The following is a 57,671-nucleotide window of genomic DNA, read 5'->3' as shown; positions in this document are numbered from 1 at the left end:
TCCGATAGCCAACAGGACTTAATCCACCCAGCTTGGACTTGATGCGTTGCCGGTTGTAATAGTCAATATACTCTTTCAAACCCGCGCGTAACGCATTGATGTCTGCGAACTCGTTCAGATGGAAGTACTCCGCCTTTAACGTGCCGAAGAAACTTTCCATTACCGCATTGTCGAAGCAATTTCCTTTTCGCGACATGCTTTGCGTGATACCCCGCCGTGCCAACTCAGCTTGGTACAGGGGCATTCGATAATGCCACCCCTGGTCCGAATGCAGAAGTGGCTTGGCCGTCTTCCCGCGTGCTTTCACTGTCTTTTTAAGCATCTCCATGACCATTGAGAAGTCCGGCCGAATGCTCGACTCATAGGCCACAATCTCACCATTGTAGAGGTCCAGGACTGGGGAGAGGTACAACTTTTTACCCCCAACGCTGAACTCGGTCACGTCCGTGACCCATTTCTCATTGGGTCGTGTCGCTGTGAAGTCGCGATTGAGAACGTTTGGTGCAGCTTTGCCGTATTCGCCTTTATACGACCGATATCTCTTCTTCCGTATCCTTGACTTCATTGCCAGCTCGTTCATAAGCCGCTGCACTTTCTTATGATTAACGGCCTCGCCATCATTGCGGATAGCCAGAGTAACGCGCCGATAACCATACAGGCCGCGATGCGCGGAATAGACCGATTGAATCTTTTCCTTAAGGTCATGATTCCGGTCAGGCGACTTCGCCACATTAAGTTGATAGTAAAACGTGCTGCGAGCCAATTCCGCAGCCCTGAGCAGCGGTGCCAAACAAAACTCATGCCTTAATTCATGCACTATCTTGGCTTTTTCTGCTGCGCCAATTTCTTCGCAAGAACCAAGGCATTGAATTTTTCTAGGTACGCCACCTCCGCGCGCAGACGCTCGTTCTCACTAAGCAGGTACGCGGTGTCGTCAGGCACCGTGGCTCCGGGGGACTGACTTGGGGCTGGCTTTTTTGATGGCACGAGAACGTCCTGAAACCTGGGGGGTATCGCATTTGTTACAGAACCGAGTTTTCCCTGCGCTTGTTGTTGATGCCACGTTGTGATGCTATTCGGATTTGCAATATTGTAAATAGATGCCAGTTCCAGATAGGAGAGATTTTCGGCGGCGGCACGATGCAGCACCTCAAGCTTGAGTTCTGGCGTGTAGATGCCGCGTTGCCGCACCAGACCAGCTCGTCCGTGATGCTCATACGCACCCACCCATCGTCGCACCATGCTCTCTGAAATGCCAAAACGCTTTCCGAGCAGCTTGTATCCGCCTTTCCTAGCAAGGTACGCCCGGACAACCTTCATTTTAAAATCTAAATCGAACGTCCTCATCACACCCCGAGATTGGCGTCCAACTTTCGGGGGTCAGTTCAAATTCGGGGCGATTCAAACTGTACAGCGGAGATATTTCCAGACGCCATGGACTTTACTGTACGTCTCGTACCTAAGCCGCCTGCCACCGACCGGCCGTTTGTGTTTGCGAGCCATTTTTTCGGACCGCGGCAAGAAACGGAGCGCCCATCGGTTGATCGGTGGACGGCCGACCGACACGCCACTCTTCACCATAATCTCCTCGATGTGTCTGTAGCTCATTAAGTATGCAGTCTACCAACGAGCGCACACCACGATTACATCACTGGGAAAGTCCATCCCTTTGAGGTTGGGCATGTCGGCTCTGCCTAGCTTCAGGCACAGCAGCTTACTTGATTGTGCAAGCGACAGCGGGAAGCCCGCGTCAACTATCAGCTGCTTTCAGTGCCGACTTACCAGCCCATTAAGCATAAGATCCAGGTGTGCCTCTATCAATGATTCTTTCTTAAGGTGACGGCGGCCAGTGACATTTATATGCAGTATCATTAAATTTAAAATGGAACTCATAACGACCTCGGGAGTGCCGGAAGCCGGACTATCTCGAAACTGACCTTTTTCGACTCCTTCTTTCAATAATTTTCCTATTGCACCTGCAAGGGGCTCAACGAACTCGTCATAGTGACGGTCAACAATCTCTGGAAGACGTATGCCCTCAGTCAAAGACAAGCGCAGCATCTGCTGAATTTTTTTGTCCTTGGAGATTTTTTCAAAGGCTAACAAAAGCAATTGGCGCAGGCGCTCGGCACAGGTGCCTTTGAATGATTCTGACATGCTCAACACATCGCGGTATGGCTTGGAGTGGTAATGAGCCATCGCTTCAAATAGGGCCTCTTTAGTCGGGAAGTACAGGTAAATTGTGCCCTTACTGATGCCCAACCGACGTGCAATATCATCCAGCCTCGCGGCCGCGTAGCCCTTACTAGCGAACTCTTCAAACGCAGCTTCCATAATTTCCTGTGGGCGCTGCGCTTTTTGCTGAGCACGCGTCAACTTATTTAACATTTGGGACAGATCCTTAGATTGGCAGTGGCTGGGGTTCGATTTTATCCCGTCTGACCGGGCCACAGTTCTGCACTGTTGAGTGCTAGTCTTGTCTTTAAACAGCCTGACGAAAGGCACCGTAAAGTTCGCGGGGACCTCGGTTAAGCTAGCGAGATGAATTTCTCGCCCATCGACCACGATCGCCATTTCCCGCTTCTCATCATCTGCCTAGCCGGGAGCTGGTACTTTCGCTGCTCGCTGAGGTTTCGCGCCATCGGAGAATTGTTGCTTGAGCGCAGCATCTTTGTGAGCTACGAATCGACCGGACGATGGTTCGATAAATTCGGTAGTCACTTTAGACCCCGGAGCGTATAACCAGGATCTGGCACCTGGACGAGATGTTCGTGCGCTTGCGCAGTGAACCTTACAGGCTCTGGCACACCGTCAACCAGTACTGGTGCAATCTCGACATCCCTTTTCTCCAAAAGCAACGCGGTACCACCGCGATTCAGCGATTCTTTAAAAGGATATTACGCCATCAACCCGAACCACTTGTCCTCGTTACCGATCAGCTTCTCAGTTACTCGACAGCCAAAGCCTACATGGCTGGCCCTCGCAAGACGCAGTACCTCTTCTGCAGGCATAGGGCCGTCGCCATCCACTAGCGCCTTCTGGAGGTTGCAGGTGTCGGTAATAATCAGCGCATTCCTATTGTTTTAACTCTACGGCTTCACGCTCCCATCCACCGCCGAGAGCCTTGTAAAGGGTAATAAGACTATTTTGCTGCGAAAGCCTGCTCTGAATTAGAGATTGTTGCGCGGTGAATAACGTTCGCTGCGCATCCAGTACGTTCAGATAGTCGATTGCGCCGTTGGTATGCTGAATCTGAACGAAGTCAAATGCTGCCTGAGCGGCCTGGACATTCTTCTGTTGCGCCTGGATCTCATCATCCACAACGTTGCGTTCTGCAAGCGCATCCGAGACTTCACGGAACGCGGTCTGAATAGCTTTCTCATATTCTGCCACCGCGATATCACGTTCAACTTTGGATGTCGCTAATTGGGCCTTCAGCCGCCCCCCGCTGAAAATAGGAACATTAACCTGCGGTGCGAAGATCCAACTGCGCCCGCCCGCGCCAAAAAGTTCCCCTAAAGCGTTGCTCGCGCGCCCCGTAGAGGTTGTCAGGCTAATACTGGGGAAGAGCGCCGCACGTGCTGCCCCTATATCAGCATTAGCGGCGAGCAGACTGTGTTCCGTTGAAACGATGTCAGGGCGTTGTTGTAACAAATCAGAAGGAAGTCCTGCAGATAAAGGCTTGTTGCTAATCATATCGGCTAATGACCCTGTTGAAGGCAACAGGCTCTCGGGTAAAGGTGTGCCTATCAGTAAAGCCAGCGCATTGCTGTCTGACATCACCTGCTTATCGACAAGGAATGACTGGTAACGAGCACTTTCCAGTGCACTTTCAGCCTGATGCATCGGCAGTTCAGAGGATTTACCGAAGCTACTCAAGCTCTGCTGCAATTCATATGCTGCTTGGCGACTGCGCAATGTATCCCGTGCCAGATGCTGGAGATCCTTATCGGCTGCCAGTGACAAATAGCTTTCCGCCACTTCGGCGATCAGGCTTATCTGCGTAGCTTGTCGCGACCAGGCGGTCGACAGGTATTCCTGCTCAGCCTCCTCCTTCAGACTACGGATGCGCCCGAAAAGATCGAGCTCATAGGCGCTGATACCGACATCAAGACTGTAAGCGCGGGTCACGCCCCCAATACCGATGTAGGAGACCGAAGCTGGCGTTCGCTGGGCTTGTTCTGCTCCCGCTACTCCTACCTGAGGCATCAGCGCCGCGCGCTGAATCCGGTACTGTGCCTGGGCCTTCTCTATATTCAAAACCGCAATTTTCAAATCACGGTTGTTATCCAGAGCTAACTGCACGACCTGCCGTAGCTTGGGATCTACGAATAGCATTTGCCAAGTTATCGCCGCGACGGACGTTTCTGATACGTCCGTTGTAGTCCTGACAGGCCATGCAGCCGGCACCGGTGCGACGGGGCGATGATACTCCGGCGCTAACGTGCAACCTGCTAAAGAGTAGGCAAACACTAACGCTGCGACCGGCGTCAGAGCACGAAGATATAAGCGCAGGGTTCGGGGGAAAATAAAATAACTCATGCCTTAGCTACCTGATTCAATGTAAAAAGGGGCTTTTTTTCGAGCTGGCATGCATCAGCGAATGTGTCATTCTGTTTTTTCCTGTTGAGGGATTTTGAACCAGGTGACGTAGAGCGCGGGAAGAAATAACAGTGTCAGGACGGTCCCAATAATGATGCCACCCATCATGGCATACGCCATCGGCCCCCAGAATATTTCCTGCGCAATAGGGATCAGCGCAAGCGTGGCGGCGGCGGCCGTTAACATGATAGGGCGCATGCGATGTTCGGTTGCCTGTATAACGGCCTGCCAGGGCGATACTCCCTCGCTCCTCAACGTGTCGATGTGCACGACAAGGATTACCGAGTTGCGGATCAGAATGCCGACCAGCGCTAGCACCCCCAAAATCGCCACGAAACCCAGCGGAGCGTGACTGAGCAGCAATGCAGCGACCACGCCTATTAACGCCAGCGGTGCGACGGAAAAGACCAAAAACAGCCGATGGAAACTTTGCAACTGAATCATCAAAATGGTGGCAATAACAAACAGCATGACGGGCACCACTTGCGCTATCGGTGCCTGCGCCTTGGCGCTCTCCTCGACCGCACCGCCCGTCTCGACAGAATATCCCTGAGGTAGGCCCTGCCGGAACGCCTCTACTTTGGGCGCAAGGCGTTGCACAATAGTGGCCGGTTGAATGTCACCGGTCACGCCCGCTTTCAGCGTAATAGTGGCCGCGCGGTCACGCCGCCAGATGGTCGGTTGCTCAAGCTGATAGCTAAAGGTGGCAACAGAGGATAAAGGTATCTGCTGACCGTTGGCGCCATCAAGCTGTAGATCCCGCAACGCATCGACGGAGCCACGGTCTTTTGCTTGCCCACGCCACAATACATTTATCAGATAGATATCGTCACGAACCTGCGTGATCGCTTCACCACCTGCCAGGGCGTTCATTGCTTGAGCGATAGCCTGCGATGAGACACCCATCTGGCGTGCCTTATCCTGCAGGACGTTGACCTTGACCACCCGGGCAGGCTCATTCCAGTCAAAGGCAAGGTTGTTCAGCGCAGGATCCTGTCTCAGGATTGCGGCGAGCTTGTGTGCTTCGCTGCGTACCTCTTGAATATCCGGTCCAGACACCCTGTACTGCACCGGCTTACCGACTGGCGGGCCGATGTCCAGGAATTTGAATCGCCCCGGCTATCGAGGAGGCGGGTTGGGTTAAGTTAAAACAGCTTCCTGGGACTCGTGGGCGATTTTACGCCAGTAATTTGCTTCAGCTTCTGCCGGTGGGATGTACCCGATGGGTTCGAGCAATCGAATATGGTTGAACCAGTGTACCCATTGCAGCGTAGCCAGCTCTAGCGATTCCCTCGTTTTCCACGGCGCTCGACGGTGAATCAGTTCCGTTTTGTACAAGCCGTTGATGGTCTCAGCGAGCGCATTATCGTAACTGTCGCCGCGACTGCCAACCGACGGTTCAATGCCGGCCTCAGCGAGTCGCTCGGTGTATCGAATGGATACGTATTGCGACCCCCTATCCGAATGATGTACGAGAGCATCCGACGCAGCAGGCTGACGGTCATATAACGCTTGTTCCAAGGCATCAAGAACGAAGTCCGTGCGCATCGTGCGGCTCAATCGCCAACCGACAATGCGCCGCGCGAAGACATCAATGACGAACGCGACATACACCCATCCTTGCCAGGTCGAGACATAGGTAAAGTCCGACACCCATAGCTGGTTCGGGCGCTGCGCTCTGAACACGCGTTGAACCCGATCAAACGGGCATGGCGCGGATGTGTCCGGCGTCGTGGTGCGCACAGTCTTGCCGCGTCGCGCGCCTTGCAAACCTCGACGCCTCATCAGCCGTTCGACCGTACAGCGCGCCACACGGATGCCCTCGCGGTTCAGCTGCTTCCAGACCTTGTCGGCACCATAAACCTGCCAATTCGCGTTCCAGACGCGCTCAATCTCCGTCATCAGCACGTCGTCGCGCTGAGCCCGCTCACACCGCAGCGCCGGGTTGCGCTGCCGAGCCGCATGGCGTCTGTAGCAAGACGGGGCAATCTGCAAGACTTTGCAAATGGGCTCGACCCCGTATGCATCGCGATGGCGGTCGATATACGCCTTCACGACTTCAAGCGGCGGTCGAGCTCCGCCTGCGCGAAAAACGCGCTGGCCGTCTTTAAAATATCGTTGGCGCGGCGCAGTTCCTTGACCTCGCGCTCCAGCTCCTTCATACGCTCCCGTTCGTCGCTGGACAGGCCTTCGCGCTGTCCCTTGTCGACCTCGTCGCGCTTCACCCAATCCAACAGCGTCTGCGGCACACAGCCTATCTTCGGCGCGATGGACTCGACCGCCGCCCACAACGACGGATACTCGCTGCGGTGCTCTTGCACCATGCGCACGGCACGCTCGCGCATCTCTGGGGAAAATTTGTTTGTCTTGGTCATGGCACTATTCTCTCAAGAATTGGTGCCTCCTCAAAATACGGGGCGATTCAATTTGACGTAGGCATCGGTGCCAGGAAAGGTGTGGGCTAAGTAGGTCCGGAACTTTATTTGCAAACGGTCCCGTGCTTTGATGTCTTTCGCCACAATCACCGTCTGGCCAAAAGACAACGACGAAGGCTGCACGTCAAACGATAAGATAAACCGCGGAGCGCCGGTACCGACATAGCTCGACCAGTGATCCACATCCGGGTTGTTTTGTAGCTCCTCCCGCTCAAACTGCGCCATTTGACGACCCGTTTCTTCGATCGAACTGTTTTGCGGCAGATTCCAGTCAACAATCAACTCGGGGCGGTCAGAACTCGGGAAAAACTGATGCTGAACCAGCGACATGCCTAGAACTGAAAGAATAAATGCCGCACATGCGCCTCCAATTGTCAGCCACCGATGAGCGAGGCACCAGTGCAACATGCGAGAAAAGGCCTTATCGGCGCGGCTTTTATGCTCCGCTTTTTTTTCGATCGTTTTTGGCAGCAGCGCCACGCCCAGAAGTGGCGCAATCAACACCGCCACGACCCATGAAACTATTAGCGATACGGCAATGACAACAAACAGCGTATAGAGGAATTCGCCCGCATTGCTGGCGTTGAATCCTACAGGAATAAAGCTGGCCACAGTGACCAGCGTTCCCGTCAACATCGGAAACGCCGTTGAGGTATATACATGCGTGGCCGCCTTTCTGAGGCTGTCGCCCACTTCTAGGCGGGCTACCATCATCTCCGTGGCGATCATCGCATCGTCGACTAACAGCCCTAATGAAATGATTAATGCGCCCAGCGAGATGCGTTGCAACGAAATACCTGCGTAATACATCACCAAGAAAGTAATGGCCAGCACCAGCGGAATCGAAATGGCGACCACCAGGCCGGCTCGGACACCCAGGCTGATGAAACTGATCGCCAGCACAATAACGACGGCCTCAAATAGTGCACGGGTAAATCCTGAGACCGCGTCATCCACAATAGCGGGCTGATCAGAAACTTTTGAAACAGACACGCCAGCAGGCAGTTCGTGCGCAATATTGCCCATCATCTGGTCCAGCGCGTGCCCAAACACTAACAAATTACTGCCCGACTTGATGCACACCGCCAGCGCAATCGCTGCTTTACCGTTGTAGCGAAACAGTGAAGTCGGCGGATCTACATATCCACGAGTAATATTGACTACATCGGTGAGAGGAAAAAACCGATTATTAATATGTAGGTTAATTTGCCGCAGACTTTGTTCAGAAGCAAATCCGCCATCAGCCCTCAGCGCGATCCGGTCCGAACCAGCTTCGATAAACCCGGATGCCGTAACGGCGTTCTGTGCCTGTAGCGCAGTAATAACCTCACTCCGGCTCACTCCCAGTTCCGCGGTTTTTCGGGGATTGAACTCAAGATAAATGACTTCATCCTGAGCTCCGAGAATATCAACTTTGCCGACATTGGGAATCGTCAGTACTTTCTTTTGTACTTCATTAACATAATCGCGCAACTGACGCATGCTAATACCGTCACTGGTAAAAGCATAGATATTGCCAAACACATCATCGAAGCGATCGTTTAGAAAAGGCCCCTGTATACCAGCGGGGAAATCGCTCTGAATATCCGCCATCATATTTCGAACCCGCTGCCAAACTGCGCGAACGTCCTTCGAGGGCGTTTCTTCCTTCAAATCGACGAAGATGATAGTTTGCCCTGCCGTTGTCTGGCTACGGGTATGGTCTAAGGTATCAATTTCCTGTAGCTTCTTCTCGATACGGTCTGTTATCTGCGTTGTCATTTCTTCCGCAGTCGCCCCTGGCCACTGGGCCTGTATGACCATAGTTTTGATCGTAAAGGCTGGGTCTTCTTCTCTTCCCAGTTTTTGATACGAAAAGAAACCAATCACTGCCGAAATAATGATGAAATACCAAACCAGAGAGCGATGCTCGAGCGCCCAGTCAGAAAGATTAAATTTGTTCACAGCGTAGACGTCCTCTCGATGCGGATTTTTTGCCCCGGTTTTAGACTGTTCACTCCGGCTGCAACAATTTGCTCACCTTCCCTGAGCCCGCCTAGTACACGAACCGAGCCTGCGTGGCTTAAATGCATTAGCTGGATGTTTCTCAAGTTGACGGTCAGGGAAGATGGGTCAATAACCCAAACAAAGTACGCCTGTTGACGTTCAAAGACAGCGGTCGCAGGAACGATCACAGCCTTGTCCGCATTTTTCGTTATCACGGGGGAAACGGTCACAACGGTACCTAAACGAAATGCCAGCGGGGCATCATTTATAGCGATCTTGACCCGGCGTAAGCGCGTTGTCGAATCCGCCGCAGGCGCAATTTCCCTCAATTGACCCGTCCATTTTATGGTGGAATCCATTTGCAACGAGACTTCGAACTTATGCCCGAGATCAACACCTTTTAACTCTGCTTCAGGCACATCAACCACGGCGTCCCGCGCCCCCAAGCCGGCAACCTGAAAGACGGTTTGACCTGCTGCGACAGTTTGTCCGGTTTCAACGGCTACTGAGGTGATCACGCCGTTAAAGCGCGATTTCAATTGCGCGTAGCTCAGCTGCTTACCGGCTTTACGGAGCATGGCCTGGGCCTCTTCCACCGCGGCCTGAGTCGCTGTCAAGTTCTGTTCGGCCTCCTCCAGTTCTTCAACGCTCGTAACCCGTGCGGCGGCAAGACTGCGTTGCCGTTTGGCACTATTAAGGGCATTTTGAAGCTTGGCTTGCGCATCCTGAAGGCTAGCCCTCGCGCTTTGTTCCGAAAACTCCAGCGAAAGAGGATCGATTTCGGCAAGCACCTCCCCGGCATTAACTACATCTCCCACTACCACATGACGTGACACGACCCGCCCCGGAGTCTGGAAGGAAAGTGGTGATGTAACGAGAGGTTGCACCGTGCCAGCGAGGCTCATGCCTCCGACCGACTCAGCGAGGACGGTCGCGGAAAGTACATAGCGCGATGTTGAGGGAACGGAAGTTTTATCGTCGCATCCCGTGACAGTTGCCAGCAACAAGGCCAGCGGACACAGAAAAAACCATGGATATCTGTTCATCTACTTTTGGTCCAGAGAAACGCGCTGACCTGCTATCAGAAACTTCCCGCCTTCGGTGACGACCCACGCCCCTGGCGTTAATCCCGACGTAACTACCAAGTCGTGGGAGCGGTAACGCGAAACCGTAATAGCCTGAAGAGAAACGACATCTTTTTCTTTATCTATGAGCCACACGGCGGGTCTACCCTGAATTGAGGTCAGCGCGCCGGGTGGCAGTAAAATGCCCTGAGCTTCATTTAGTGCAAAGTCGCCGACAACCGGTGCGCCGAGCGGCCACATTACTGTCGCGGGTAGCGTGGCTTTCACTCTAACGGTACCGCGTGTCTCATCGAGCAACGGCGCAACTTCCCGCACCTTGGCTGTTACGGTAGAAGAAGCCGTTGAAAGCAATCCCACATCAATGGTATCTCCCGGCTGCTCGGTGGCTAACAGAGCCTCTGGCACCTCAAACACGGCATCGCGTAAGCCGTCATGAGCGAGGGTGAACACGGTCTGGGCCGACGCAACGACTTGGCCAACTTCCAGCTGTCGCGAGACGATAATCCCATCCGCATCAGCTCTGAGTACCGTATAAGTCAGTGCATCGTTTGCCGTATTGAGTGCAGACTGCGCGCTAATCCACCCCGCCTGTGCGCTGCTGAAGTCTTGGCGCGCTTGATCCCATTCGGCCTGAGAAATTGCCCGGGACGCGAGTAACTTCTGATCACGACTGAAGGTTCTTTGCTTCAGCTTGAGTTTGGCGTCGGCAGCACGAAGTGACGCCTGCGCAACCTCCACGTCTGCACTTTTTTCAACGTCATCAAGTCGGGCCAGCACTTCGCCTTTATGCACCCGGCTCCCGACATCAACCAGCCGCTCAATCACCCGCCCTTCAATCCGGAAAGCAAGATCGGCCTGGAGTCTCGCAGCAACCTCGCCTGATATATGTGCCACGTTTTCATATCGAGTCAGCGTTACCTGTAGGGCACGTACTGGCTGTGGTGGTGCAGACCCCTGCTTCTGTCCGTCGCAACCTGTCAGTGCTATGCAGACCAGACTGGATACAACTATCGAAACCCTTTGCATGGGAACCCCGTCCTTGAAACAAAGGAAAATAAGCTCGATACTATAACTGACTAACCGGTCAGTCAATTATTTATTGCTCACTGCCAGGCCACCGACGTCCTCCCCGGCTAAAAGTGCCCAACGCCCATAAATGGAAAATCCCCCTGTACCTCCTGCCAGACAAGGCTTTCGGGAGGACGTATCGGGTTTACGGGCGCTGAACCTGGGTGCGAAGGTTTTCGATCCGCAGCGCCATGGGCTCAAAGATGGCGCGCATCGTTTCCCGGGAGACTTCCGGGACATCGGCCTGCAGCAACAGGGCAGGCAATTGCGCAAGCAAGGTGGTCCACTGCTGCCAGGTGTGCTCCAGCAGTTCGGCCTTCACCCAGAGATCGCGCTGCGGACGGGCATCGAGAATCGTCTGGAACTCGCGCTCGAGCGTCGCGCCGTCCGAGAGAAGGCGCAGGACGGTGGGCTTGATGGAATCAGGCAGCTCCTGTCCGGACTTTGTCCTGCCGGCATCCTTGAGCCATGCCTGCTCGAAGAGCTCGCCATAGCGGTACAGGCCTGGGTACGTCTGGCACAGCGACACGAGCAGTTCGTTGGAGGTGGTGTTCCAGAGCCGTTGCAGCTCGGGCGTATAGGCAGCCATATGCGCAAGCAGGCTGCGCCGCGGATGCCGTTTGCTTCAAGTTGACGCACGCGCTGGTCGATCGCGGCGGCGATCCGGTGCTCGTCGGCAAATCTTCGCTCCTTGCCGGGCACCTGAATCTGCCCCGTTGCAATACCTGAGGCAACCGTTTCAACGATTTTCGCATAGCGATAGAAGCCGGCAAACTCACGCGCCAGAAGATTGATGGCGGCGTTTTCCAGCTCCGTCATCAGGCGATGGAAGTCAGGCATATGGTCGACCATTGCCGCCATGATCTCCGCTTCGTCCAGCCCTGCGGCCTGGAAACGTTGCATCTGCGCGTCGATGCGCTCAGCGAGCTCCCGCTGTTGCGGTGTAATCGATGCAGCAGCCTCGTTTGCCCGGCGTTTTGCCTCACCCATGCGATTCTCCGTGATCGGTCCGCCGGACTTCCCGTGGGGCGAATGCTGCGCATGGCAGCTATACGTCCGGCCGTGTCTGCCCCGGCCGGGCAATCCTGCTCCACCACGCTGGATCGGCATAGAACGCGGCCAGCGCATCGATGTCGACGTTGGCACCGCCCGGCGTGAACTCGAATGCCCCGAACAGGTTGATGTGCTGCCAGGCGACGGGCGACATGCTGGCGATCAGCGCCATTGCGGCATCGTCGCTCGCGGCGCGCTTCTGCTCGTACACCCGCGAAAGCAATGCCGTGTTGTAGTGAATGATCGCATTGGCAATCAACCGCGAGCATTCATTCCAGATCTGCTGTTCAGCCTCTGTCTGCACGCGAAACCTGCCAGCGTTGACGAAGGCAATCGCACGGCGCAGGCGGTGATAGGCTTCGCCGCGGTTCAGGGCTTTCTGCACACTCTGGCGCAACCCGACATCATCGATGAATTCCAGAATGTAGAGCGTGCGGCACAGATTGTCGAGTTCCCACAGCGCCTTCTTTGTCTGGTTCTGGCGGGCATAATTGCTGAGCTTGCGTACGATGGTTGCCTGCGTCACATTCTTCTGCGCGAGCGAGGCCATGATGCGCTGGATGTTGGGCCACTCGCGGATAATCAGTTCGTCGTCGGACCTGCGCGACGGCCGGATCAGCCAGTCTTCATTGTAATGACCCGGCGGGTGACGGGCGACCAGGCGATCGATCTTTTTGTGCAGATTGCGATAGCGCGGCGCGAACTGGTAGCCGAACGTGAACAGCGTGAAGAAATTGACCTGATTCGTGCCATGCGTGTCGGTCGAGTGGCGATCGGGCTGGATGTCGGACGTGTTGTTGTAGAGCAGGTCGAATACGTAATGGGATTCGTGCTCGTGTGTGCCGATGATGGTCGCATTGGCCGGTACATGATTGGCGACCAGCGTGCTGGCGCTCACGCCCTTGTCCAGACCGAAGTACTTTGGCGAGTATCGGGCGTTGAACGTGTCGATCTGCGTTTCGAAACGCTGTCCATCGCTGCTCGAATGAATCTCGTCGCGGATGTCGAACAGCCGGAACGCCGGCAGGCTGGCCGTGGCGTTGCTGATCGCATCGTTGGCCCCATGCAGGGTTTCCGGGCGCAGGTAGTTCCTGGCGGCGGTGAGCAGGCTCGCGTAGCTCAGGCCCGAGACTTCGGCCATCCGGCGCAGCCCCATGTTCGTGCCCATGGCGACCACGCAGGCGAGTATTTCACGTGGATCGGCATCCTGGCGTGCGTTACGTTCGAGCACATGAGTGAATGCCTTCAGGAAATCCGTACGGCCCGCGACGAACCACAACAGATTGGCGATGCTCACGCCTGGCAACTGGCCGTAAAACGATCCGTTGACCGTTTCGTCGATTTCAGGGTAGAGCAGCGTCCACCGGCGCACGCCCTTGCGCTGGCCGATGTTGATGTGCGTGTTCTCGCCGCTGTCGATACGCTCGTTGACGCGTTTGAAGCTGGCGTCGATTGCATCGTGGAACATCGTCAGGGTCTGTTCGATGGGCGCGAGCAGAACCGGCGCGCCGATGTCCCTGAGCAGCGCGTCCTTCTGTTCCCAACGGACATCGCTGATCAGATCGTCCTCGAACCGGCGATACTCCGTGCTGTCCTCGCCGTACACGTCACCCGCTTCAAGCGCATTGCGCAGGAGCCGATAGACGAGGAATTCATAACGGTCGACATCGAGCTGTTTCTTCCGGCCCGGCTCCGATGTATAAAGATAACGCTGCAGGTTCTTCGGGATCAGCGCCACGGGAAACGTGGCCGGTTTCACCTGCCGCAGCGAGCGGCCATTGCGCAGCAGATCATGCAGGAATGCGATGGCCTCTAGGAGCGGCGCATCCTCGATGCGACCGGAGAACTCAAGTTCACAGAACAGGTGCCGCAGGTTGCGCTTGATTTTCGCTGACAGCGTTGCGTAGTGCGCCCACTCGAAGCCGGCGCGATCAAAGGCGACGTTGCGCAGATAGCCCGACACCGGCTCGAACTGCTCGCGCTCGAGTAGCGCAAAGGCCTGCTTTCGAACTTTCGAGAACGGCGTGCTATCCGCAATCGTCTCGTCGACGAACAGGCCCAGCACCTTGCCCGCGGCCTGAAGGCGCGAACCCGCATCAGACTGCGCCTTGAGCATGGCCTCCTGGGCTGCAGCGCGAGCCCACTTCTCGTACTGGCGAACAAGATGGATGAATGCATCGATCAGGTTGTCGTTGATCTGCCGGAACCGGTGAAACGCAAAGCACAGCAGATAAAGTCTCGCGACCCGCGCCGGCATGCGTCCGAGCTTGTAGACGGTGTAGTACCGGACGAGCGACGCGTAATACCGGCCACTCTCGGTTGAGATGCCGGCGAGCTCGAGAAAGCTTCGGGCAAATTCGTGCAGGCAGGCGAAGGACTGTCGGCGGGCCACTTCCTCGCGCAGTTCACGCCAGCTGAAATCCCGCGGTTCGCGCTTCAGAAGCGTGATCCGGTAGGCGGATTCGTCGGCCTGCAGCAGCGCGTCAATCTGGTGTGCGATGTCTGGCGTGAGCGCCTCATCCAGCAGTGCAGTGATGCGCTGGCGCTCGCTGGTCACGACCCGACCGGTCATGTCCTGCAGGATGGCGTAGGCCGGGGCGACGATGTGTTGCTGGCTCAGGTACTGCAACATCTCGCGCAGGAGGTAGACAGGTTGCGTCGAGCGCATGGCGATACGCTGTGCGCGACGTTCAAGGTCCTCGCGCGCTACGCTGTCGCACAGGCGATATCCGGACAGATCGAGAATGGTGTCCCTCAGGGCTCGCCGTGTGGGACGGGACGGCAGACTGATAGTAGCCGGATCTACCTCGGGAAAGTGCCGCCGCACGACATAGTCCAGATCCTCCCGCACCGCCTCCAGGCTGTAATCGAAGAACTGCCGCTTCGCCCGGAAGTACCCAAGCTGCAGCGTCAGGTGAACGGCAACAGGTGTCGTGCGGGAGTGGACCGCACGCGACTCCGGTTCGTCGAGTTCAAAATACGTCTGACGCTCCTCGCCGGTAAAGCGCGGCACGCCATAGAGATCGTCGATCTCCTGCCGGGTGAGGATCGACAGACGGTGCGAGCGCTCCGGTGCATGCATGGGCGGTTTCTGGTTACCAGTTCGGGTCAGGCCATTCAACGCCTTCCCATCGCTTTAGTTCGCGAGGTGATATCGATTCCGGGGTGTGCCGTCCGTTCGCAGGCGTGGAATAACGGTCGTACATAAAGTCGAAGCTCAGCAGCAGCGAAGCCAGGCGACCCGCCCGCTCGGCCTTCGACCAGGAACAGAACATGGCGCCCCGGCTGTCGAGTTTTTCGAAGATGTCCGCAGTGGGATCGATTCGTAGCCAGTGATCGACCATCGCTTGCCCCTGCGCACCAAAGTCTTCCCGCAATGCCGCCTCGATGACCGCTTCCAGCGAGTAGGTGATGGCCTGATGCCGCCTGGAATGGTCAAGGTATCCGAGTGAGACCCGAAGCATCCGATGCTGCACGAGGAGAACGGGCCAGAGAATCTCCACACCGTAGCGCACGCCCATTTCCTCGTAGCCTTCGGGCGGTTGCAGGATTTCCCGCTGCTGCTCATAAACCTTGCGCACATCATACGCGAGGCCTAGAAATGGCCCTTCTTCCTGCGGGATCAAGGGAGAGCGTTCATTGACGTCATGGACGACCTCGTGCAGCTCGATGAGCGAATGGTAGTCGCCGACGAGCAAAATGCCGGCATGATTTTTCAGCAACTGATAGTCAAGCACAGGCGTCTCCTTCCACATCAAAACGGTGCAAATTCGAACTCTGGCCTGGCGCGTACGAGCTTGCAGCGTTTCAGGTTCCTGACATCTTCGAACGCTGCAAGGTCCTGCTCGAGAGTCCAGATGTTGTTCTGGAATTCCCCGATCTCGCTGGCAAGATCACGCAGGACCGTATCGGGTGATATCGGGCCGAACGGATCCATCCCATACGCATCCCGGAAGGCCGATTCGACGTGAAGGATTTCCTGATCGAGTTCGCGCACCTGACCCCGCAGGATCGTGTTGTAGTGCTTCAGCCGCTCCTCACTCAGGCCGTTGAGCGCGTGCTGGTCAATGTGCTCGAGTTCAAGCTGCAGTTCCAGTAACTGCAGCAGATTGTTTTTCTGGTAGACCTCGTTCACACGCTGCATCAGACAGGTCTTGCGCTCCCGCTCCTGAGGGTCGGTTTCACGATCAGGATGCAACGCGCTGGCCAGTTTGCGGTAAACCTCGCGCAGGGACAGGTTGACCTGCGCCTGCTGCTCCTGTGCCCGCGCCTCGGCGGCCTGCTGTCTGGATGATTTTTTCCGTTTCGCACGCCGGGTATCGCGTTGCACATTCTCGCTTTCCCATTGCGCCTGGGCCTGCTGGAGATGGACCTGCGCACGCTGCAGCAGATCTTCCGGGGAATTCAGGTCTTCATCGTCTCCCAGGTCAACGCCGAACATCGTCTCGATCATGCTCTTCATCCCGTCGACCTCAGCGGCCACCTGACTGTCGTAGCTCTCTGGACTGTATCTGTCGTGGATGATCTTCATCTGCCCTTCGTCGTCTTCGCCGCCTATCAGCTCGCCCGCCAGATCGACAATCACGAGCGCCACCTTGCGGCGTTCAGCCTGGGTCAACTGGTCATGGGCCTGGTCGAGACGGCGCGCCATCCGGTGCCTGCAACTGTGCCGACGTTTTATCGAGGGGCAGAATTTCATCGACATATTGCTTCTGGAAGACTGGCGTCACCGTTTCCCAGTCGCGCAGGCGCTTGCGTCGTTTGCCTATCTGCCCGATCAGTGAGTTGAATGTCTTCCGGGCTTTTGACAGTGCTGACGGAGTGTGGTCGTGCGCAATGCTGATGGACCGCGATGTGCTGGTCATGAGGAGATTTTCGCTGAAGACAATGGAAGGCAATCGCTGCGCACATTTTACCCGACGGCACAGCGTCTGAATCGGTCCGTCGGTCACATGGAGGTGAGCGCTCTCGAATGTCTATCGCTAAGGCTTATTAGCGATAGACTTCTGTTTTATACTAAAACTTCCGTTTTGCAAAACGCGTCTCACCTGGCTGGCACACCATCGCGCTGTCGTATCTATAATCGAAAGATGCCGAACATAGACCCATCCTTCACATTTCCCGATACCCCGTCGTTATCCGTGCTGCGCGCGTGGTACGCTGGCATGGGTTCGCGTGAGGCTGTCGAGCGCTATCAACCTGAAGCGCTCGGGGACGGTACGTCAGCACGCGGCGTAATCGGCCGCATTCGCCGGCAGATCGTCGAATTTGCCCTCAGTCGGCATCGCGAGGATGTGGCCAGACTCTTCCAGTGTCCCGCGGATGAACGTGAGTCTTATCGCAAGGCGGCCAGCCGGGCGCTTGATATACTGCCATCGCTGCAGATCCCACAACCTCAGGTCTCTGACCAGGTCGACGTCTGGCTACCGGCACGGGTTGTAGCAGTCCTGCATCGGCACGGTATCCATACGCTCGCCGATCTGACCGTACGCATCCCCCGCCGGCGGCGCTGGTGGCTTCCGGTGGCCGGACTCGGCGAGCGCAGCGCACGCTGTATCGAAGCATTCTTTGCGGCTCATCCCGCGCTCACCGAGCGGGCGCGCGCACTGGTTGCCGTTACATCCCCCGAGGGTGTGGTGCCGTGGGAAAACATCCTCGTACCACGCGAAGTCGATGGTTCGCGCGGCCTTTTTCGTGCGCCGAAATCCATGTGCGCGCTCGAGGCCGATAACGACTGGCAGGCCATCAACGCGTGGCTCGAACGGCACGAAGCCCGTGACACGCAGCGCGCCTACCGCCGCGAGGCAGAACGGCTGCTGTTGTGGGGCATTGTCGAACGCGGCAAGGCGTTATCGTCACTGACCAGCGAGGATGCGGCGGCCTGGCGTGCCTTCCTGCGCCACCCCGCGCCCCGCGCTCGCTGGGTTGCACCCGCGCGGCCACGATCGTCGCCCGAATGGCGGCCGTTTACGGGGGCACTGTCGTCGGATTCCATCGCCTATGCGCTGTCGGTGCTCGGCGCCATGTTCCGCTGGCTGATCGAGCAACGTTATGTGCTGGCCAATCCGTTCGCGGGTCTCAAGGTGCGTGGTGCGCGCCGCAAGGGCAAACTGGACAGATCCCGGGCCTTTACGACTGGCGAATGGGAGCTGGTACGCACGATCGCCGACGGGCTCGAGTGGTCGTATGGCTGGGCAGTGCCGGCTGCACAGCGCCTGCGATTTCTGCTCGACTTCGGTTACGCGACCGGCCTGCGGGCCGCCGAACTGGTTGGTGTGACACTCGGCGGCATCGAGCATGGCGCACGCGGTGAGCGCTGGCTTCACCTCACGGGTAAGGGAGCGAAACCCGGCAAGGTGGTCCTGCCGTCACTCGCAAGCTTCGCGCTGGACCAGTATCTGGCACAACGCGGTTTGCCCGTCACGCCGTCCCGATGGGCACCTGATACGCCGATACTGGGTCACCTCGGCGAGCCGTGCGGCATCACCACGCCGCGCCTGAGGCAGATGCTGCGCCGGTTCTTTAGCGACGCGGCCGATGCCATCGAAGCCGACCATCCACCTCTCGCAGACAAACTGCGACAGGCCACGCCGCACTGGATGAGACACTCGCACGCGACACACGCACTGGCCGGTGGGGCAACGCTCACGACCGTGCGCGATAACCTGCGGCACGCATCGATTTCCACGACCTCGGTCTATCTCGACGACGACGAGGTGCGGCGCACGCAACAGATCGAGCATGTCTTCACGCGACGCTCGCCCGCGTAACGACTCGCCCGCCCTCCCCAAAGCCTCATCTGACAAGGGTTACGGATGGATTTTCCATTTATGGGCGTTGGGCACTTTTAGCCCTGCTCCTGCAAACCGACTCCGAGGGGCCAACCCTCATCTTCAATAAAGCACCACAGTTCTCCTTCCTGCTATGGAGGCTGTGTTCGTAACACACGATGATCGCTGTATTTCGCGACCAATACGTGGGCCAACAGCCCCGCGGTAGGAATGCCTTTATCGATGACGTGCGCGTCGACGGGGGCTTGGATCAGCGTCTCGCACTTCGCACACGCCCACTTGCCCCGGATGTGTCGCTCGACCGTGAACACGCCCGGCGTATAGTCCAGCTTCTCGCTGACATCCTCGCCAATGCGTTTGAGTTGGCAGCCGCACTGGCACAGCGTTGACTCGGGTTCGTGGTGTAAAACGACGCGCGGCAATGCTGCTGGGAGCGCCGCGCGGCGCGGCTTGTTCGCCTCGGTCTCGCGCGGCGGCTGCCCGGACATGTGCGCGAGTTCGTGTTCGACGGCAATCAGGTCGGCATCGATTGCCTCGTCCAGCAAGCTACGCTGCTCGGGCGGCAACTTCTCGCTCTTGGCGGCGAACTGCAAACGCCGCAGTACCGCGATCTCGTGGGTGAGCTTCGCGTTGACGGCCTCTTTGTGACGCACATCCGATATCAACTGCACGGCCAGTGCACGCAGTTCTTCTGCGCTCATGGACTGGAGTTGTGTCGGATCGATCATAGGCGCTATTGTGCCAGGGCAAGAGGACCTCGCCTATTGGCGCACGTGCCGATTGTCCTTCAGGTGACACGCACGACCGCGTCTTCTCCCAGGCGTTGCCAAGGTAGGCCGAGTACCAGTGCTGCGAGTTGTTCCGAGGACAGTGGCAATGGTTGCCCGACGCCACGTTGCGGCCAGACGAAGCGGCCCGTGTTCAAACGCCTGGCTGCCAGCCACACGCCAAATCCATCATGCACAAGCACCTTGATCCGATTGGCTCGGCCATTGGCAAACACATAGGCATGGTGCGGGTGTGCGGCGCCGAAGACCTTGACCACACGTGCCAGTGCGGTCTCGGTGCCGGCACGCATGTCCATGGGCTCGATGGCGAGCCAGATGGCGTCGATACGGATCACAGTAAAATCTCCCGCACCCAGGCGGCGCTGTCGTCCAGGCGGCCAGCAGGCCAATCAATGGCAATCGTGATGCCGTTGCGCTGAACTTCGATGCGCACCGGCACCGAGGGGCTCTCGGGCGCAGGTGACGTTACTGCCATTGGCAACGGGATGAAGGCCGGCACCGTATCAATGTGCTGCGTTGCCTTCTTCGGTGCGGGTGTCTGCCCAGATTCTTTGATCCAACGACGCAGTACATTGGGATTCATGCCATGCGAGATCGCAAGGGCGGAGCACGACATGCCGAGTTGCTGACTTTGAGCGACCAAGTCGGCGCGAAATTCAGGGGAATAGGTACGATGGGTTCGTCCTTTACGGGACTGCTCTTTATTAGGGTACAAGTGTCCGCATCCATGTGAACTGACCCCCGAAAGTTGGACAGTGGCACCTCTATGGCTAAAGCAAGCCCGTTCGATATTCTACCGGGCTCATGCCCCCTAGCTTCAATTTGATACGGTCATTGTTGTAGTACCGAATATATTCGTCGATTCCTTGCTGCAGTTCGTCAACATCTTGAAACGAGTTCAGATGATAGAACTCCGCTTTCAGTGTTCCGAAGAAGCTCTCCATTGCCGCATTATCAAGGCAATTCCCGCGTCGCGACATGCTCTGCGTGATCGAATGCTGCTTGAGGCTGCGACGATAGATCGGCATACGATATTGCCAGCCCTGATCCGAGTGCAATATCGGACGGTCGCGTCGCTTGAGTCGCGGCCAAGCCTGTTCCAGCATCGCTTCCACCATGTTAAACAACGGGCGACGAGCGACCTTGTAGGACACTATTTCGCCGTTGTATAGGTCAAGTATCGGGGACAGATAAAGCTTCTGATCTCCTACTTTGAACTCGGTTACATCGGTGACCCATTTTTCGTTCGGCCGCTTCGCTTTGAAATCTCGTTTTAAAATGTCTGGTGCGACTTCGCCAATCTCGCCCATGTAGGCGCGATACTTTTTGATCCGGACCAGCGATCTCAATTTCAATTCGCCCATGAGACGCTGAACCGTCTTATGATTAATAATCGATCCCTCTCGCCGGATTGCCGCTGTGATACGGCGGTAACCGTAACGTCCTTTATGCCGCGCGAACACGGCTTGGATCTTCGCTTTGATATCTGCGTGTCGGTCCTTTACCTGTGCTATCTGCGTTCGATAGTAAAAGGTGCTTCGTGCAAGGCGGGCGAACTTAAGCAGGCCAGATAGAGGGTAATGAATCGCCCCGGCTATGAACTGACCCCCGAAAGTTGGACGCCAATCTCGGGGTGTGATGAGGACGTTCGATTTAGATTTTAAAATGAAGGTTGTCCGGGCGTACCTTGCTAGGAAAGGCGGATACAAGCTGCTCGGAAAGCGTTTTGGCATTTCAGAGAGCATGGTGCGACGATGGGTGGGTGCGTATGAGCATCACGGACGAGCTGGTCTGGTGCGGTAACGCGGCATCTACACGCCAGAACTCAAGCTTGAGGTGCTGCATCGTGCCGCCGCCGAAAATCTCTCCTATCTGGAACTGGCATCTATTTACAATATTGCAAATCCGAATAGCATCACAACGTGGCATCAACAACAAGCGCAGGGAAAACTCGGTTCTGTAACAAATGCGATACCCCCCAGGTTTCAGGACGTTCTCGTGCCATCAAAAAAGCCAGCCCCAAGTCAGTCCCCCGGAGCCACGGTGCCTGACGACACCGCGTACCTGCTTAGTGAGAACGAGCGTCTGCGCGCGGAGGTGGCGTACCTAAAAAAATTCAATGCCTTGGTTCTTGCGAAGAAATTGGCGCAGCAGAAAAAGCCAAGATAGTGCATGAATTAAGGCATGAGTTTTGTTTGGCACCGCTGCTCAGGGCTGCGGAATTGGCTCGCAGCACGTTTTACTATCAACTTAATGTGGCGAAGTCGCCTGACCGGAATCATGACCTTAAGGAAAAGATTCAATCGGTCTATTCCGCGCATCGCGGCCTGTATGGTTATCGGCGCGTTACTCTGGCTATCCGCAATGATGGCGAGGCCGTTAATCATAAGAAAGTGCAGCGGCTTATGAACGAGCTGGCAATGAAGTCAAGGATACGGAAGAAGAGATATCGGTCGTATAAAGGCGAATACGGCAAAGCTGCACCAAACGTTCTCAATCGCGACTTCACAGCGACACGACCCAATGAGAAATGGGTCACGGACGTGACCGAGTTCAGCGTTGGGGGTAAAAAGTTGTACCTCTCCCCAGTCCTGGACCTCTACAATGGTGAGATTGTGGCCTATGAGTCGAGCATTCGGCCGGACTTCTCAATGGTCATGGAGATGCTTAAAAAGACAGTGAAAGCACGCGGGAAGACGGCCAAGCCACTTCTGCATTCGGACCAGGGGTGGCATTATCGAATGCCCCTGTACCAAGCTGAGTTGGCACGGCGGGGTATCACGCAAAGCATGTCGCGAAAAGGAAATTGCTTCGACAATGCGGTAATGGAAAGTTTCTTCGGCACGTTAAAGGCGGAGTACTTCCATCTGAACGAGTTCGCAGACATCAATGCGTTACGCGCGGGTTTGAAAGAGTATATTGACTATTACAACCGGCAACGCATCAAGTCCAAGCTGGGTGGATTAAGTCCTGTTGGCTATCGGATGCGGGCGGGAGCCTGCTGACTTTACACTGTCCAACTTTCGGGGGGCAGTTCAAATACGGGGCGATTCACAGTGCCTGCCATCCAAAATGCCAAGCGCAGTCTCGCGTTTCCACGTTTGGACAACTGCTCACGACCTCGTGCCGTTCCAGACTGATGCTTGGCCAGATCAAGGCCACAATATTTCAGGAATTGCCGATAATGGCGGAATCGGCGCAAATCACCCGCTTCCGCGAGAATGGTAAGTGCGATGATCGGACCAATACCTGGCAACGTTCGCAAACGTTCGTAGTCGGCATTGTTCAATAATGCCGCTTCGGCACGCTCCTCCAAACTCGTACGCGCTTCGTTGAAGTGCTGAAGTTGCCGAAGTGACAGTCGAAATGTTTCTACGGCTAGGCTGTCTGGGTGATGCGGCAGCGCAGCTGACTGTTGTGACGTGTCCCAGATTTCACCTAGTTTTTGGGTCTTCTCGACCTTGCGACCGACAAGGTCCCACGCCGCTTTTACAAACTCTTCTCGCGTCAGCCGTTGCACATGAGCCGGCGTCGGAAATTCCAGCATGAATCGTATCCACCACTCACTGCGGCTGCTGCTCCAGTACTTGTACATCTCCGGAAAGTACAGAGGGACGTGGTGATTGATGATTGAATGCTGAACGCGTGTTCGCAACCTCGATATCTGGAAGTAAGTCTTGGACAGCTCTTGCAGATCATGGTTGCCAGCGATCATCGGGTCAACGTATTGCTGCACGATGCCGTGTTTCAGCATATCCAGAATCACTGAGGCGTCTTTGGGATCATTTTTATCCCATGAGTTGAATTTGGCCTCGCGGTAGCGAGCCTGTGCGACCGAAGACACACTGACAAGATCGACACCGGCCATCAAAAGTCGATGAGCTATTGGGCGGTGGTAATCGCCGGTCGGCTCCAGTGCACCTTTACACCGACCTCCAAGGCTTTGAATGAATTGGATAAGCCGGTCAAAATCCTGAGCGGAGTTTGCCATCTTGAAGCGATGCTTCATACCGGTCGCGGTTTCGATCAACACAGCGTTCCATTGCTTTGCAACATCGATTGCAAGGAAATGCACGTCAGTCGTAGTATTGGAAGTGTCGGCCATCACGGTGTCCTCCTGTGGTCCTCGAGAAACCTAAGGATGCCAGTCACTGGGATTGGCTGACCACCATTCTGCATTTACTACGGCAGCGAGTTCATTTCGAAGGTGATGGACAAATGGGCATACGAGAATAATGCTGAACTCGACTTCAGCCGACCTGGCAAGCCGACCGATAACGCCAAGTGTGAAAGCTTCAATGGCCGTCTTCGGCAGGAGTGTCTAAATGCCCATTGGTTCTTGTCGCTGGACGACGCCAAGAGCAAAATCGAAGCGTGGCGAAGGGATTATAATGAGTGTCGTCCCCACTCTGCATTGCAGTGGGCGACACCTGCCGAATTCGCCCGCCAGGCGCGGGAAACGGCGTTGTCAGAAGTAACCGCGAAGCCGGATTTCTCTACTTCTGAGCGGGGCGGATTCAACCGGTCACTGCAACACCCCGATATTGATTGTTATAAAATCTGAGGTGTTGTCATGGCGAGCATATTTGGCCCGATGACGGATGCACGTAAGACCCGTATCTGGACTTTATGGCGAGGCGGCATTCCGATGAGCGAGATTGCGCGGGACATCGCAAAACCACCGGCGACGGTGTATTCGTACTTGCTTTACCACGGCGGGATTGAGCCTCGACAGCATATTCGCAGGCAGGGCAGTTTATCGCTGGAAGAGCGAGAGACTATTTCTCGGGAACTAGCGAGCGGTGCGAGCATGCGATCAATCGCTAAGAGCTTGAATCGGTCCGCCTCGACGATATCGCGCGAGATATCGCGTAACGGCGGCATTACTCGGTATCGCGCCTGCCATGCAGAGGCTGCTTTCTTCAAGCGATGTAAGCGGCCTAAATCGTTGTTGTTACGCCGGTATCCGAAGCTGTGTCGACAGGTTATCGCGTTGCTGAAGCAGGATTGGTCGCCTGAGCAGATTTCGGGCTGGCTGAGACAGGAAAATGGGACCGGTGTTGGCATGAGTATTTCGCACGAGACGATCTACAAGTCCCTTTTTATTCAAACGCGTGGCGTATTGCGTGAAGAATTAAAAAAGCATCTTCGTATGAAGCGTATGTTCCGGCGTGCCAGAAACCACCAGACGCCGAGTCGCGGGAACATTCAAGGAGCGGTTTCAATTCGGGAGCGTCCAGCTGAAATTGAAGATCGCGCGATACCCGGTCACTGGGAAGGTGATTTGATCGTCGGTTCGCTGAACAGCGCGATCGCAACAATTGTTGAGCGACATTCTCGATTTACGCTGTTATGCAAGGTAAAGAACAAAGGCGCACTCACCGTGATAGAGGCTCTTGCCGGACAGATGCACAAACTACCCCGAGAGTTATCGAAGAGTCTTACCTGGGACAGAGGTCAGGAACTGTCTGCGCATAAGGCGTTCTCACTTGCCACTGATATGGCGGTCTACTTCTGTGACCCCAGCAGCCCCTGGCAGCGCGGCACGAACGAGAATACTAACGGACTGCTGCGTCAGTATTTCCCGAAAGGCACTTGTCTTTCGGGCTTCTCGCAGAAGGAGTTAGACAAGATTGCGGAAAAGCTGAACACGAGACCCAGAAAAACCTTGAAGTTCAAAACCCCGGCACAGGTTCTTCAAGCCGCGTTGCAGTGACCGGTTGAATCCGCCGGGACTAATTCCGGGGTACGGTCATATTAACGACGGACTCTACAGCCGTTTCGGACTAATACTGGGGGCAGGTCAGGATACTTGAGCCCCATTGAATACCGCGAAAGCCTCGGATTAGCAACGTAAATCAGTCCAAGAAAATGTCCGCATCCCCCCTGGGTCAGGATTCCTTACAAATCAACAATCAAATCGATAACAAACGTGATGCTCGGCTTCAAACGGTTCACAAATGCCTTGGCAACGATCTCCGGCATCGAATTGATGCATCGCATTCGCAAGGGCCAGTTCGATCTAACTAAAATCGGTCTCAAGGATTTCGCTCTGCCTACCGTATGGAATACAGTTCTTTCGGCTTGATAAGATATCCTACAGGTGAGAACATTCTCGACACTCTTACCTATTTGCACCAGAGCCCAAATATCTCGTCACCCAGCAGCAAGAAAGGTCAAGATTTAAGAATCACGTCAGATACGACTCCTATGAGCAAGTAAGCATCGAGTGGGCCAAGCTCATCCCGAAACAGACGATCCAGGTCGGGGTCGCCCGTCGCCGGTAACTCGTCGTAGAGTTCGTCGACCATCGTATAGGCATTGCGGAGGATTAGACTGTCGTGTTCCAGAATGTCGGCCTGCTCAAGCCAGGCAGCAAGATGTCTGCCATAAGTGAGCACGTCGGCGGGAACGTTCACTCCAACACGCGGATACACATGATCGCCGCCAAGCACCTTCTTCATCAACTTGTAAAAGATCGGACTCTCACTACGCGCGGATGCAAGAATCAGGCGCGACGTGGCACGATGTTGCGAGTACGCCTTGCCAAGCCGGTTGCGTAACACTTCTCGCATCACACCACCAAACTGGCGGGACGGCACCATCCCGGTTGAGTCGATATAGAAATTAACGAAGTCGTCCCCATGCAACACAGCGTACCCGGTCCACCCCACCATCTGCCCGGCCATATCAGCGATGACAGTGAAATCCTCAAGCTTCGAGAAATAACCGTTCGCTCGACGGTATCTCCAATATGGCGTCATGTCTGCGCCGAACGAACTTGTGGTCACAGGTACCAAAGCAAGGTAAATCGCCTCGCAGATATCCGGCGAAAGCTGCTTTCCCGGGGTACGAAACGAATACGCAGTCAGTTTGCCTGATAGAACAGATTTTTCTGCATCCTGCATCGATTTACCGAATATCTCGTTCACCAATGGATATTCACTCGTCTGCTTTTCGATCCACATTTTCCGTCTCTCTGTAAAGGTTGTTTTCAAATACCAACAGAAGCCGCCTCCGGAACATCGCGCAATCTCACCACCGGCGATCTAAATATTACGACAGCCTGAATCGAAAAGGCTACGAATGCGACGACAAGGCTGCCACGTTGGCTGTAAAACTGCGCGACTGTCGCACCTATCATTGTCCCGATTGGCCGCGAGCCGTAGGTAGCAAGCGCGATCAGCGAGGAAACCCGTCCCAGCAAGAGCGGTGGCGTCACGACCTGCCGCAGCGTGGTCGAGCTAATGACCCACAGGATCGGCCCTGAGCCAAGAAGAAAAAAGCACAGGCAAGCGATCCAGAATGAAGGAAACAGAATCGTCATCAGCATCACTATCGATGCTACCCAAGCAAACAATGGACCAATGCCCATCGACATACCGAATGAGGTCTTGCGTGTGATTACCCTGGCAAAGAGCGCCCCAATGATCATGCCTATGCCGTACATGGCCATCGTCGCCCCGATCTGTGACGGATTCATTTGAAGCCAGCGGGCAGCGTAGGGAACGTAGACCGCATAGATCGAAAACAACCCGATGTTGAAAAAGAATGCAGTCACCATGATCGACCGTAGCAATGGTTCAGCAATTACGAATTGCGCTCCCTCCACCAAATCCTTCCTCACGTTCCGGTGCTTCCCGGTGGGGCGCTGAGGCTCATCCATACGCGACAATAGACCGGCCGCACTTGCGGACAGCAGCGCCGCTGCCCCAAAAGCCCATACAGGACCAATCCAGCCACCTAGCAGCCCACCTAGAGCCGGCCCCGCTGAATATGCAACGCTGCGCACGAGTTCCGTGCGCCCGTTCGCCATAGGCAGCGCATCGCGGCTTACAATCGATGCGACAAGCGACGGCGCCGACACGTTGTAGGCAACCGTCCCCGCCGCTGCCAGGAAAGAAAATAGGCCGAGCGAAAAGAGACTGATGGTATGGGCCGCGAGGCAGACGAGTATGGTTGCGAGCATACAAGCTCGCGTCATCTCCGCCAGCGCCATGAGCTTGCGCCGCGAGAAGCGGTCCGCCAGCACCCCGAACGGAAGCGACAAGCATAGAAATGGTAGCGTTTGAGCTGTCTGCAGATACCCGTTCTCGGCGGCACTGGAGTTCAGTACGAATACGGCCGCAAGTGGCGTAGCCGCCAGACCGATTTGCTCAGCAGTTTGAGCGATCAGGTTCGACCACACGAGACGCCTGAAGCCAAGGGGCAATGTCGAACGTCCAATCGCGCGAGATCTCATGATATTCGGTTATCCAGAGTCGTTTACAAGCGTTCGAACCACGGCCTATCTCATCGCCTGCTTGTGCTACCGGTGAGGCGCAGGTTTCAAGTTTTCACGACCCCTGGTGAACAACTAGGATTTGCCGTTGCCACAGGAAGTGAATGCACAGCGCAACCAGCACCGCCAACGCAGCCAAACTTGGCAGAATCGCTGGACTTGAACCGCCCGGATCAGCGTAGCCTAATGCCGCCGTGACCGAGACGTCTTCATTGGAACCTACATGACTGCATGCTGCTGCCCCCTGCGGCGTGCCAGGCGTGCATCCTGATTTCCGCTCCTTCGTCAGACGAACTTCTTCGCGCTCGGCTTAGCGTCGGTTCCACCAGTTTCGATGCTCGCAACAGCTGACGAGTCATGCGGTGACACCTCTTCACTATCACCGCGGGCTGCCCGGATATCCTGGAATAGCCGCCGAAAGGCTTTGCCAGCAGGAAACAGCAGATTCGTCTCTTGCCGATAAGCAGCCCATTCCGGTCCAATGATGCGGAGGCCACGTAAATCCTGGTGATAAGTCCCGATGTAAAGGTAGACCGTCGCGGCGACGGCGAGAAACAACGTATCCAGTGTCATGACGGGATGCGTCCAGAACAGGATCACAAGGCACAGGTGATGGGGGAAGCGAATGTAGCGTTTGATACCGTTCTGGCGAACCCGGTAGTACGCGGGCATTTTTTTGCCCGCCAGCTTCGTTGCCACCTGCTTGACACCCAACCATTGCCAGAACGACGTCGTGTACTTGAAGCAGAAAAAGAAAAAGAACAAAGAAGCCGCCAGTGTAATAACACTCAGATGGAAAAGCAGGCTGCCGGGCTGCAAATAAAACAGATACACTCCCGAACTTTCCCAGAAATGAAATCCCGCGACCAGCGTTGTCACTGAGATAGCGCTGTAAATGATATTCCACAAATACTCCGGGAAAATACTATTAAAAATCTTCACGGCGGTTTTCGTCGTCAGCAGGGAATGCTGCAGCCCATAGCAGGTGACGATGATGAGGTCGGTCTGTATCCAGCTTGGCATGATCTTCTCCAAAGAGATAAAAAAAAGGCCACAGTTCAGCCGATGCGGTATCGGTTCGTCTTCGTCGTAGGGGAAAATTCGTAAAACGTGCAGTCGACGGGATTAATAATCAGATTGACTTTCCATTCGGCGCGCAAGCTTTCCACGATTGCCGTCTCCGAAGCCGAGATATCCACATTCGCTGCTTTATCCGTCACCACGCGGACAGTAAGTTGCCGGTCATTCGGATATGCAAGACATTCATAGTGGAACACGGGGAAATCGCACCCAAAGATGACGCTTTCGAGCGCCTCCTTCTGCTCAATGTCGAGCGGATAGTCGTCCGCCCGGCCCTCGGATCGAAATACATACTCCCCAGTTCCGACCTCACGCTCGACCGTAAACATGTCGTTGGTGTCGTAGCGCAAAATCGGCAACAACCCATCTCGGAGCCAGGTGACCACGAGCCGGCCCGACCACCGGCCGCTTTCGTCCTTGATCGCGACACTCTCCGACCTGTCTCTCACGATTTCGAAGATGAAGTCCTCCGAGATCGGCCGGTAACGGCCGTCAGCTATTCCATACATCAAGGTAGCGGCCTCGCTCGAACCGTACACAAACGGCAAGGCACGTCCTTCGGGGCCGAGAATGCGACCCAAATTCGCCGCGCTCGCCTGAGAAAAGTGCTCGCCGGTCAGCAGTAGCGTTTTCAGGCCGGATGGGAGCGTGCCGCCGCGAGCCTTTCTCAATTCGTACAACACTTTGTAGACCAACGTCGGTGTCGACATCATCGCCGTTATCCGATAACGCTCCAACACTCCAGAAATCCGGTCGTATTCGCAGACGTGAGGAATCGGATAGACGCGAGCGTAGCCAACGCCAAGTTCCTGCAGCGCGCGAGCAGATGCCTCGACAAACGGACTCAACACGCCTGGATGCAAGATCGCGACTCGATCGACGCCGGGCTGCAGGTGACGCTTATAAGCGAACACCTGATTCAATGTGTTCCATTTCAGATCGACCGTGCCTCGGGGCGTCTGCAATGGCGTTGATGTGGTGCCGGAGGTTTCGCTGAACAGCAGCCCCTTTTCGAGATGTTCGTCGATTGCATCATGCCCGTACGAAACAAGCTCTTTTTTCCGACACACTGGCAGAGCTGCTAGCACTTCCTCCAACGTCAGGGCGTTTAAGTCACGCCCCGAAAGATGTCCTGCGAGCCCGAGTCTCGCCGCTACCGACAATACTCGCCGCTTCGCTGCTGCAGGATCACGCGTAACGACCAACGACATGGTTGCTCTCCAATTGCGTCACATTGAGCCCGCAAGTCCACCACCGTCGACGACCAGCGATACGCCGGTGACGAACGACGCATCCGCCGAAGCGAGATACAGAATTGATGCCGCGATCTCTTCCGGCCTGCCAACTCGACCGAGTGGACGACTCGCCCCCTGCACAATGAGTGCATCGTCGTGTAGTCCCAGTTGCCGCGCCTCGTCAAGCAGCAAGGGCGTATCGGTGTCACCCGGGCAGACGCAGTTGACGGTGATGCCTTCCGGACCGTGATCGACAGCCATCGCCTTGGTTAGCAGCACTACTCCCCCCTTGGAAGCGCAGTACGCTACGGCCTTGGCGCCGCCCACAAGCCCCCAGCCCGAAGCGACATTGACTATCCGCCCGCCACCACAACGGCGCATAAGAGGTACGGCATACTTTCCCATCAAAAACACGGACCGCAGATTGACTGCTAGCACGCGATCCCACTCCGCAGCGGTCGTCTCAACGACGGTGGCGCGTCGCGTTATTCCGGCTGAATTGACCAGCACATCAAGTCGGCGATAGCGGTCAGCTATATATTCAACGGCATGCCTGCACTCGTCTTCATTGGCTACATCAGTTGCGATGGCTTCGGCTTTCGCGCCGGCGGCGCACAGCTCACGCGCCACACTTCCTGCCCCTTCGCCGTTCAAGTCGAGCACCAAAACTTGAGCCCCTTCTTCAGCGAAACGGCTGACGGTCGCAGCACCGATGCCTGTCGCTCCTCCAGTCACGGCGACCACCTGCCCCCGGAAACGATCTGACGCTCCAACACGGTTTCTAGAAGAATCAGACATGTTCCTTCTCGCCATATAAAAGCGTTGCCGTATTTCCAAACCACCGGTTCGGCCTGTCATCGAAGGCCATGTTCAATGCCCTTCTCGTGCTGCGACCGACTATGGGCGTCACGCGATGCAGATTCTCTGCGGCGTTGATCAGATAACACTCCCCCGCGGAGTGGTGGCATTGCCGCACCTCGCCTCGTTCACACGCTAGTGCGACCGCCATCTCGATATCCTTCTCAGCAGCCAAACCGTGCTGCTTGCAGAATGCACTCCAGTTCGAAACGAACTCGAGTAGACCACCGTCGTCCGGCTCTGGTGCAGCAGAGACGACAATCAATGCAAATTGCGGATCGTCTAGATGCCAACCATGTGTATCGTCCTCGCCCAGAAGAAAATTCGCCACGATGAACTCCTCCGGATGCGCGACCGGATACAGCTTTTTTCCGATGATCGATGAGAGAGTCGCCCATAGATCATGGTTCGCATACACCATCGCCAGAGGAAAACATTCCTCCAGAATTCGGTCGCCTCCGACGACCGACAACCGGCGCGGTGTTTCATAGCCTGGCATCACAAAGTTTTTGCGCCGACTCGTGGGTTCTATCAGCTTGAGCTCCTGCGCAATCAGGCTGCGGGTTGCTTCAGTGAAGAAGTTGGGCAACTTCACATACCCTGCGTCCACGAAGTTCTCATGCAGGGGACGCGTGACAGCGTCACTCGCGTATTCGTCCGAGATAATTCGCCCGGACAATAAGCTAAACAGGTCGTTGTTTGTCATGTGCGGACGCCGGCTCACTACTCCGAAAGAGCAGCGTGGTGGGTAGTGAATTCCAGCCGCTCTGCCAATGCATCCCACAACGCGATTCGCTGCTCTACCCCATCCGCTGCCGCAGACCTCAACTCGGCCATCTGAACGGGATCGTTACCGACGACCTCCTGAATGATGGCTCGAACCGCGGGTCCGTGACTCTCTCCATCCAGTTCGATATGCCGGTCCAAGTAATACCGGAACATCGGCGCTGCATCGGCTGGTAGTCCCCATTCCTTCAGCAGAGAGCAGAACATCTGGGGGATGGCATCTTCGCGGCCGTAGAAGAAGTTGCCTAGCACCTGATGCGTCCTGCCCTTCTCGGCAGTACGCATGGTGGCCTCCACAAACCGCCGAATTGGTTCCGGAGCTGACACTTCACTCAGCGCGGCAGACACGGTCGCGCCACGCGCGACAAGCGAGACAAACTGCCTTATCTGCCCCGCGTCGGCGCCGACCTCCTCCATCGCCGCGAGATACAACTCGTAATGGCTGAGGTGCGCGCCATCCGGAGTTTCGTCGGTTTCTTCCCCGAGCACGATCTGGTTCATCAGGTGTGCGGCACGATACGCAGACCGTGGGACCCAAGGTACGCTCGTGCAAGTGAAGTCGTTCTGCAAGCGTTTGACCAGCGACATGAAATCCCAAACCGCGAAAACATGCCATGCCATGAACGTGCGCAACTGTTCCAACGTTCTCACTCGGGCAAACACGCGATGATTCTTCATCGCATTCGTTTTCGCAATAAGGAATTGGGAATCGTTCTCGTATGGTTTGGTAGTCATTTCGGTCTCTTTCATTTTGTTTCGGATTAGAAATCGCATTACCGGCGCGTTCGCCAATTCCTCCCAGCATCGCCTGGACCTCATTGGCGCCGGCCTCAATGCCCGCGAACGCATTGGTTACGCCGAATCCGAGGTTGTTGTGGTAGCGCGTTGAGATATTACCAAGCAATCCTAAAAATAGCCTTTTAAGTGCTCTTCCGTAAATTATTACGTTATACGTAATGTCTTTCTCGAACTGTCTTTTAACCAACACAGTGTCTACTATCTTGTACCTTCTAGGTGTCAAATTTATGACGCTTCAACTATCGCGTCAAGGATGTTTTTCTACCGATTATCTACAAAACAAACGTTTTCACGTTATGCGCAGCTGCGCATAACGTGAAAAACTGCCCGGTACGATCATTGCCCAAACCAAGACCCATAAACGTCTCGCCAAGAACATCGGTGAGCGTATTGGATGTCACCCGCTCTTCCAATTCGATCGTCAAAAGGCCCAACATTTCAGGAAAAAGTGCGAGATCTTCCGAAGCATAACCCTTGACCACTTCGAGGTAGCGCTTTTCCCGAGCATCGAACTGGGAGCGATCCACGGCGTTCGATATCGACAAGGCCGCCAACTCGACGAAGTCTGAAAATACCTGCTCAGGTCGGTGCTTAGCGGGGAAAGAATGAATGGCAGCGATAAGTGCGGTTTTGCGCCCGCTGCCCATCGACTGCTTAAGATTTTTGGCTATTTTGCGAACCATGCATGCTCTCCGAAGGACGAAGAGCTGCCCAGGACGGGAGAACTCCCGTCTGGGTTAAATCGATGCGTCGTGGGACGCGTTAGGTGGAACGACAATACAGCAAATTCGCCACTCGAAAACGGCAAATGCTACCTATATTTGGTGCGCTTAACGATTACGCGGACCTAAAGTATCCACAGAATCGGCCTAACTTCCTGTTGAAAAATCACGTAACGCTATGTTTGCGAATGGATAATATCGATAGCATATTAATTAGGCATCGATCTACCAGACAAACGTCCGTCTTCCTTGAAACTCACGATGCCTTGCGCAAATAATCGAACCCCTAATTGCGAATGATGCATAAAAAGCGGTATCTTTCGGGTTCGAAACAAAAAGCCAGTCCACGACAGGAGTGGCGATACAAGCCCCACCCAGTATCCACACGACCGATCCAACCGCGCCGACGTCTACCACTATGATTGCTGAACTGATTCCCTGCCCTAGCTGCGCCGGAATGCCAAAAATAGGTCGTTCCCAGCGTCTAGCCGTGCCGTTTTACGAACGTCGGGTTGATTACCGGATCTTCGGTGACTTCGGTTATGACACCGCCCCGGAAAACGGTGACTCTGGAGCACGCCCACCCGGCATGCCCGAAACGATTCAATTGCGAAATATCCACTGCGCTGACTGCGGCATGGCCACGGCGTGGGAAGATCTGAAAGACGGCGAAGCTGAAATCGATGTGCTGGAGCGAGTCGGCCGCCGTTGGAATACCCGCGTAGAACGTCCAAAGTACAGCGACGACGATGTACGCGCCTTGATAGACCGGGAAGTCGGGGTTAAAGACGAACAACTCGTCCTGGCAATGATGGCCACCACGGACGACGACCAATGGGAGCTTCGGGGGCCGGTGCTTAAAGCAGCCGCGCTGCGCATACTTGATGCCACGCTGACCGGTCGCGAGTACTGGCCAATCGAGCCGACACTTGAGGACGCGGCACGCTTTCGCAAAATCACTCAACTGGTCAAGATGGTTATCGTGGACGGGGTGCCGTCGATCCAATTCCCCTGCCTTCCGTCCGACGCCGCCTACACCGATTTCGCTTGGGAGGCCAGGGTGGCCAGAACCGTAGACGATTTACCTGACCGGGATCGCTGGTAAGTCCGGCGGCGTTAGTCTCTCGATGAGCGCCATTAATCTGCGCGGTCCACGACTTCTGTGGCAATAGGCGTCGAATTCGAACTGCCGAGTACTGTCACGCACTTTCTCTGCGCTATCCGACGTGTACGCAATGATTGCGACATCCCAACATTTATCGTCGTTTCGCAGCTTTCGCGCAGTGGCACATCCGTCGCCTAATACAACGTCTGTTGCGACCACGGCAATGTCAGGCCGCCATGCCTTAGCAGTTACCAACGCTTGCGCACCGGTAGCTGCTCGCATCGTGTCGAAACCACGCAGCTCCAGCTCCTCGCAGAGCATGGCAACCTCGTCCCCGTGATCGTAAATCAGCACGCGAATGTTATTCGCGTCACGGACAACGTGGCGGGGCGACCAAATCTCCTCACCTACCTTTTCTACCACTTTGCCATACCTCAGCGACCAATGACGGCGCAAACCACCGTAACACATAATTAGACGACAAACTGTCGCGCTCGCGGCCGGTCTATGCGCTACTAAAGACGTGATCATTCCAATGTGAACGGCCGTTTACCGAGGTGCCAGGTGCGCCATAGCGCGATATAACGATTGCCGTGTAACTCCCAAATGCTTTGCGGCCTGCGACACGTTGCCATTCGCCTGATCAAGCGCTTGCTTGGCTTCATCTGGAGAGATGCGCTTTCGTTGAATTCCAGCCATCGTGTGGTGGGTCGATAGATACGCACCGGTTTTCGATGCCTTGCTATGCCCAGCCGCCTCTACCGCAAGTTGCAAGGCCTCGCGATGCAAGTCAGCATCAGGACGCAGCACGCTACCTTTTACCGGCGCCGGCGCACCACTGATACGTTCATAGTATTTCTGGAGCCATTGGTGACGAAGCCCGTGACTCGTGACGCCGAGCCCTTTCTTATATATGCCGAACTTGCGCAACACGAAGTTGTAGTGGTCTCGCCACCGAGCGATCGTGTAGGTCGCCGGAGTCGTTGATCCGCTCAAGGGGTCGCACAGTGCGAGCGCTTCGGCAAGCACGTCAAGGCGCAACTGCGTTGGAACCAAACGCTCACGCCCGCCCTTTGTTCCGTCCTTCACCCTCAGCGTATCAAGATTGCGTAGCGCCGATGCCGGCTTCAGGGAAAAGCTTTCTTCAATGCGCAGGCCAAACGCCGCCTGTAGCTTGAGCTGGACTGCCACCCGCGGATATTGCTTACCTATCTCAGAAATCAAGCTGTCGGCGTCGACGCCCGCCGCCTCCCACGATTTATCCGTGGTCGTCACATACGTGCGCTTAAGGCCGGCAGCGTCTCGATCGACGTAGTCTTCGAGCGACAGCACTAGGCCGCGCTTTCCTATCCATTTGGCATAGGCACGTAGGTGAGACAATTTGTTCTCGATAGTGCCGCCCGATTGCCCTTCGCCGATCCAATAGGCAACCAATGCTGTAAGGTGCTTTGCTGAGAGCGCGTGCGCACTTTCAACCGCAAACCCTAATGTGCGCAGCTCCGCAAACGTCCGGCAGACGGTGTACATCCGCCTTTCCTGCGTCTTGTAGGAAGTGACCTTCGGGCTGACGCGGGTGCGACTCAGCACCTCGCTTACTTGCGCGGCGCACACCACAGCAAGTTCCGCTTTGAGCCGCGTGGGGAGCGAATAGCGCTCTACCATCGCATTCACATCTAGTTTCAGGCTATTTTTCATCTTCACCCATCTCCCTTTTAGCGCAGTCGCAATCTGCCCCTACCAAGCATTGCTGCACCTTCGTTTCTCTTCACCGGTATTTCGCTACCGCACGTTTTCCTACTGCCTTGCTCTTCCTGACCTTTAGCGATATCTGACTGGCCAACCACACATGGGGAAGCATCCATGCGTCGACTGTCCGACAGCCGCACCACGAGCGGTGCTCGTTGGATTGCGTCTATCGGTTACTCGGTTGTGAGGAACGCCATCTCACATGAACGGCATCTTGCTGATCGCTCGATTGCCGCCACCCGCGTAGCTCTTGTTGCGCTGTTCTTTCCACGGCCGCGCGCGCCGTCTTATATGCGTCTCAGAGAATGGAGCGATGCTGATGCAGCTCACCACTCTCCCGCCCCCCGCGCTCCACCATCTCGCTCGCACCTGTTTTAAGGAGCGACCAGTGGATGCGTTTCTGACGTTTGGGGAACGTGTAGCAGGCTCCTAATTCGCGCTCGGGATGTGTCCGGATGTCCGGTGCCACATGTCCTCATTGCGCATCATTTGTGGGAATTCACCGTGCAGCCCAGTAGATATCTTGGTGTACGGTGTACTCAGTGTGCGCCATCATGTGTTTGATGGAATTGAAAAAAAAGCCGCTTCAACGTGCGGCCCGGTCATTTGATTGATGTATTGGCCATCTTCGCGGCTTTCTCGGTCCCGAAGATGACATGCTCATAGGGCGCAATATGGCCCTGTGAGCTATTCGATGCGTCAGCGACGCGGTAGGTGAAGTAAGCATAGCGGCTTATGCGTTGCCGTCGCATATCAAATGCTGCGTAAATTCGCCTCGCTTTTGAATCCTTGACTTCGTGTAGTGCTCGATAGACTCCTAGGTGGTTACGAGCCAAAGTCACCCTGATCTGACAGTTCCGGGTGACTTTGGACTCCGCCACAGTTCAACGATTCCGAAAGTCACCCCAAACTGTCAGATTCGGGTGACTTCGTATCACGATAGCCATCTTGGGAGCGTATTTTGAAGACTTCAGTGTTCGCAGTAGACGTCGGTTACGGTAATACGAAGTACGCCTTTCGCAACGGCTCTAATGTCGCTACCGGAATGTTTCCCTCGCTTGCGCCAATAGCTGCCACCCACAGTCTGTCCTCGTTTGGCGATGGCGTGCTCAACACTCGCCGGGTAACCAAGGTGTGCATCGAGGGCGCCTACTACGAGGTCGGCCCAGACGTGGCCATCACATCCGCTTATGGCAACACGGGCCGAACCCTATCGGAAGATTTCGCCTTATCGGCAACCTATACGGCGCTGCTCGGAGGTGCATTTCATTTCTCCGGTGTCACCACCATCGAGCGGCTCGCGCTCGGATTACCGGTACACAACATGCAGAAGTACGCCAACGAACTCAAGGAGCGCTATACCGGAGCGGTCGACTTCGGCTACGGTCCGGTCGCAATCGGCCGGGTCCAGGTTATTCCCCAGCCCCTGGGCTCGTTGGTATTCGCATCCGCAAACCGCAGCAACGAATTCCAACGCGACAGCGCCCATTTGATCGTCGATGTGGGGTACTTCACCACCGACTGGGTCTACGCGAATGGCTTCACGATGGATGACAAGCGTAGCGGCGGCTTGCCGGGCGGTGCCTCGCATATCTATCAGAGCATCGCAGGCCTCATCTCCCGTGACCAGGGTGAACCCGTCAACGATCTGGAGCGCATCGATAAGGCTTTGCGCGAGAGCAAACCGTTTTTCTTTTTTGGTCAGGATATCGACCTGCAACCTTATCTAGACCAATCGGCACCGGTCATCAACGCCACGGTCAAGGAAATTCAGAATAACGTCGGTCGCCTGGCTGACGCACGCTCCATCATCCTCTCCGGTGGCGGCGCGGCACTCTACGAGGCGGCAATCCGTCAGGCATTTCCCCGCGTTGCCGTCGAGGTGCTCGACGCCCCCTGTTTCACCAATGCGAAAGGCTTCCTTGCGATTGGCGAAATGGGCATAGCGCGCGAGCGCACGCTCGCTAAGCGCGCATGAACGAGCCGACCGCCGCCAAGATCGAAATGAAGCTGGTTATCGATCCGATCGACACCCCGTTTCTGCACGCTAGACTCTCAAAATGCAGTACGCCACGCAAGCGTGCAACGCTGTTGCGCATACTGGGAGAGTTGGCCGCAATGAATGCCCTGCAGCCATCTACCCTCCCGGGTCAGACGATATGGCATCCGGCCGGGGCTACACCAATAGACGATACGGCCGAGACGAGCGTTTCTCTTGGCATCCCGCCGACCAGGTCCCCCGCTATAAAATCGGCCGGTGAGACGGCAAAGAAACCGGGACACGCAGCCGTCGAGACGAGCCTACCACTCATCAACGAAGACAATCTAGATCTGGACATCGCAAATCAGTTCGCCGCCTTTGATTAAGGATGCTTGCCTTAGAAAATTTCCTGGCAAACTAATCCCATCTACCTCGGAGTCAATGACATGTTTTCTTCTATCGCACACGCCGCCCTGTCCGTCTTTTCTTTTTCGCCTGCAGATGCCTTGAATCTCGATTACGCGCACGATCCACTTGCCTGGCTCGTACTTGCCGGGGGCGCCTGCGTCGTCGCCGCCACTATCGAGCTGGAGACAGGTATCGTGAAGATGGTCAACAAGCTAAAGTTGCTCTGACACAACGGCAAAAAAAAAGCGCCGCCCCCTAGTTATGGGAGTGAACTGCACCCCAAAAGTTGGACACGCGTCCAACGATTTGGGGTGTTTTTTCATGAGCAGACATAGTGCGCAGTTCAAGCGCTCCGTTGTGAAGGATTTGCTCTCAGGCAAAGGCGGCAGTAGCCGGGATGTCGCGTATCGACACGGCATCGATCACGGCACGGTACGCAAATGGGCGGCTGCCTGGCAGGAGCGCGGCGAAGACGCGTTCAGGAAGAAATACAGTCACTATGACGCGCGCTTCAAGCTGAAAGTGCTGAGGGCCATGCTGTCGAAGGATCTGTCCGGCCGGCAGGCGGCCGCATTATTCGATATCCGCAATCCGGCCGTGATCGGCATCTGGAAACGCCAGTATGATTCGGGAGGTATCGAGGCGCTGCAGCCTCGCCCGCGAGGACGACCCGTGAAGCAACCCAAGTCATCTGTGCCGTCCGATTCGACGAAATCCGACGTATCGCGCACGAAAGAAGAGCTCCTCGAAGAGCTGAACTATCTGCGTATGGAGAACGCGTACCTAAAAAAACTGGATGCCTTGATCCGCTCGGAACGCCTCGAAGCGCCGCGCAAAAAGCGCAAATAGTGGCCGGATTAAGGCATCGGTTTCCAGTTCAGGGGCTGCTGAAGTTGGCGGGCCTGGCGCGCAGCACTTTCTACTATCACTGCAAGGCCTCGCTGGCAGCGGACAGGCACGCGCCACTCAAGGCGCGCATCCGTTCGTTATTCGAGCAGCACAAGGGACGCTATGGCTATCGGCGCATCACCAGCGCGATCCGGCGTCTGGGTATCGTTGTCAATCACAAGACGGTCCAGCGGCTGATGCAGTCCATGAAGCTGAAGTGTCTGGTGCGCCCGAAGAAGTACCGCGCCTTCCGGGGCACGGTGGGACGGATTGCACCGAACGTGCTGCAAAGGCAGTTTGATGCCGATGCGCCGAACCGCAAGTGGGTCACCGATATCACCGAGTTCCGGGTGGGGGAGAGCAAGCTTTATCTCTCACCGGTTCTGGATCTGTACAACGGTGAAATTGTGGCCTACGAGACGGCTACGCGCCCGGCATTCGCAATGGTCGCGGGCATGATCAGAAAGGCAATGAGGAAGTTGAAGCACGACGATCGGCCGGTGGTCCACTCCGATCAGGGCTGGCACTATCAGATGAGTGCCTACCAGACACTGCTAGCCCGGCGCGGTCTTACACAGAGCATGTCGCGCAAGGGCAACTGCCACGATAACGCGACGATGGAGAGCTTCTTCGGTACGTTGAAGTCAGAATTCTTTTATCTGAATCGCTTCGAAAGCATTGAGGCGCTGCAGGCCGGCATCAAGGAATACATTCACTACTACAATCACCACCGCATCAAGCTCAAGCTGAAAGGGCTGAGTCCTGTGATGTACAGAACCCAGCCCTTAACGGCCTAGCCAAAAACTGTCCAACTTTGCGGGGTCAGTTCAGGGCGGCGCTTTTTTATTCAATGTAGCCGACTGAGCTTCTCGGCTTGTAACTGGCAAACACAATATTCCCAGGCTGTCCAAAACGGCAGATCACGATGACGCGTTCGCATCGACGATCGGTCGATCACATCAAAAGCCACGGCCTCCGATTTCCCTGCCGGCTGGCTTCCATTGTCGATACCTGTCGTGCCAACAATAGCGAAACGGGAAATAATCACACAAAACTGAGACATCTCAACTCCCCACAAAGCAAGAAAGCCCAGACGGATCTCTCCCGGTGGGAGGAACCCACCGGGCCAAATAAAGTTTCGTTACCGCTTCTCTTTCAATTCAAACGCGTTTCTACATATGCACAGCGACACGGGCAGGCGTTCTCAGATGCGGCCTGTATTTCGCAACACGGCGCAACGCAACATCTGGTGAAGCACCGTTGACCAATTCCATCCACTCGTCGGCGAAGTCCGTCCCCTCCACACGCGGGCGGTGAATCACGACGTCAAAGCCTTGAGCGCGTAGGCGCTTGGCCAGAACATCGCCCGCCTGCACGCCCGGACGCTTTCCGCACTTCTGGTCAACACGGTCATAGTCCACAAAAACATGGACCTTGCGAATACCATGTCCATGCGGAACTTCGAACTGAGCAAGATGCACCCGATTGAGGCAATACCACATAGGCACGGAAAACATCGTGAAAGCCGCGTAGGCGGTCTCCAGCCCTTCACAAACGCCGATTTCACCATTCGCCGACGGCATCAGGCGAACCGCGCCGCCAGACAACGGGTTGAGTGTTGCATCGTTGCGTTTGACATCCAGCACCACGCCATCACCATCGCAGATCGTCGCCTTGGCCGGCTTCACCCGGTCTAAATACGTGCGGTGTAACGTGCCCAAGCTGCCATCGGGCAACACATACCGCGCCACGATACCCGGCCAGGAACCGAGCAATTTTCCATCCTGCCAAAATTCCAGCATGCCCATGCGTAACGCATCCGAGACAGGCGCATTCATTCCTGGCACCCGAGCTTGCAGATAGCGCATCACATGGTCATCGATGGCGAGGGGCTTGGCGCCCTCCCACATCTTGTTCAAGCGTTTGGCGACTGCAACTGGGTCTTTACGCCCCGCAGCCGTACGCAATGCAAGGGGGACGTCAACTGGCTTCAGATTGTGTACCAATGGCCCGGTAAGCTCACGCTCGAGTTCGCGAAAAGTCATACCGGTAACCGAAGTGATCAGGGCAACTCCGTCGCCAGCTGCGGGGGAGCCGTCGTCGCATTGACGGCACACCCAATTGCCGCGCCCGTACTTATTGTCATACGTGAAGCGATCGTTACCGCCGCACATAGGACAGGGAGCACCTTTACCTGTAAGTGAGCTCGCTGCGACCCCATACTTCTGGAGCAGCGATAACCACTGACCGGACGTGAGCTCCAAGTCTTTCAGTTTCATATTTCACCTCAAAGGAAGTGGTAGGGTCGATGTCCAGAGCGGACGGGGAAACCGTTGCTCAACGAAAATCGCGCTCGCGGCGAGCTTCGTTCAGCAGGCTTTTTGCTTCTGGAGAAAAAGGGCTTCAGCACCATGCGCGCTTGCGCATGGTGAGATAGTCAATATGGAGAGTTGCTCGATGGACTTACCTGGTGATCCGCCATTTCCAACGGTTCCAGTACACTCGGACGTTGTCTCGGAACAGAGGCTCACCATCGTCACCAAACGCTGCGACCGCTTCTTTACCCAACCGATGAACTTTTACGCTTTCACCAATCTCTGCGGCCGCCATCGTAATCGCGTCCTTCAAGCCCTCACCCTGAAGCACGCGCTCAAATCCATCAGCCTGACGCAGTCGAAGTGCGAAAGATTGATAGGTTGCGCTCTCACCAGGCTTGGGTTCGCGACGCGGAAATGTCTCCTCGCCCCACCCCTGGATAACACCAACGTGAAAATCAGTGCTCGAACGCCGGGTATTGCGCGCGGTAACGCTTTTCACCACGGTGCGGCTCGGTCGATGCGCCGGTTCAGATGACGTCTCGTGGGCCGGGTCGGGCACGGGCGATTGCTCGACGGCGGTATGCGTGCGCGTGGGTGCCTCCTTGCTCTGCGTCGACTCGCATCCGGAGGCGGCTCGAATTGCTGCTGTGACGGCATCACGCATCGATGAATAATGGGTCCCCACCTCAGTCCAGCTTGGCACGAGATCTGGAAGGACCTTGACACCAAACGATCCGAAATCGCGAAGATCGCTTGCGAATTTCGGCTTGAACTGAACAACATACTCACTCTCATCGACAAAGAGATTGGGTATGCCCGCGATCGTCACTCGCGTCTCGTTCGAAGCCCCCTGGCCAACTATCACGGGAACGTCAGGTGTGCTCTTCCCCACGTTCGGTCGGTTCACCGCAACGGGTTTCGCTCTGTTTGCAGGCTGCGCAAACTCCGGGTCAACGGCGTGGGTAATAAAAATCTTCTGGAACAAACTAGCGGCAAGACTCATCACAAAAGCCTCCTCTAAAGCAGCGTGCCGACTAAATGACGGCGAACCTCTGCAAAGTCATATTTCAACAATGGGGTTGACTGAATCACGTATTGCAGCGTTTCTGGATCGACACCATTCACGTCGCATACGAACCGATACGGAATAGCGCCGTCCCAAAGCTCCATAACCCAGCCAAGCGTTGCGAAGTAATCAGCAGTGTCGATGCGGCGGTTGCGAAGTCGCTCAGAGATGAGCGTTGCGCAGTCCATGAGGGACTCGGGCATCTTGTCGTTTTGTCGGCTGTCGCATGCCAACTCGATAAGCGCGTCGACCATTTTTTCCCGGACAGCCTCACTCCACTGCATGGGGTCCGGAAGTGGGTCCGGCTTTATCGCCGGCTTGAAGATGGGTGTGGGATCGGCGAAGAAGTCACATTGATATGCCGCCACATGGTCATTCATGGGATGGCTCCTAGGAAACCGGGGAGCCCCATGTCCCGCGCCGGGGAATGGAACTCCCGGAATGCGGTGGGAGGCGACGAATCCTCAGTGGATTCATCACCTCGTTGATCAGGTACTAATCCTTCGTACCATTCTTCAAATCGACGACAGCAGCAGATTTCGCATATTGCTTGCGGATCGGCCGAACGTTGTCGGGTGTACTCGACACTGTCGACTGCGCCGGCCGGTGCTCGCTATGGGCTGATGAATCACCCTCGGCTTGCTCGACTTCGCGCTCAGCACGAGCTTTACTTGCCAAGTGGTGCTTCAAATAAACAAAGCCACCACCAAGCAGGAAAAGCAATACCGCAAAAGAGTGCTGCGCCATATACACGACATAGCAAACGGCAAGCAACTTGAGCGGGTTCTTTATCAGATTAGGCATTTTCTTCTCCGTACGGACGGGATCACAAGGGACTGGCCAGGTCAGGCGACGTGGCTATTTCGATGCTCGGCGAGCAAGGAAACCCGGCACCGGAGTGCTTTCTTGAAGCAGCGCTAACTGCGGACGCGGATTCAAGAAAAAACTCAGTGCTCAGGCGGGAGAGGAAGCAGGGAGGAGCCGAGCGGGCATGGGTGCACCGCTTGGTTAGATCGATGCGCTAGTGCGCGAGGGGGTATCGCAAGCATATACGCGTAAAGGCAATCTGCAACCACCAAATGGTTATGCAAATCGATTCGCTTTCGAAACCCGACAAAAAAGCGTTTCGCTTACCACTTTCCGTCGAAAGCTCACGTTTTTCGATCATCTTTCGCCATTTGACGTTGAAGAAAATTCGATACGCTATACACTTCGATGTCTTGACTTCGAAAAAAACGCTTCAGACTACAGCTATCACAACCTCAAAAGCCATTTGCCATGCTGTCACTTCTGATACTCGCCTTCGTAGGCTACGTGATCTATTGCTACATCAACCGTGACAGGGCGGAAACGCTCTCCCGAGGAGGCGTATTCACAAAAATGAGCGACGCTCGCGGCGCTCTGGGTGAGCGCGCGATCCAAAAAGAGCTTGCAAGAATCCTCCCAACAATTTGCGGCGATGACTTTTATCTTCACAGCGGGCCAGCCATCTTATTGCATGCCCCTGGTACGGCATACCCAAGTGCGGAAATTGACCACCTGGTGATCACGCAGTTCGGCGTTTTCGTCATCGAGACCAAGCATTGGTCGGGGCGCGTGCGCCCAAGTCCATCGCTAGATCACTTGATACGCATCAGCCCTAGCGGCTTGAGTGAGACGCGCAAATCGCCGCTGGCACAAAACCGAACCAAGGTCGCCTTCCTGCAAAAGATTGTTTCGGGAATGGGGTGCCCCGTGCGCAGCGTGGGCGTGTTCGCGGCACCCAACTGCACGCTTGAGGGCGATCTACATCCCGATCTCATTTACAGCAGTGACCTCCCTCAATGGCTTGTAGCGCAACGTGATCTACACCTTTCAGCAGGCTTTGAAAGACTATCCATATCTGTATTGACTAATCGTATCTTGTCGGCCTGCGATCTTTCACACGATGCCGAAGCACGGCACCGTGCAACTGTTATGCGTTGATCACCAAAAGGAATTCATGCCCTATTCAATGAAATTTCCTGTAGTCATTCTAAAGATTCGCTAAGTTTTACCGCTATTCGGTGCTTCCTTTATCTATTAGCCCCTTAGCTACGTGATCAGGAAGTGCGCGACAAGGTAGCCCCTTATCGCTCACCGAAATGTTCAGCTCGAAAATAATTGCTCAATTTTTCGAACAAGTTTCATTGCTATTTGAAGCACTTCTTTAAGAGAGAGACGTATGAATGTCCCAGCGCCCCTTGGCAAAAAAAACAGTCATAAGCAACAGTCCAGCGTAGATTTCGACCCAACCACACTCGACGACGGTGACGACAAGACGACCGCGATAGATGCGAATGTGGGGGCGATGTCAGGCGCACGTCTTTCCAGCGACGAGATTCATGGGATCGCAAAGAGGTTTTTCGGCGCCGATATTCCAGACGACATCCGAAACGCGATTGTCGAGGAAAGTGTCAATATCCGCATTTCCGTCGATCGCATTGTGGCATCCCATATGAACATCGCGCTATCAGCGTTGAGCATCTTGCAGCACATATCTAAAGCTCTCCAGCGCACGAATGTGCCCTCGCGACAGTTGACGCAGCGAGCCGAGCGAATGACGTTCGACTTTGTGGGCCGCATTACCGGCTACTCAAAAAACAACATCGTTTTTTTCTGGCGCGAGTACCACAAGTTCTTCAACAACCCTGACGCGATGACGCATCTGACCGCAACAGACATGCGGCTCTTGATTACAAAAAGGAAATCCGACGATGTGATTCAGGCGGTAGTCGACCTGCGCAAGGGAAACCGTAAAGCAAGCGGCAAAGAAGTGAACGAGCTCATCGATCGACTCGAACAGGCCGAGCAACAGCTTTCCGAAAAGGACTTGGAGGTTGCGATCATGCAAGAGCGCTCGGAAAGCGCAGAGCAATCGGCGCGCGAGGCGAATGACGAGAAAAACCGTCTGCAATACGAAAACGAGCGTGCGCAAGCCAAGATCGCGCAACTCAAGGACAAGTCAGAATCGATGGTACTTGAGCTGCGCAATACCACCGGAAAGCATACGTCGCTCGTGCGAGAGGCGGACGCCCAGCGTGTTGAGATTGCTAAATTGGCGGGTGAATTGGCTTCGCTGAGGGCTAACCCGCTGAAAATCATCGAGAAGGTCGAAGTGCCTCCTGCGGGATTGGTCTCAATGCAAGAGACCATCAGACAAAAAATGTCTCACCTCGATAGCCTGGACGAGCGAATAATCGCGTCCAACAGCAGGCTTGAAAACCTGCGCCGTGAGCAGGCTGAGATCGATGGCGAATTGGAGAAAACTCGAATCATCAAGGATCGCATGAATAGCGTGCTGGCTAAGTTTAGTGAGTTCAGCGCCGAATATGCCGCTGCTCAAGTCTTGATATCTGGTAGCTCGATCTCGCCTTACCGCCATTTCCTTGAGGAATTGTCGGAGCGCTTGACGAAGTTTGCACAGGAAACCCGCTTGGCGATTTCGCAAGCCGATCATCAATAAAGCTGTGCCGATTAGGCGCCGGAGGATTCGACCTGGCGCATAAGTTATCCCAGGGAGTAGATGGTGCGGAAGTTAGATGAATATAAGGCAATAGAAAGCCTATATGTGCCGTCGTGGTTGGAAAAAATCATCCACGACACCAATTTCGACATAGCAGACACGATGAACATTGCGCTGCTAAGCGAGCCCACTTTGGCCAAAATCTTCCGTTTGAATTCAGCACAGTCACGGATGTTGCGCTCGGACCGTCATGCGCTCGTGAGCCTACTGCAAACCCCTTTCTCAATGCAGACCATCACTCTGCGCACTATCGCGGACTGGGACTGTCTGGTAGACGGCACACCGACAACTCGGGCCGTCGATGAACTGATGCAAAACGTCCCCAACGATATGGCGCCACTGACCAAATCGAGTATTGACGAGGCCAACAAGCGCTTCATGACCGTAGTCACTACAATACTTCATCTCAACATCCTCGCAGCGCCCCTGCTCGGCATCTCCCCGGAGCTCGCGACATACCTGAAGTCGATGACTGGGCACAAACTGCATTCGCTCATGGAGCGCGCGCCCGGCCTGCCGCTATTCCAGTTTCGGTTTGCCAATTCCCGGTTTTGGGAGGAGCTCGCCGACAATTCGATCACGGCCGAGTCGATCGGGCATCAACTCATGATGACCTCCCCTGCATTGGAGGATTTTGTCCTGCCGAAAAATTGGGGCGTCCAATTTCGCTTGCCTAAAAATGAGGCAGACCGTTACGCCGATGCCATGATGGCATATGGCTGTCGTGCCAAGAAGGCCGCCGATTTGCTCAATCTCAATACTGCCCAAATGCGTAAGCGCTATCTCGCGATTCATGGCACGCCGTCAACGTGCGGGAATCAGGCAACATCCTTGCCGTGGTTCGTTGAGACCCCCAAGCGACGCTTGCAAGCGTCGTTCTTTGCATGGTTGTATCGATATGCCCTGAATTCAGGGGTAAATGTGCCGCAAGCCATTATCGCTACGAACGACCTGTACGAGAAATTGTTCGGCGCAACCAGCCTGATCAACCAGGATCGGGCCATTCTGTTGATTCGCTCGATGTCCGCCGATAATCGACTGACAATGACCGGGTGCCGCAATTGCGGTACCGAATATGTACTCTCGAATTGCGACAACCGGATTGAAATGCAATCGCAATTTGTCTGCCCGGCTTGCCTGCTGAAGCTCGATGGCCGGACACGCTCTACCAAGAAGAAAAGGCCTCAGGAATGAATAACCCGCACCCTAAACGGCCCGCCCCTCTTAACATGCGCATGGATCACGAGTCCGGCTTCATCGTCTTCGACGCAGAGGGACACGCGCAATTCGCTTGGAGGGACAATCGAACGGACTGCTTCTTCTCGGAAGCAGACGGTACCCTGCTGCTCGACGTGGTCGCCGCTACCGCCTGGACTGGCGACTCGATCCATTAACAAGACACCATACAATGGAAGACTTCTCCTACCTGTTCCAAGACAGCGCACACGCATGGTTACGTGGGCGTGGAGATTCACGATTTCCGACTTACGAGCGACAGTATAGGGCCGCTCAAGAAGCCGCCGGCGAATCCTTCAACCTTGAGGATTTCAACGAGGTTGATAAACGCCCAGATCAGTTCCGAGCCCGTCCAATAGCCCGCTTTCTTGCCCGGCCGGCATTTGCGAAGTTCGCCATCGCATGCTTCATAATCTGGTGCTCCGGCCGACTCGTGCCGGTCTTGGTTCAACGCGATCCGGAAGGGGCGGCTTTCTTGCTGGTCGTCGCTTTCGTGATGCTGCGGATTTTTCATCGGCGGCCGAGGAAAGATGCCTAGGACCGTCGCCGCGCAACATTATATCGTTGGCCACTTTTGACCAGGAACACCCCGCTCAAGTGTTGTCCGTGAATCGCATCGTTTGGTGATTCATCCGTTTGGCAAAAACAGTCTCGATTCGGCGAAAACTAGCCGTCCAATGCTTGGCGACTAAGCTATCATCCCCCCGAAAAGTACGCGATTGCGGGCAGCGCTCACTGCCTTGACATTCGCTCGATTCGGCTAAAGTGAATCAACTCAACCAAACTTTTAAGGCAATGATTACGGTCAGAAATTTGCTAATGCCTCTTGTTACCAGCGTAGCGATCAGCGGCTGCATAAGCATGGGGCCACAAACGGATTACTACAAGTCCATCGTAGGTCGACCTCTCTATGGGCAGGTAAACGGTTTCGGACAATCCATATCTTCAATTTGTGAAAGCGCACAGGTGCAAGGTTCGCCCTTCTGCGGCGACCAAAAAAGCTATATTTGGGTTGGGACATTAGTCGGACAACATGGGATAGGTCTTCTGCACAAAAATTCGCTCGCGGTTCCGAAATTGGCGGGCGTCGAGGTAGGCGATATCATCGAATACCACATAGTCGATATCGAGCATCCCTGGGCTGTCTTTGACAGGATTGCGGCAAAGAAGTCGGCACAAGACAGCGGCTCTGCATGCCGATGGCAAGGCTCGCACTTTTCCACTGGCGGCGTTGTGTGTGACGGGTGGCGTTGGAACAAAGACTATCCGCCAGCTGCCGATTGAATTTGGCGGCTGCCGTTATTAGTAAAGGGACGCCGGCGACGTTGCACCACTTTGCGGCGGAAGGCCATTTTGAGTCCACACGACATTTCCACCATTTCATCGATTTTGTGATGCTGTGTGTTTTCCACCGGCAGCCAAAAAGTGGGTATTCCGGTCCATCGTGACCGGTGATTCCGCTCGAACGTGACCGATTTCGGGGTGCCACCGGGATCAGCGGTCACGATGCCGGAACGGCGTTGTACAGCGCCGTGTTGGTGTTACGCATATTGCAACCGAAGCGCTACGCTGCCAGTTTTCTGCTGACGAACGGCGTGCCTGCACCAAGGATCAACATGCGTAAAATCAAAGACGTATTGCGTCTGAAGCTGAACGCCGGGCTCTCACACCAACAGATCGCCGCCGCCCTCGGCTTGTCCATCATGGCCGTCCTGGACTGGCCCGCCGTGCGTGAGCTCGACGAGAGCGCACTCGAACGCCGCCTGCTCTCAGGCGCCCAGGTGGCGCGCGACTATGTTCTCCCCGACTACGGCCGCTTGCATCAAGAACTGCGTCGCAAGGGCGTCACGTTGATGCTGCTGTGGGAGGAGCACCGCGCAGAGCACGCCGACGCGCGGACCCACGCCTACTCGCAGTTCTGCGAGAACTACCGGCGCTTTGCCAAGCAATTAAAGCGCTCGATGCGCCAAGTCCACCGCGCCGGTGAGAAGCTGTACATCGACTACGCCGGGCCGACGATCTCGCTGCTCGGCGGCGGCCAGGCCCACATCTTCGTCGCCTCGCTGGGCGCCTCCAGCTACACCTACGCCTGCGCCAGGCCGCGCGAGACAATGGCCGACTGGCTCGAATCCACCGCGCGGGCCCTGGACTTCTACGGTGGCGGGCCACAGTTGATCGTGCCCGACAACCCGCGCGCGCTCATCAGCGAGGCCAATCGTTACGAGCCCCGTGGCAACGACACCGTGCTCGACTTCGCCCGCCACTACGGCACCTCCTTCTTGCCGGCTCGCCCCTATCACCCGCAGGACAAGGCGCGTGCCGAGTCAGCGGTACAGATCGTCGAGCGCTGGATCATGGCGCCGCTGCGCCATCAGCAATTCGCCAGAGTCCACGAGATCAATGCGGCGATTGCTGGCTTACGGACTCGGCTCAACGACAAGCCGTTCCAGAAGCTGCCCGGCAGCCGCGCGAGCACCTTCTGCGCCGTCGACGCACCGGCGCTCATGACGTTGCCCTTGCAACGCTACGAACTTGCCCACTTCAAGCGCGTGAAGGTCCACTTCGATTACCACGTCGAGATCGAGCGGCACCGCTACAGCGTGCCGCAGGCACTGGTTGGTCAGGTCTTGGAAGCACTGCTCACGACAGCGGCGGTGGAGTTGCTGCACCGAGGGCAGCGTGTGGCCAGTCATGCGCGCAGCACACACGCGGGAGGCCTCACAACGGTCGCCGCGCACATGCACGCGGCCCATCGCGCGCAGTTGGAGTGGACGCCCGAGCGCTTGATCCATTGGGGGCCGGTATCGGCCCGGCCACCGCCGAAGTCGTGACGCGTCTGATGGCGCAGAACCGTCATCCAGAGCATGGTTACCGCGCGTGTCTGGGCTTGCTGCGCTGGCCAAGCGCTTCGGTAAATCGCGGCTAGAAGCGGCGTGCACGCTGGCTTTACAGCTTGGTGCCTGCCAGTACCGGCATGTGCGCGACATCTTGCACAACAAGCGCGACCAGAGCGCGCCGACGTCCCTAGACGAGTGGGTGAGTTCCGCGCACGCGCATGTGCTTGGTCACGATAACCGGAATCGGCGGTCACGTTCGCCGGAATACGCAAAAAAGCTTAATTTGCTTCTCACGCACTCTGAAAAGCAGGTCAGTTGCACGTCAACCGTCTAATAACCTATAAATGCGTCATATTCACTGTCTCAAACTCGCACTTCACTCGACAGCTCTGATCGCCGCCGTGTCACTGGTGACCGCGTGCGCCCCCCTGCGCCATAGAAGTAAGAATTTCGAGCGTATGGCAGGCTTAACCGCTTATGGTGAGATCAACGGTATCTTTTCGATGGAGAAAGCATGCAGGTTATCGGGAAATGAAGGTGCGTTCTACTGTGAAGACAAAGCAAATTGGAATTGGGTCGGGGCTATGGTGGGGCAACATGGAGTTGGTGTGTCCTACCGGATAGGACTGGCAGTTCCCGCGGCGCTCGAAGTGAAAAAGGGCGATATCGTATCGTTTTCAATGGGCACGGACGATGACGTCCGGCCAAGATTCCGCTCACTAGCGCATCGTAAAATAGATGTGAAATCCGAGAAATGCGGTTGAATCGGTTCCAACTTTGGTACTGGCGGAGTGGTATGCGATGGATGGATATGGGATCACGATTTTCCACCATTGAGCCAATGAGTCATTGAGACGGCGTTACGCCATTGTAGTAAAGGGTCGCCGCCGAAGTCCCGCCGTTCGACGGAGGCAGGCTACTCTGATTGGTCACGACGTTTCCTCCATTTTGGTATGCTGCCACTTCCGCGGGGGTCAGCAACGCACCTGACGCACACCGTTCCAAATTCGATAAAGTGTACCCGGACGCTTTACACATATCGTAGCGGCCAGCATGACTGGCGACTTGGTTGCCATTTTCGGGATCATCGGTTCTCGGCACCATCCCCGCATCGGCTCCCGCCGCCATACACCCAGAGTAGGTCCCAGTTTCGCCACAAGCGCCTTGGTATTGGGAAGTAATTCCACTCAACGAACTATCGACATCATCTGTTATAACTTTGCTGGTTGTAGCGGATCGTAGTTGCGCCTCATATGTACTATTTGTGGCAGTTGATGTTGCTGTGCCACTGCCCGTAGAGCCGAGATATCCGTTCTGCGCAGAAACCAACGATCCTCCGTTAACCAGTGCTGAGGCCCCAGTGTAAAGCGCTCCAGCCGCAGCGGCCGTAAGCGCGACCCCCTCAGCCGAAATTGTCAAACCGGCACCAGCAACCCCGGCTACCGCTCCTCCCGCTGCTGCAGCTAACCCTGCGGCGAGCGCAGCTCCCCCGACCGCGACCAACGCGATCGTCAAGAGCGCAAATGCGATCACCGACCACGAATGCTTGGTCTCCGTGTCGGTGAAGAGCAAATCTTCCGTCGCTGGCATTGTCCCGCCCTGCCAGTTAGAAAATGCTACACCGGAGCTGACGACGTGGCCGGTGTCATCACAGCTACTTCCATTGCCGTACGTGATGGCACAGATTTGCGCGATGCTCCCATAAGGCTGGGCGGTCGGCGGTAGGCCGACGTACCAAATGGGTTTAGCGTAACCCTTCGTCGTGGTCGTAATGGTTTTACGGAGAAATCCGCCGCTTGTTGACGTCTGTTGATCAAGCCTGATACTCGGAACCGCCATGAAGGCGATCGACGCCTGATAATGCTGCATCGCCTGCCCGACCGCGACTTGTGCAGCCTGGAACGAGATGTTGTAGAAGACCGGATCGGTTTTGTCGCCGTTCGAGAAATTGGCGAACGGGTCGTGGCCGGCCAAGAAAACATTCGATTTCTCGGCGCTGCTCAGAAAGTACCGGTCCCGCGCGTAAAGCAGGCCATCCCATGGCGTCCAATCCGCTTTTTGGACATGCACGGTGTTGCCCATCCTGCGCACCCGGATAACGGTCACCCGGAGTTGAGCCTGCTCGGCAAAGTAACGCGCGAAGATGATCGGCGGCCGATTCGAGTTGTACTGGACGAAATTGCCCGCCTGAAATGAGTCGAGCCCCAAGATTCCCGCATTCTGGTCATCATTCAAAATCCACTGCTCACTGGGATTGACCGTCAGGGTCGCGGATTTTGCACCTCCGGTATAGGTGGCCGTGGCGATGTCGGTCCAGTTTTCATCTGGCCACGTTATTGGCGTGTAACCGTCTACGTAGGTCGTACGCCAAACCGGCAGAAATGTCCCCGTGGCGGCGCGGGCCTCTTCGGCTGGCACCAGCATTGCCGTCGTTACAAGGCATACGCACACCAGCAACGACAAGACGTTACCCAGCCAATGTTCTAAAAGCGCCCGCATACCGCTTCTCCTAATCACACGCGTCGATGATTTCGTACTTGATATCCCAATTCGATCCCCCACCCGCCGGAATGGCCCGGAAAGACACCGTATTCGTACCGGCTCCGAGATAAGGTTTGACATCCATATTTGGGTACAGGTTTGGCGTTTGCGACACACCAGAATTGTTCAGCGCAACCCAGCTGTACTGAGGGAACCACGTACCGGCGTAGGAGCTACATGTTTGCCCATCACCGCCATCTCCCTGACATACATTCACTGTCCCGTTGAACGCGCTTTGTTCGGTGCAATACTCGCCGTAAGTTTGACTCGTATAAAGGGGAACGTTCGAAGGGCTAACGCCTGGCCAGACCCCGGCTTCGATTCCCGCTGTTACGGCGCACTTCACAATGCGACCACCGTTGCGCCCCGTGGAGTACACCGTGTTGTTGTTCACGTCAGTGCTTACCACCACGCTGGCTCCAGTGATGGACACGAGCCTTGCACTCGAAACCTGGCTCACGCTCGCTATCGAAAATGACGAGGCACCCGAATAAGTGGTCGAGTTGTAATAGTCGTCGCTTGACGATCCCGAGAATTCAATGATGTGGTCATGCGGCGAGACGTCATAGGATGAGCCATACGCACCGTTGCTCACGACTGAATAAGTGGTGGGTGCCTGTGACGCGCCTTCACTCAAGGCCGCGAGCTGTACCAAATTGGGTACCGCGGATGTTGCGAGCAGTGTAGACGATGGGTTGCTCGGATCAATCATGTAAGCGCTTAGCGCGGTGAACTCGGCGTCAGTCAACCCACGGGTGTAATCGTAGGACTCGTATGGCGAGGCATTGGAGCCTTGATAGGAATATTGCAGCGCGTAGCTACCATCGCCTTGGACGAGATATCGATCAACCTGAGTCAGCAGCGTGTACCCGTAGTAGCCAATGTTCCGATATGACTTGCTAGTACACGTCTGATAGAACCATGAGCGCAGCGTTACCCCGATCGACACCGCCGGAATCTGCGCGTAATTGCCACTACCGGCAGGTGATTCGACTTCGTTGTAGACAGGCTGCACCATGCGCAGATAGTCGACGATCGCAAAAGACGCGCTCAGACTTCCTATCAAGCCTTTGGCGCTCGGATAGGAGGTCGAACACCCCCCTATCGTATTGTCGATAAGGCATTTCAGACCGGCATCATTGTCGACGGCTGTGGTACTTGCTTGGGGCGCGTCATAGGCACCCTTGGTGTCCACGCTGGCCACTGCCGACAGTGCAGCCCCCGTAGTGCTAAAGAGCTGATAGGTCATCACGCCCGCGCTCGTGTATTGCCAGTTCTGCGGCAAACCGCTCGCAACGGCCAATGGCGTGTAGGAAACGTACACGAAACCGGGTGACGCGTTGTAAATCGTCGGCTGCGCATAGGTCGCGTGGCCGTTAGCGTCCACCATCATCGACCATACAAGCCGCACACTCGACGTCGCACCGGTTGGCAAGACCTCTTGATCGAGCGTGTAGTAAACGCGGGAAACATCAAGTGTGCTCGCGTACGCGGTCAACTTGGGTATGTAGCTCGCCAGCTGCTGCTGGATGTAAGCCATCGATGTGGAGATAATCTGCGCCGAGGTCAGGCTCAGATTCCCATACGTGCTTACGGCCATCGCCGGCGCCGAATTCGACAGCGCAACGATCGAGTTTGTCTCTCCGGATATGTCAAAACCGCTGGAGACGCTGCTATGAGTCGGCCCGTAATTGACTTTCATCGTCGAGGACGGCGACGCAACGCCCGATACCACCTGTGAAACGATCACGGCTCGGGCGTGAAGGCGGGTGCTCACCTGCGAGACTCGCGCCGCTTCGGCTGTGCCTGCGGCTAGGATCAATAGGATCGCCAGAAAGAACGAACGGTAGCGCCGCATCCCGTCACCGCGCCCGGCTCAAAACGCTAGTCAGCGGTGGCAAGCCGCCGTTGGCGTTGTTCGCGAAAGGATTGGGCGTGTTGGTCGAAGTCACGCCGCCTGTAACAGGCATAAGGCGATTGCTCATCAGCCCTGCCCCATCAGCGCGCGCCTGCGTATCAACACTCGCGATCTCGGAAATCGGGGTAGCAACTGCATATACATGTCCATCAAGCACAACGCTATCGCCGTCCACACGATCGACGTGTCGACCATGCACCGTCTCACCCGCGCGAGCCATTACCCCCTCCCCATTGATCTGCAACACCGCGTAACGGACCCCGCCTTGGGTCATGACCCCAGTGACCGGCGACGCGACCTTAACGATTTGCGCGGGCGGTAGAGCGGCTTCGGATTCCTTCCTCGGCGCTTTTTTAGGTGCCGCTGCTACCTTCGCCGGCTTCGGCACATCGGCCAGCGTCATCTCCTTGGGCGGTAGCGGGCCGCCCGATGGCACAACGCCTACGAACTTCAACTGCTGCATTTGCGATTCCGCCTGCGCTCCTTTGAGCCGCTGCGCCATGATTTCGGCGCGAAGCGTTTCATCCTGCAGGCTGCTACGCAATTCTTCGGTACTCAGTGCCTGCCCCGTCATCGGATTGACGATCGCTTCTGCATGGCTAAGGGTCGTGACCGTGCTAACCGGTGTCGGCATCGTACCCGCTGAGGCAGGTGCAGTAACCTTGAGCGCGCTCGGCGCCGTCGCCGCGCTCGCCGCAGCCGCGGCGGCGACCAGCGCCGTTGCCATTTGCTTTGGACTATCTTTGACAAGGGATTTTCTTTCATCAGCGTGCTTTTTCGCCTCCTCAGCACGCCCCCGATGCTTCGGCCCGTTGGTCTGGTTGTCCCAGACACTTGCGGTATGTCGCTCAACTACCGGTACCGATGCGGGCTTGCTTGCCACCGCAGCCGAAGCAATCGCCGGTGCTACATTGCCGCTCGCTTGTGCGCCTGTTGATAGGTCGCCGGAACCAGCATCCAACATCGCAGTCCCGTCAAGCTCCGCGGCCATTTGGACCTGCGATTTCGCGGCGGAAGCATCGGAGGTCACCGCCAGAGCATCCGTACTGAGCCAAGCCACGCTCACAGCCATCACGCTGGCCGCGCCCAATTTCAACCCTAGATTTATCTTGTGTTTGTTGTTCATCAGTAGGACCCGATAGCGGTTTGATAATAGGTAATGCCGCCTGGCAGAGAGGTGGAAATACGTGCTGTCCAGGGCGGCGCGCCGTTCATTGACGCACTGGTGTTCGAAGGACTGCGCACCGCCGAGGAACTGTTGTCGAAGTAATAGGGTTGTGAGAACGGGTCGGTCAGATCCAGCACCGACAGCCCCAAGGCTTGCTCGAAGGTACTGTCCGCAACCATGGAGCTGCCAGACGTGATCGGCATCGTCCCGGCGCTGTCCCAACTGGTGTCGCCCGAGTTAGTCCCAAAATAGTCCACACTCGTGCTGCCCCCGCTCGCCTGAAAGCGGCCCTGGAAATAGCTTTGCGTCGCTTGAACAATCTTTTGCATCTGCGACTGGACCGATTGGAATTGCCTTAGTGCTATGCCACGGCCATCTATCACGACGCCGAGATTGTCGCCACCCAACGTCAAGGTACCGGCCGAATCCCAGCTTGTATTCAATGCACCGGACGCACCCATCGAGACGATCGCAATTGAGTGGTAATAGAGCGTCGTGCCACCCACGGCAAAGCTCATCTGCGGGGTGAAGTAGACGCAAAATGGACGCTGAAAGCCATCGAGGCGGGCTTGGCCGGGAGAACTCTCCAAATACGCACTCACTGCCGCAAAAGGTGCTGCCGCGCCTGCATTGCAGGACGTGCCGTTGACGGTCCCGACTGTTCCATTCGGGAACACCAGGCCGCTCGCGTCGGTCGCCGTTGTGTTCGATTCGATTGACAACATGTTTTCAGCATACGCACGCCCAATATCGTCCTGTAATTGCTGCAGACGGTGGGCCGTCACGGCCTTGCCGTACCAACGCATCACACCGTCAAGCATGCCGAACACCGCCGTCATCATGATTGCAGTTATCGCGAGCGCGATAAGGGTCTCCAGCAGCGTGAAACCTTTTTGGCGGCGGTCCGCCCGAAGTGGTCGGCGGCGTTGCGTACGCCGGGACTGAATGAATGCTCTTCTCATTTTCCGAACCGACTCGGATCATTGGACCGATACAGCGCCTCTTCACGGCTCAATCGGCCGGTGCGCACCAATTGGAGAAGGGTCGTATTAAGCTTCACATGTCCATAACTTGAACCTGTATCCATCTCTTGATGGATAACGTTCACATCTCCTTTGCGAATCGCCATACAAACAGGCGCCGTCGGTACCAGGATTTCGTAGGCAATGACTTTTTTGCCCGACACGTCAGTCAGCAACTCCTGAGAGAGCACGCCGGCAAAGTTCGAGGAAAGCTCGGCCAGTGCGTTGACACGATCGACTCCATCGAAAAACCCGGCGATGCGCTCGATCGTTGCGGCTCCACCATTGGTGTGGAGCGTTGTAAAGACCATGTGCCCGGTGGCGG

At 55.9% G+C, this 57,671-nt stretch carries 48 protein-coding genes, 10 pseudogenes and 1 other annotated feature (2 of these 59 running past the window's edge); of the genes and pseudogenes, 18 read left to right on the top strand and 40 right to left on the bottom strand.

Translation table 11 applies throughout. The features are described 5' to 3' along the window. From SJQ66_RS13495 to SJQ66_RS13490, 3 genes and pseudogenes are all read right to left on the bottom strand, one after another. Positions 1-1,347 (bottom strand): IS3 family transposase gene (locus SJQ66_RS13495; RefSeq protein ID WP_320534441.1). Its coding sequence is split into 2 segments (ribosomal slippage): positions 1-870 and positions 870-1,347, totalling 1,368 coding nucleotides; it reaches 20 nt to the left of the window's first position; the frame shifts between segments, so codons are not numbered across the junction. A gap of 69 nt (positions 1,348-1,416) precedes the next feature. Continuing rightward, positions 1,417-1,683: pseudogene (locus SJQ66_RS29895) on the bottom strand (IS6 family transposase); the annotation flags it as partial. An 84-nt stretch (positions 1,684-1,767) separates the two neighbouring features. Continuing rightward, positions 1,768-2,574, bottom strand: a complete 807-nt coding sequence (locus SJQ66_RS13490) for a TetR/AcrR family transcriptional regulator (protein WP_320534440.1) — start codon at positions 2,572-2,574, stop codon at positions 1,768-1,770. 164 nt (positions 2,575-2,738) lie between these two features. On the opposite strand from SJQ66_RS13490, the gene SJQ66_RS29710 reads away from it, so the two are divergent. Continuing rightward, the gene (locus SJQ66_RS29710; RefSeq protein WP_407691512.1) at positions 2,739-3,032 is read left to right on the top strand and encodes a DDE-type integrase/transposase/recombinase; all 294 of its coding nucleotides are present in this window, start codon (positions 2,739-2,741) and stop codon (positions 3,030-3,032) included. Between the two features lie 43 nt (positions 3,033-3,075). On the opposite strand, the gene SJQ66_RS13485 is transcribed toward SJQ66_RS29710, so the two are convergent. The 11 genes and pseudogenes from SJQ66_RS13485 to SJQ66_RS13435 form a co-directional block, all read right to left on the bottom strand. Then, positions 3,076-4,542, bottom strand: a complete 1,467-nt coding sequence (locus SJQ66_RS13485) for an efflux transporter outer membrane subunit (RefSeq protein ID WP_320534439.1) — start codon at positions 4,540-4,542, stop codon at positions 3,076-3,078. A 66-nt stretch (positions 4,543-4,608) separates the two neighbouring features. Beyond that, positions 4,609-5,709: pseudogene (locus SJQ66_RS13480) on the bottom strand (efflux RND transporter permease subunit); the annotation flags it as partial. A 33-nt stretch (positions 5,710-5,742) separates the two neighbouring features. Next, a protein-coding gene (locus SJQ66_RS13475; protein ID WP_320534438.1) for an IS3 family transposase occupies positions 5,743-6,977 on the bottom strand; the annotation gives its coding sequence in 2 pieces (ribosomal slippage) (positions 5,743-6,689 and positions 6,689-6,977; 1,236 coding nt in all). Next, positions 6,583-6,699, bottom strand: a sequence feature (AL1L pseudoknot). (Overlaps the previous gene by 117 nt.) Positions 6,978-7,025: 48 nt before the next feature. Beyond that, positions 7,026-8,981 (bottom strand): annotated as a pseudogene (locus SJQ66_RS13470) (efflux RND transporter permease subunit); the annotation flags it as partial. Continuing rightward, positions 8,978-10,069, bottom strand: a complete 1,092-nt coding sequence (locus tag SJQ66_RS13465) for an efflux RND transporter periplasmic adaptor subunit (RefSeq protein ID WP_320534437.1) — start codon at positions 10,067-10,069, stop codon at positions 8,978-8,980. The gene SJQ66_RS13465 and the pseudogene SJQ66_RS13470, both read right to left, overlap by 4 nt. Beyond that, complete coding sequence (locus SJQ66_RS13460; protein ID WP_320534528.1) at positions 10,070-11,134, bottom strand: efflux RND transporter periplasmic adaptor subunit; 1,065 nt, start codon at positions 11,132-11,134, stop codon at positions 10,070-10,072. A gap of 187 nt (positions 11,135-11,321) precedes the next feature. Further along, positions 11,322-11,765: a hypothetical protein gene (locus SJQ66_RS13455; protein WP_320533708.1), complete on the bottom strand. Its 444-nt coding sequence runs from the start codon at positions 11,763-11,765 to the stop codon at positions 11,322-11,324. Between the two features lie 459 nt (positions 11,766-12,224). Further along, entirely contained in the window at positions 12,225-15,311 is a 3,087-nt protein-coding gene (locus tag SJQ66_RS13450) for a Tn3 family transposase (protein WP_320533707.1), read from the bottom strand. Between the two features lie 13 nt (positions 15,312-15,324). Then, a complete protein-coding gene (locus SJQ66_RS13445; RefSeq protein ID WP_320533706.1) occupies positions 15,325-15,966 on the bottom strand; it encodes a DUF6904 family protein in 642 nt (213 codons plus the stop codon). A gap of 17 nt (positions 15,967-15,983) precedes the next feature. Beyond that, the gene (locus SJQ66_RS13440; protein ID WP_320533705.1) at positions 15,984-16,880 is read right to left on the bottom strand and encodes a J domain-containing protein; all 897 of its coding nucleotides are present in this window, start codon (positions 16,878-16,880) and stop codon (positions 15,984-15,986) included. Beyond that, positions 16,852-17,094, bottom strand: coding sequence for a hypothetical protein (locus tag SJQ66_RS13435; protein ID WP_320533704.1), 243 nt, complete (start codon positions 17,092-17,094; stop codon positions 16,852-16,854). The genes SJQ66_RS13440 and SJQ66_RS13435 overlap by 29 nt, the downstream gene beginning before the upstream one ends. 225 nt (positions 17,095-17,319) lie before the next feature. Between SJQ66_RS13435 and SJQ66_RS13430 the strand changes: the two genes are divergently transcribed. Then, a complete protein-coding gene (locus tag SJQ66_RS13430; protein ID WP_320533703.1) occupies positions 17,320-18,999 on the top strand; it encodes a site-specific integrase in 1,680 nt (559 codons plus the stop codon). Between the two features lie 161 nt (positions 19,000-19,160). Here the strand turns inward: SJQ66_RS13430 and SJQ66_RS13425 are convergent. The 4 genes and pseudogenes from SJQ66_RS13425 to SJQ66_RS13410 form a co-directional block, all read right to left on the bottom strand. Further along, positions 19,161-19,748, bottom strand: a pseudogene (locus SJQ66_RS13425) (IS66 family transposase zinc-finger binding domain-containing protein); the annotation flags it as partial. A 59-nt stretch (positions 19,749-19,807) separates the two neighbouring features. Continuing rightward, positions 19,808-20,143, bottom strand: a complete 336-nt coding sequence (gene tnpB / locus SJQ66_RS13420; protein ID WP_176026082.1) for an IS66 family insertion sequence element accessory protein TnpB — start codon at positions 20,141-20,143, stop codon at positions 19,808-19,810. Continuing rightward, positions 20,140-20,523: a transposase gene (locus SJQ66_RS13415; protein WP_320534436.1), complete on the bottom strand. Its 384-nt coding sequence runs from the start codon at positions 20,521-20,523 to the stop codon at positions 20,140-20,142. The genes tnpB and SJQ66_RS13415 overlap by 4 nt, the downstream gene beginning before the upstream one ends. Before the next feature lie 55 nt (positions 20,524-20,578). Continuing rightward, positions 20,579-21,541, bottom strand: a complete 963-nt coding sequence (locus SJQ66_RS13410; protein WP_320534435.1) for an IS3 family transposase — start codon at positions 21,539-21,541, stop codon at positions 20,579-20,581. On the opposite strand from SJQ66_RS13410, the pseudogene SJQ66_RS13405 reads away from it, so the two are divergent. Then, positions 21,447-22,813 (top strand): annotated as a pseudogene (locus SJQ66_RS13405) (IS3 family transposase). The gene SJQ66_RS13410 and the pseudogene SJQ66_RS13405 overlap by 95 nt on opposite strands. Before the next feature lie 2 nt (positions 22,814-22,815). Here the strand turns inward: SJQ66_RS13405 and SJQ66_RS13400 are convergent. Further along, positions 22,816-23,913 carry an IS110 family RNA-guided transposase gene (locus SJQ66_RS13400; protein ID WP_320534434.1) on the bottom strand — a complete coding sequence of 366 codons (1,098 nt, stop codon included), beginning with the start codon at positions 23,911-23,913 and terminating at the stop codon, positions 22,816-22,818. Positions 23,914-23,994: 81 nt separating this feature from the next. On the opposite strand from SJQ66_RS13400, the pseudogene SJQ66_RS13395 reads away from it, so the two are divergent. From SJQ66_RS13395 to SJQ66_RS29890, 3 genes and pseudogenes are all read left to right on the top strand, one after another. Continuing rightward, positions 23,995-24,258: pseudogene (locus SJQ66_RS13395) on the top strand (integrase core domain-containing protein); the annotation flags it as partial. 123 nt (positions 24,259-24,381) lie between these two features. Next, positions 24,382-25,524: an IS30 family transposase gene (locus SJQ66_RS13390; RefSeq protein ID WP_320534433.1), complete on the top strand. Its 1,143-nt coding sequence runs from the start codon at positions 24,382-24,384 to the stop codon at positions 25,522-25,524. A 198-nt stretch (positions 25,525-25,722) separates the two neighbouring features. After that, positions 25,723-25,896, top strand: a pseudogene (locus tag SJQ66_RS29890) (IS6 family transposase); the annotation flags it as partial. 88 nt (positions 25,897-25,984) lie between these two features. On the opposite strand, the gene SJQ66_RS13380 reads toward SJQ66_RS29890, so the two are convergent. From SJQ66_RS13380 to SJQ66_RS13340, 9 genes and pseudogenes are all read right to left on the bottom strand, one after another. Next, a complete protein-coding gene (locus tag SJQ66_RS13380) occupies positions 25,985-26,806 on the bottom strand; it encodes a hypothetical protein (RefSeq protein WP_320534432.1) in 822 nt (273 codons plus the stop codon). Then, entirely contained in the window at positions 26,803-28,050 is a 1,248-nt protein-coding gene (locus SJQ66_RS13375) for an MFS transporter (RefSeq protein ID WP_320534431.1), read from the bottom strand. The genes SJQ66_RS13380 and SJQ66_RS13375 overlap by 4 nt, the downstream gene beginning before the upstream one ends. 324 nt (positions 28,051-28,374) lie before the next feature. Next, on the bottom strand, positions 28,375-29,112 hold the full coding sequence (locus SJQ66_RS13370) for a hypothetical protein (RefSeq protein ID WP_320534430.1): 738 nt from the start codon (positions 29,110-29,112) through the stop codon (positions 28,375-28,377). Between the two features lie 35 nt (positions 29,113-29,147). Beyond that, on the bottom strand, positions 29,148-30,380 hold the full coding sequence (locus tag SJQ66_RS13365; RefSeq protein ID WP_320534429.1) for a phenylacetate--CoA ligase family protein: 1,233 nt from the start codon (positions 30,378-30,380) through the stop codon (positions 29,148-29,150). Between the two features lie 18 nt (positions 30,381-30,398). Then, positions 30,399-31,202, bottom strand: coding sequence for an SDR family NAD(P)-dependent oxidoreductase (locus tag SJQ66_RS13360; RefSeq protein WP_320534428.1), 804 nt, complete (start codon positions 31,200-31,202; stop codon positions 30,399-30,401). Beyond that, positions 31,195-31,968 carry a HalD/BesD family halogenase gene (locus SJQ66_RS13355; protein WP_320534427.1) on the bottom strand — a complete coding sequence of 258 codons (774 nt, stop codon included), beginning with the start codon at positions 31,966-31,968 and terminating at the stop codon, positions 31,195-31,197. The genes SJQ66_RS13360 and SJQ66_RS13355 overlap by 8 nt, the downstream gene beginning before the upstream one ends. 17 nt (positions 31,969-31,985) lie before the next feature. Further along, positions 31,986-32,783 (bottom strand): DUF3050 domain-containing protein, encoded by a 798-nt coding sequence (locus tag SJQ66_RS13350; RefSeq protein WP_320534426.1) that lies wholly within the window; start codon positions 32,781-32,783, stop codon positions 31,986-31,988. Positions 32,784-32,829: 46 nt separating this feature from the next. Beyond that, positions 32,830-33,036, bottom strand: a pseudogene (locus tag SJQ66_RS13345) (hypothetical protein); the annotation flags it as partial. 82 nt (positions 33,037-33,118) lie between these two features. Next, positions 33,119-33,529, bottom strand: coding sequence for a hypothetical protein (locus SJQ66_RS13340; protein ID WP_320534425.1), 411 nt, complete (start codon positions 33,527-33,529; stop codon positions 33,119-33,121). Positions 33,530-34,025: 496 nt separating this feature from the next. Between SJQ66_RS13340 and SJQ66_RS13335 the strand changes: the two genes are divergently transcribed. Beyond that, positions 34,026-34,673 (top strand): hypothetical protein, encoded by a 648-nt coding sequence (locus tag SJQ66_RS13335; protein WP_407691490.1) that lies wholly within the window; start codon positions 34,026-34,028, stop codon positions 34,671-34,673. Between the two features lie 549 nt (positions 34,674-35,222). Here the strand turns inward: SJQ66_RS13335 and SJQ66_RS13330 are convergent. Continuing rightward, positions 35,223-36,368 (bottom strand): phage integrase N-terminal domain-containing protein, encoded by a 1,146-nt coding sequence (locus tag SJQ66_RS13330; protein ID WP_320534258.1) that lies wholly within the window; start codon positions 36,366-36,368, stop codon positions 35,223-35,225. Between the two features lie 1,012 nt (positions 36,369-37,380). Here SJQ66_RS13330 and SJQ66_RS13325 point away from each other — a divergent pair. The 4 genes from SJQ66_RS13325 (at position 37,381) to SJQ66_RS13310 (ending at position 40,493) form a co-directional block, all read left to right on the top strand. Next, a complete protein-coding gene (locus SJQ66_RS13325; RefSeq protein WP_253466266.1) occupies positions 37,381-38,397 on the top strand; it encodes a PRTRC system protein D in 1,017 nt (338 codons plus the stop codon). After that, a complete protein-coding gene (locus SJQ66_RS13320) occupies positions 38,394-38,786 on the top strand; it encodes a hypothetical protein (protein WP_320534424.1) in 393 nt (130 codons plus the stop codon). The genes SJQ66_RS13325 and SJQ66_RS13320 overlap by 4 nt, the downstream gene beginning before the upstream one ends. A 60-nt stretch (positions 38,787-38,846) precedes the next feature. Continuing rightward, positions 38,847-39,035 (top strand): hypothetical protein, encoded by a 189-nt coding sequence (locus tag SJQ66_RS13315; protein WP_320534423.1) that lies wholly within the window; start codon positions 38,847-38,849, stop codon positions 39,033-39,035. Between the two features lie 94 nt (positions 39,036-39,129). Next, positions 39,130-40,493, top strand: a protein-coding gene (locus SJQ66_RS13310) for an IS3 family transposase (protein WP_407691505.1) whose coding sequence is annotated in 2 segments (ribosomal slippage) — positions 39,130-39,604 and positions 39,604-40,493 — 1,365 coding nt in all. Because the reading frame shifts where the segments join, the coding sequence is not laid out codon by codon here. A gap of 375 nt (positions 40,494-40,868) precedes the next feature. Here SJQ66_RS13310 and SJQ66_RS13305 read toward each other — a convergent pair. The 5 genes and pseudogenes from SJQ66_RS13305 to SJQ66_RS13285 form a co-directional block, all read right to left on the bottom strand. Beyond that, a complete protein-coding gene (locus SJQ66_RS13305; RefSeq protein WP_320534527.1) occupies positions 40,869-41,741 on the bottom strand; it encodes a DUF7146 domain-containing protein in 873 nt (290 codons plus the stop codon). A 39-nt stretch (positions 41,742-41,780) separates the two neighbouring features. Further along, positions 41,781-41,975: pseudogene (locus SJQ66_RS13300) on the bottom strand (primase-helicase zinc-binding domain-containing protein); the annotation flags it as partial. 184 nt (positions 41,976-42,159) lie between these two features. Further along, the gene (locus SJQ66_RS13295; protein WP_320534255.1) at positions 42,160-43,017 is read right to left on the bottom strand and encodes a hypothetical protein; all 858 of its coding nucleotides are present in this window, start codon (positions 43,015-43,017) and stop codon (positions 42,160-42,162) included. Between the two features lie 14 nt (positions 43,018-43,031). Continuing rightward, positions 43,032-43,460: a hypothetical protein gene (locus SJQ66_RS13290; RefSeq protein WP_320534254.1), complete on the bottom strand. Its 429-nt coding sequence runs from the start codon at positions 43,458-43,460 to the stop codon at positions 43,032-43,034. Between the two features lie 115 nt (positions 43,461-43,575). Then, the gene (locus SJQ66_RS13285; RefSeq protein WP_253466252.1) at positions 43,576-43,884 is read right to left on the bottom strand and encodes a hypothetical protein; all 309 of its coding nucleotides are present in this window, start codon (positions 43,882-43,884) and stop codon (positions 43,576-43,578) included. A gap of 474 nt (positions 43,885-44,358) precedes the next feature. On the opposite strand from SJQ66_RS13285, the gene SJQ66_RS13280 reads away from it, so the two are divergent. The 4 genes from SJQ66_RS13280 to SJQ66_RS13265 all read left to right on the top strand — a co-directional run bounded on the left by SJQ66_RS13280 (position 44,359) and on the right by SJQ66_RS13265 (position 48,018). Continuing rightward, entirely contained in the window at positions 44,359-45,045 is a 687-nt protein-coding gene (locus tag SJQ66_RS13280) for a nuclease-related domain-containing protein (RefSeq protein ID WP_320534421.1), read from the top strand. 238 nt (positions 45,046-45,283) lie between these two features. Then, positions 45,284-46,564, top strand: coding sequence for a hypothetical protein (locus SJQ66_RS13275; RefSeq protein ID WP_320534420.1), 1,281 nt, complete (start codon positions 45,284-45,286; stop codon positions 46,562-46,564). Between the two features lie 162 nt (positions 46,565-46,726). Next, positions 46,727-47,818: a FlhC family transcriptional regulator gene (locus SJQ66_RS13270; RefSeq protein ID WP_320534251.1), complete on the top strand. Its 1,092-nt coding sequence runs from the start codon at positions 46,727-46,729 to the stop codon at positions 47,816-47,818. Between the two features lie 41 nt (positions 47,819-47,859). Next, a complete protein-coding gene (locus SJQ66_RS13265; RefSeq protein WP_320534419.1) occupies positions 47,860-48,018 on the top strand; it encodes a hypothetical protein in 159 nt (52 codons plus the stop codon). 77 nt (positions 48,019-48,095) lie between these two features. Here the strand turns inward: SJQ66_RS13265 and SJQ66_RS13260 are convergent, their stop codons facing one another. Then, entirely contained in the window at positions 48,096-48,374 is a 279-nt protein-coding gene (locus SJQ66_RS13260; protein WP_320534418.1) for a hypothetical protein, read from the bottom strand. Positions 48,375-48,625: 251 nt separating this feature from the next. Between SJQ66_RS13260 and SJQ66_RS13255 the strand changes: the two genes are divergently transcribed. The 3 genes and pseudogenes from SJQ66_RS13255 to SJQ66_RS13245 all read left to right on the top strand — a co-directional run bounded on the left by SJQ66_RS13255 (position 48,626) and on the right by SJQ66_RS13245 (position 51,461). Then, positions 48,626-49,144, top strand: coding sequence for a hypothetical protein (locus tag SJQ66_RS13255; protein WP_320534417.1), 519 nt, complete (start codon positions 48,626-48,628; stop codon positions 49,142-49,144). Between the two features lie 311 nt (positions 49,145-49,455). Then, positions 49,456-50,926: pseudogene (istA, locus tag SJQ66_RS13250) on the top strand (IS21 family transposase); the annotation flags it as partial. A gap of 115 nt (positions 50,927-51,041) precedes the next feature. Then, a complete protein-coding gene (locus SJQ66_RS13245; protein WP_320534416.1) occupies positions 51,042-51,461 on the top strand; it encodes a hypothetical protein in 420 nt (139 codons plus the stop codon). A gap of 82 nt (positions 51,462-51,543) precedes the next feature. Here SJQ66_RS13245 and SJQ66_RS13240 read toward each other — a convergent pair whose 3' ends face one another. The 5 genes in view from SJQ66_RS13240 to SJQ66_RS13220 are tightly spaced (at most 10 nt apart) and all read right to left on the bottom strand, a layout consistent with a single transcriptional unit that may run on beyond the window. Next, positions 51,544-53,196 (bottom strand): hypothetical protein, encoded by a 1,653-nt coding sequence (locus SJQ66_RS13240; protein WP_320534415.1) that lies wholly within the window; start codon positions 53,194-53,196, stop codon positions 51,544-51,546. Between the two features lie 10 nt (positions 53,197-53,206). Beyond that, positions 53,207-55,096, bottom strand: coding sequence for a hypothetical protein (locus tag SJQ66_RS13235; RefSeq protein WP_320534244.1), 1,890 nt, complete (start codon positions 55,094-55,096; stop codon positions 53,207-53,209). Between the two features lie 4 nt (positions 55,097-55,100). Then, positions 55,101-56,282 (bottom strand): hypothetical protein, encoded by a 1,182-nt coding sequence (locus SJQ66_RS13230; RefSeq protein ID WP_320534243.1) that lies wholly within the window; start codon positions 56,280-56,282, stop codon positions 55,101-55,103. Further along, a complete protein-coding gene (locus SJQ66_RS13225; protein WP_320534242.1) occupies positions 56,282-57,286 on the bottom strand; it encodes a PulJ/GspJ family protein in 1,005 nt (334 codons plus the stop codon). Before SJQ66_RS13225 ends, SJQ66_RS13230 begins: the two co-directional genes overlap by 1 nt. Beyond that, positions 57,283-57,671 carry the 3' end of a type IV pilus twitching motility protein PilT gene (locus tag SJQ66_RS13220; RefSeq protein WP_456153916.1) on the bottom strand. 472 nt of this gene lie beyond the right edge of the window, so only the last 389 of its 861 coding nucleotides appear in the window; its start codon lies off the right edge, out of view; the stop codon is at positions 57,283-57,285. Before SJQ66_RS13220 ends, SJQ66_RS13225 begins: the two co-directional genes overlap by 4 nt.

It is taken from the genome of Robbsia andropogonis (assembly GCF_034047095.1).
Classification (GTDB): domain Bacteria; phylum Pseudomonadota; class Gammaproteobacteria; order Burkholderiales; family Burkholderiaceae; genus Robbsia; species Robbsia andropogonis.
This window is presented reverse-complemented; position numbering and strand designations above follow the sequence as displayed.

Coding starts and splice junctions, on each gene's coding strand:
- SJQ66_RS13490 (WP_320534440.1), bottom strand. CDS start 2,574: ATGGCGATCGTGGTCGATGGGCGAGAAATTCATCTCGCTAGCTTAACC.
- SJQ66_RS13485 (WP_320534439.1), bottom strand. CDS start 4,542: ATGAGTTATTTTATTTTCCCCCGAACCCTGCGCTTATATCTTCGTGCT.
- SJQ66_RS13465 (WP_320534437.1), bottom strand. CDS start 10,069: ATGAACAGATATCCATGGTTTTTTCTGTGTCCGCTGGCCTTGTTGCTG.
- SJQ66_RS13460 (WP_320534528.1), bottom strand. CDS start 11,134: ATGCAAAGGGTTTCGATAGTTGTATCCAGTCTGGTCTGCATAGCACTG.
- SJQ66_RS13455 (WP_320533708.1), bottom strand. CDS start 11,765: ATGGCTGCCTATACGCCCGAGCTGCAACGGCTCTGGAACACCACCTCC.
- SJQ66_RS13450 (WP_320533707.1), bottom strand. CDS start 15,311: ATGCATGCACCGGAGCGCTCGCACCGTCTGTCGATCCTCACCCGGCAG.
- SJQ66_RS13440 (WP_320533705.1), bottom strand. CDS start 16,880: ATGGCGCGCCGTCTCGACCAGGCCCATGACCAGTTGACCCAGGCTGAA.
- SJQ66_RS13435 (WP_320533704.1), bottom strand. CDS start 17,094: ATGACCAGCACATCGCGGTCCATCAGCATTGCGCACGACCACACTCCG.
- SJQ66_RS13430 (WP_320533703.1), top strand. CDS start 17,320: ATGCCGAACATAGACCCATCCTTCACATTTCCCGATACCCCGTCGTTA.
- SJQ66_RS13410 (WP_320534435.1), bottom strand. CDS start 21,541: ATGCCAAAACGCTTTCCGAGCAGCTTGTATCCGCCTTTCCTAGCAAGG.
- SJQ66_RS13400 (WP_320534434.1), bottom strand. CDS start 23,913: ATGGCCGACACTTCCAATACTACGACTGACGTGCATTTCCTTGCAATC.
- SJQ66_RS13390 (WP_320534433.1), top strand. CDS start 24,382: ATGGCGAGCATATTTGGCCCGATGACGGATGCACGTAAGACCCGTATC.
- SJQ66_RS13375 (WP_320534431.1), bottom strand. CDS start 28,050: ATGAGATCTCGCGCGATTGGACGTTCGACATTGCCCCTTGGCTTCAGG.
- SJQ66_RS13370 (WP_320534430.1), bottom strand. CDS start 29,112: ATGCCAAGCTGGATACAGACCGACCTCATCATCGTCACCTGCTATGGG.
- SJQ66_RS13365 (WP_320534429.1), bottom strand. CDS start 30,380: ATGTCGTTGGTCGTTACGCGTGATCCTGCAGCAGCGAAGCGGCGAGTA.
- SJQ66_RS13360 (WP_320534428.1), bottom strand. CDS start 31,202: ATGTCTGATTCTTCTAGAAACCGTGTTGGAGCGTCAGATCGTTTCCGG.
- SJQ66_RS13355 (WP_320534427.1), bottom strand. CDS start 31,968: ATGACAAACAACGACCTGTTTAGCTTATTGTCCGGGCGAATTATCTCG.
- SJQ66_RS13350 (WP_320534426.1), bottom strand. CDS start 32,783: ATGACTACCAAACCATACGAGAACGATTCCCAATTCCTTATTGCGAAA.
- SJQ66_RS13340 (WP_320534425.1), bottom strand. CDS start 33,529: ATGGTTCGCAAAATAGCCAAAAATCTTAAGCAGTCGATGGGCAGCGGG.
- SJQ66_RS13335 (WP_407691490.1), top strand. CDS start 34,026: ATGCCAAAAATAGGTCGTTCCCAGCGTCTAGCCGTGCCGTTTTACGAA.
- SJQ66_RS13330 (WP_320534258.1), bottom strand. CDS start 36,368: ATGAAAAATAGCCTGAAACTAGATGTGAATGCGATGGTAGAGCGCTAT.
- SJQ66_RS13320 (WP_320534424.1), top strand. CDS start 38,394: ATGAACGAGCCGACCGCCGCCAAGATCGAAATGAAGCTGGTTATCGAT.
- SJQ66_RS13315 (WP_320534423.1), top strand. CDS start 38,847: ATGTTTTCTTCTATCGCACACGCCGCCCTGTCCGTCTTTTCTTTTTCG.
- SJQ66_RS13305 (WP_320534527.1), bottom strand. CDS start 41,741: ATGACTTTTCGCGAACTCGAGCGTGAGCTTACCGGGCCATTGGTACAC.
- SJQ66_RS13295 (WP_320534255.1), bottom strand. CDS start 43,017: ATGAGTCTTGCCGCTAGTTTGTTCCAGAAGATTTTTATTACCCACGCC.
- SJQ66_RS13290 (WP_320534254.1), bottom strand. CDS start 43,460: ATGAATGACCATGTGGCGGCATATCAATGTGACTTCTTCGCCGATCCC.
- SJQ66_RS13285 (WP_253466252.1), bottom strand. CDS start 43,884: ATGCCTAATCTGATAAAGAACCCGCTCAAGTTGCTTGCCGTTTGCTAT.
- SJQ66_RS13280 (WP_320534421.1), top strand. CDS start 44,359: ATGCTGTCACTTCTGATACTCGCCTTCGTAGGCTACGTGATCTATTGC.
- SJQ66_RS13275 (WP_320534420.1), top strand. CDS start 45,284: ATGAATGTCCCAGCGCCCCTTGGCAAAAAAAACAGTCATAAGCAACAG.
- SJQ66_RS13270 (WP_320534251.1), top strand. CDS start 46,727: ATGAACATTGCGCTGCTAAGCGAGCCCACTTTGGCCAAAATCTTCCGT.
- SJQ66_RS13265 (WP_320534419.1), top strand. CDS start 47,860: ATGGATCACGAGTCCGGCTTCATCGTCTTCGACGCAGAGGGACACGCG.
- SJQ66_RS13260 (WP_320534418.1), bottom strand. CDS start 48,374: ATGAAAAATCCGCAGCATCACGAAAGCGACGACCAGCAAGAAAGCCGC.
- SJQ66_RS13245 (WP_320534416.1), top strand. CDS start 51,042: ATGCGTCATATTCACTGTCTCAAACTCGCACTTCACTCGACAGCTCTG.
- SJQ66_RS13240 (WP_320534415.1), bottom strand. CDS start 53,196: ATGCGGGCGCTTTTAGAACATTGGCTGGGTAACGTCTTGTCGTTGCTG.
- SJQ66_RS13235 (WP_320534244.1), bottom strand. CDS start 55,096: ATGCGGCGCTACCGTTCGTTCTTTCTGGCGATCCTATTGATCCTAGCC.
- SJQ66_RS13230 (WP_320534243.1), bottom strand. CDS start 56,282: ATGAACAACAAACACAAGATAAATCTAGGGTTGAAATTGGGCGCGGCC.
- SJQ66_RS13225 (WP_320534242.1), bottom strand. CDS start 57,286: ATGAGAAGAGCATTCATTCAGTCCCGGCGTACGCAACGCCGCCGACCA.